The organism is Streptomyces sp. (assembly GCF_019510245.1).
In the GTDB taxonomy this organism is placed as follows: domain Bacteria; phylum Actinomycetota; class Actinomycetes; order Streptomycetales; family Streptomycetaceae; genus Streptomyces.
This window is the reverse complement of sequence record NZ_JAEKKT010000154.1, coordinates 1-56,313: the sequence shown is the minus strand read 5'-3', so window position 1 is coordinate 56,313 and position 56,313 is coordinate 1. Positions and strand designations below refer to the sequence as shown.

Below are 56,313 nucleotides of genomic sequence, written 5' to 3'. Positions count from 1 at the left end.
GTCGTCGAGGAGGTCGGCGCCGGGGTGACCGCCTGGCACCCCGGCGACCGGGTCACCGTCCCCTTCGTCTGCGCCTGCGGCAGCTGCCCGTCCTGCGCGGCCGGCGACCAGCAGGTCTGCGAACGCCAGACCCAGCCCGGTTTCACGCACTGGGGCTCCTTCGCCCAGTACGTGGCGCTGGACCACGCCGACGTGAACCTGGTGGCGATCCCGGACGGCATGTCGTACGCCACCGCCGCCTCCCTGGGCTGCCGCTTCGCCACCGCCTTCCGGGCCGTGGTGCAGCAGGGCAGGGTCGCGGCGGGGGAGTGGGTGGCGGTGTACGGCTGCGGGGGCGTGGGCCTGTCGGCGGTGATGATCGCGGCGGCATCCGGGGCGCGGGTGGCGGCGGTCGACGTGTCGCCCCAGGCCCTCGACCTGGCAAGGAAGTTCGGCGCGGTCCACGCCGTGGACGCGGCGGACTCCGGGGACCCCGCGGCGGCGGTCCGCGACCTGACCTCCGGCGGCGCCCACCTCTCCCTGGACGCCCTCGGCTCGCCGGCCACCTCGGCCGCCTCGGTCAACTCCCTGCGCCGTCGCGGCCGCCATGTCCAGGTGGGTCTGCTGCCGTCCCCGGACGGCAACACCCCCGTGCCGCTGGCCCGCGCGATCGCCCTGGAGCTGGAGCTCCTCGGCAGTCACGGCATGGCGGCCCACACCTACCCCGCCATGCTCGAACTGGTCCGCGCCGGCGCCCTGCGCCCCGACCTCCTGGTCACCTCGACGATCACCCTGGACGCGGCCCCGGCGGCCCTGGCCGCGATGGACCGGGCACCGGCGGCGGGCGTGACGGTCATCGAGCCCCGGGCCTGACCCGGTCGCGCCCCGCCCCGGCGGGCGGGGCCTCCCGCGACCGGGCTCAGAAGTCGCCGCGCCCGCGGTTGCGCGGCCGGGAGGCGACCCAGGCCCGGACCGTGTCGGCGTACCAGTAGGGCTTGCCGCCCTCGACGCGGTCGGGCGGGGGAAGCAGCCCGTGCTTGCGGTAGGAGCGGACGGTGTCCGGCTGTACCCGGATGTGTGCCGCGATCTCCTTGTAGGACCAGAGCCTTCGGTCGGTCATGAGATGCACCTCCCTGCGCGCACCACGGGGGCGACCGGAGGCGGTCGTCGGGGGAGCCGGGCGCTGCGCTGGCGATCAGCCTGTGCCCGGTGAACGACGGAGAGTGAGCAAGGGCAAGCGGCTGTGGGCCGGGTGTGACCGAGAGCCCGCGTATGCGCGACATGCGTGACACAAGGGGGGAGTTTGTGACACAGCCGGAGCACAGGCGCGCGTGGGCTCGTCGGCGGGGCGCGTTGACATCGGCACGAACGACGGCGTGGTGCTCTTCAACACCCCCTTCTCGTCAGAATGTCCGGACAAACCATTGACACGACCTGCCCTCCCGGACTACAAACCACGGGAGAGCCATGACGAAGGGAAGCCGATGGCGTACGACCTGATCACCATGGGGCGGATCGGGGTGGATCTCTATCCACTCCAGACCGGAGTCCCGCTCGCCCAGGTGTCGTCCTTCGGCAAGTTCCTCGGCGGTTCGGCGACGAACGTGGCCGTGGCGGCCGCCCGCCTCGGCCGGAACACCGCCGTCATCACCCGCACCGGTGACGACGCCTTCGGCGCCTACCTGCACGAGGCCCTCCAGGGCTTCGGCGTGGACGACCGCTGGGTCACCCCGGTCCCCGGCCTGAACACCCCGGTCACGTTCTGCGAGATCTTCCCGCCGGACGACTTCCCGCTGTACTTCTACCGGCAGCCCAAGGCCCCGGACCTGGAGATCGACGCCCACGAGCTGGACCTCGACGCCGTCCGCGACGCCGGCATCTTCTGGATCACCGGCACCGGCCTGAGCGAGGAGCCCAGCCGTACGGCGACCCTCGCGGCCCTCGCCCACCGGGCCAAGGCGGGCACGACCGTCTTCGACCTGGACTGGCGCCCGATGTTCTGGAAGGACCCGGACGCCGCCCGGCCCTTCTACGCCGAGGCGCTGAAGCACACCACCGTCGCCGTCGGCAATCTCGACGAGGTGGAGGTCGCGACCGGCGTGCGCGAGCCGCAGGCCGCCGCCCAGGCCCTCCTCGACGCGGGTGTCGAGATCGCCGTGGTCAAGCAGGGCCCCAAGGGTGTCCTCGCCGTCAGCCGCGACGGCGACTCCGCCGAGGTCCCGCCGCTGCCCGTGAACGTCCTCAACGGCCTCGGCGCCGGTGACGCCTTCGGCGGCAGCCTCTGCCACGGCCTGCTCGAAGGCTGGGACCTGGAGAAGACCATGCGGCACGCCAACGCGGCCGGCGCGATCGTCGCCTCCCGCCTGGAGTGCTCCTCCGCGATGCCGACCCGCGAAGAGATCGACGCCGCGCTCGCCGCCGGAGCGGTGCTGTGAGGGCGGGCCGCGTCGCGGGCGCGCACCACGAGGGCGGCGCCGGCGCCCCCGCCTCGCAGGTGAAGGTGGACATCTCCGCCCTCGTCCACACCCGCACCCACCACCCCGAGGCCATCGCCGAGGCGGCCGCCCGGCGCTCCCGCCGCCCGCTCCTCAACGAGGACGGCAAGCTGATGATCGTCGCGGCCGACCACCCGGCCCGCGGCGCCCTCGGCGTGGGCGGCGACCGGCTCGCCATGGCCAACCGGGCCGAGCTGCTGGAGCGGCTCTGCCTGGCGCTGTCCCGGCCCGGCGTCGACGGCGTCCTCGCCACCGCCGACATCCTGGACGACCTGCTCCTGCTCGGCGCCCTCGACGGCAAGGTCGTCATGGGCTCGATGAACCGGGGCGGACTGCAGGGTGCCTCCTTCGAGCTCGACGACCGCTTCACCGGCCACCGCGCCGAGGACATACAGCGCCTCGGGTTCGACGCCGGCAAGCTGCTCCTACGCATCGACTACGACGACCCGGGCTCGCTGACCACCCTGGAGTCCACCGCCCGCGCCATCGACGACATGGCCGCACGCAGGCTGCCGGTCTTCGTCGAGCCGTTCATCAGCCGCCGCACCCCCGAGGGCAAGGTCAGGAACGACCTGTCCCCCGAGGCGGTCACCAAGTCCATCGCCATCGCCTCGGGCCTGGGCGGGAGTTCGGCCTACACCTGGCTCAAGGTGCCGGTGACGGACAACCCCGACGACATGGCCCAGGTCATGGAGACGTCCACCCTCCCCGCCGTCCTCCTGGGCGGCGAGGTCGGCGGCTCCGTCGAGGAACAAGCCGGTGCCTACGAGAAGTGGCGCAGCGCCCTGCAACTCCCCACCGTGCGCGGTCTGGTGGTCGGCCGCTCGCTGCTGTACCCGGCGGACGGCGACGTGGCCGCCGCCGTGGACACCGCTGTCGGACTCCTGTGAGGGCGAGAAGATGACGACCAGCGAGCTGCACCTCACCAAGGGTTCGACCGCGAACGCCCAGTACGCGCTCGACATCGACCCCAAGCGGGCCGGCTGGGCGCACAGCAGCCTGAGGATCGTCGAACTGGCCCCGGGGGGAACGCATTTGTTCACCACCGGGGACAGCGAGTGGATCGTGCTTCCGCTGCAGGGCGGTTGTACGGTGCAAACAGAGGGAAACGAGTTCCAGATCCTGGGCCGGGAGAGCGTGTTCAGCGGAGTCTCCGACTTCGCGTACGTGCCCCGGGACGCCCAGGTCCAGATCGCCTCCGGCGCGGGAGGCCGCTTCGCCCTGGCAGGAGCGAAGTGCGAGCGACGACTCCCCGCCCGCTACGGCCCCGCGCCGGAGGTCCCCGTCGAAGACCGCGGCAGCGGCACCAGCGCCCGCCGGGTGCGCAACTTCGCGTCCGCGTCCGCCTTCGACTGCGACAAGCTCATCGCCGTCGAGGTGATCACGCCCGGCGGCAACTGGTCCTCCTACCCGCCGCACAAGCACGACGAGCACCGGCCCGGCGAGGAGTCGGAGCTGGAGGAGATCTACTACTTCGAGATCGACGGACCGAACGGTATCGGGTATCAGCGCGTATTCCCCTCCCGTGAGGGCGGTACGGACGTCCTCGCCGAGGTCCGCTCCGGCGACGCCGTGCTCGTTCCCGACGGATGGCACGGCCCGTCGATCGCGCAGCCCGGGCACGACATGTACTACCTGAACGTCATGGCGGGGCCCGGTGCGACGCGGGAGTGGCGGATCTGCTTCCACCCGGACCACACGGAGGGTTACCGATGACGATTCGGTTGACCGTCGCGCAAGCGCTTGTCCGCTTCCTCGCCGTCCAGTTCACCGAGCGGGACGGCGAGCGCCGCCGCCTGATCGGCGCCACCTGGGGCATCTTCGGCCACGGCAACGTGGCCGGCCTCGGCCAGGCGCTCCTGGAGCACCGGGACGAGATGCCGTACCACCAGGGCCGTAACGAACAGGCCATGGTGCACGCGGCGGTGGGCTACGCGCGTCAATCGAACCGTCTCTCCACCCACGCCGTGACGACGTCCATCGGCCCGGGCGCCACCAACCTGGTCACCGGCGCCGCCCTCGCCACCGTCAACCACCTCCCGGTCCTCCTCCTGCCGGGCGACGTCTTCGCCACCCGCCCCGCCGACCCGGTCCTCCAGCAGCTCGAAGTCCCGCACGCGGCCGACGTGTCCGTGAACGACACCCTCCGGCCCGTCTCGAAGTTCTTCGACCGGATCAACCGCCCCGAGCAGCTGATCCCCTCCGCCCTCGCCGCCATGCGGGTCCTCACCGACCCCGTCGAGACCGGCGCCGTCACCCTCGCCCTGCCCCAGGACGTGCAGGCCGAGGCGTACGACTGGCCGGAGGAGTTCTTCGCCGAACGGGTGTGGACCGTACGGCGGCCGGGCGCCGACCCCGCCGAACTCGCCGCGGCCGTGACGGCGATCAGGAACGCGCGCAGGCCCCTGGTCATCGCGGGCGGCGGGGTCCACCACAGCCGCGCCGAGGCCGTCCTCACCGAGTTCGCCGAGGCCACCCGCATCCCGGTCGCCTCGACCCAGGCCGGCAAGGGCTCGCTCCGCTGGGACCACCCGCAGGACGTCGGCGGCGTCGGCCACACCGGCACCGCCACCGCCGACGAACTCGCCCGCACCGCCGACCTGGTGATCGGCGTCGGCACCCGCTACACCGACTTCACCACGGCCTCCGGCACCCTCTTCGAGAACCCGGACGTCCGCTTCCTGAACCTCAACATCGCCGCGTACGACGGCCACAAGCTGGCCGGCCTGCCCCTGGTCGCGGACGCCCGCAGCGGTCTCGCGGCACTGCGCCGGGCCCTGGACGGCCACCGGACCGCCGACTCGTACGTCACCGAGTACACCGAGGACAAGGAGCGCTGGGAGCAGCGCGTCGACGCCTGCTACGAGGCCGACGAGCCCGACATCCGGCCGACGCAGCCGCAGGTCCTCGGCGCCCTGGACGCGCTCGTCGACGAGACGGACGTACTGATCAACGCGGCGGGCTCGCTCCCCGGCGACCTGCACCGGATGTGGCGGGCGCGGGCGCGGGACCAGTACCACGTGGAGTACGGCTACTCGTGCATGGGCTACGAGATACCGGCCGCCATCGGGGTGAAACTCGCGGCGCCGGAGCGGAACGTGTGGGCGCTGGTCGGCGACGGCACGTATCTGATGATGCCGACGGAGATCGTCACCGCCGTGCAGGAGGGCATAGCCGTCAAGGTGCTGCTGGTGCAGAACCACGGCTATGCCTCCATCGGCGGGCTCTCCGAGTCGGTGGGCGGCGAGCGGTTCGGCACCGCGTACCGCTTCACCTCGGACGACGGCACCTTCACGGGCGCCCCGCTCCCCGTCGACCTGGCCGCCAACGCGGCCAGCCTCGGCATGCGCGTCCTGCGCGCGAAGACTGTCCGGGACCTGCGCGCGGCGCTCGCCGAGGCGCGGGCCGCCGACACCCCCACATGTGTCTACGTGGAGACCGAAACGGCCGACACTGTGTCGGGCCCGCCTCCCGCGCAGGCCTGGTGGGATGTACCTGTGGCCGAGACCGCGACCCGATCGTCCGCGGTCAAGGCACGTGAGCTGTACGAACGGCACGTCTCGACCCGACGCCGCCATCTGTGAAGGAGTAACCGGTCATGACGAAGATCGTCAACCACTGGATCGGCGGCAAGTCCGTCGACGGCACGTCGGGCAACTACGGGCCGGTCACCGACCCGGCCACCGGCGCGGTCACCACGAAGGTCGCGTTCGCGTCGGTCGACGAGGTCGACGCCGCGGTCGCCGCCGCCAAGGACGCCTTCGTGTCCTGGGGCCAGTCCTCGCTGGCCAAGCGCACGGAGATCCTGTTCCGCTTCCGTGCCCTGCTGGACGCGAACCGGGACGCGATCGCCGAGCTGATCACGGCCGAGCACGGCAAGGTGCACAGCGACGCCCTCGGCGAGGTCGCCCGCGGCCTGGAGATCGTCGACCTGGCGTGCGGCATCAACGTGCAGCTGAAGGGCGAGCTGTCCACGCAGGTCGCATCCCGGGTGGACGTCTCCTCGATCCGCCAGCCCCTCGGCGTGGTCGCGGGCATCACGCCGTTCAACTTCCCGGCGATGGTCCCGATGTGGATGTTCCCGATCGCCATCGCGACCGGCAACACCTTCGTCCTCAAGCCGTCCGAGAAGGACCCCTCGGCCTCGATCAAGCTCGCCGAGCTGCTGGCCGAGGCCGGCCTGCCCGACGGTGTCTTCAACGTCGTGCACGGTGACAAGGTGGCCGTGGACCGGCTTCTGGAGCACCCGGACGTCAAGGCGGTCTCCTTCGTCGGCTCGACCCCGATCGCCCGCTACATCCACACCACCGCCTCCGCCAACCACAAGCGCGTCCAGGCCCTCGGCGGGGCCAAGAACCACATGCTGGTCCTCCCGGACGCCGACCTGGACGCGGCGGCCGACGCGGCCGTCTCCGCGGCCTACGGCTCGGCCGGCGAGCGCTGCATGGCCATCTCGGCCGTGGTCGCGGTGGGCGCGATCGGCGACGAACTGGTGGCGAAGATCCGCGAGCGCGCCGAGAAGATCAAGATCGGCCCCGGCAACGACCCCACCTCCGAGATGGGCCCGCTGATCACGGCCGTCCACCGCGACAAGGTGGCCTCCTACGTCTCCGGCGCCGCCGCCGAGGGCGCCGAGGTCGTCCTGGACGGCACCGGCTACACGGTCGACGGCTTCGAGGACGGCCACTGGATCGGCATCTCGCTGCTCGACAAGGTGCCCACCACCGCCAAGGCGTACCAGGACGAGATCTTCGGCCCGGTGCTGTGCGTCCTGCGCGTGGAGACGTACGACGAGGGCGTGGCGCTGATCAACGCCTCCCCCTTCGGCAACGGCACCGCGATCTTCACCCGGGACGGCGGCGCCGCCCGCCGCTTCCAGCTGGAGATCGAGGCCGGCATGGTCGGCGTCGATCCCGGTCCCCGTCGGCTACCACTCCTTCGGTGGCTGGAAGGACTCGCTCTTCGGCGACCACCACATCTACGGCAACGACGGCACGCACTTCTACACCCGCGGCAAGGTCGTCACCACCCGCTGGCCCGACCCGGCGGACGCGCCCGCGGGCGTCGACCTGGGCTTCCCGCGCAACCACTGAGCGTGGCCGCCTGACCCTGTCGGGGCCGTCCGGATACCGGACGGCCCCGATTTTTTTTGCCGACCGTGCTGCGGTTCTCGTTTTCATGGGATGAAACGGGTGACTTAAGTTCTTTGCGTTCATGACCTTCGAAACCAAGGTCATGCGGATCATAAGCTTGATGATTTCGGCATCCTGCCGCTTGTTCCTACGAAAGCGATGTGGCTGGCCTTGCTTTACGAGTGCGGAATCCGAAGGTAAACAGCCATTGACGCAATGGTTTTCGTCGGGGTTCCATGCGCTCAGTTCAGCCGCCCGGAGGCATCCACCAGAGTCGATCGGAACCGCCGCATGACCGACACGCTCCGCCCTGTCGAGAACGCCGCCACAGAGGCGTCCGACAGCCCCAAGACGCTCAAGCGCTCCATCGGAGTAGTCGGCGGCACCCTCCTCACCCTCTCCTGCGTCACCCCGGCCTCCACGCTCTTCGTGGTCGTCCCCGACCTGTTCGGTTCTCTCGGGACCGCCACCGCCCTCACGATCGCGATCGGCTCCCTCCTCTGTATCGCCGTGGCGTTCTGCTACTCCGAGCTGGGCACGCTCATCCCCAGCGCGGGCGGCGAGTACGCGATGGTCTCGACGATGGCGGGCCGTCTCGCCGGCTGGCTGGTCTTCGTCCTCTCCCTCCTCGTCGTGATGATCGTGCCCCCGGTGATCGCGATGGGCACGGCCGACTACCTCGCCCCGATCGTGCACCTGGACCCGGCCATGACCGGCGCCGGAGTGATGCTCCTCGCGACCCTCGCCGGCCTGCTGGACCTGCGCGCGAACGCCTGGATCACCGGCATCTTCCTGGTCCTGGAGGTCATCGCGGCCGGCGTGGTGGCGGTGCTGGGCTTCTCCCACAGCCACCGGGGCGTCGGCAGCCTCACCTCGATGCAGGTCGCGGACACGGGCGGGCACACCACGACCGTCACCGCGATGCTCGTCGTCTCCGGCCTGGCCATCGCCCTCTTCGTCACCCAGGGCTTCTCGACGGCGGTCTACCTCTCCGAGGAACTGGAGGACCCGCGCCGCAACGTCGCCCGTACGGTCCTCGCCACCCTCGCGATCTCCACGGTGGTCATCCTCGTCCCGGTCGCCGCGATCACCATGGGCGCGACCGACCTCAAGGCCCTCACCGGCGGTGACATCAGCTCCATGGTCACGGCCTGGTCCAACTCCGCGGTCGGCACCTTCGTCAGCCTCTGCGTGGCCCTCGCGATCATCAACGCGGGCATCGTCATGGTCATCCAGAACTCCCGCGTCCTGTTCGCCTCGGCCCGCGACAAGGCCTGGCCGGCCCCGGTCAACAGCGCCCTCTCCCGCCTCGGCCGCTTCGGCTCCCCCTGGGTCGCCACCCTCGCCGTCGGCGTCCCCGGCGCCGTCCTCTGCTTCGTCAACCTGGACACCCTGTACGGCGTGACGGGCGTCTCGGTGACCGGCATGTACCTCCTCGTCGCCGTCGCCGCCCTCCTCGCCCGCCGAGGCCACTACAAGCACACCCCGGCCTGGCGCATGCCGCTCTGGCCCGCGATGCCGATCCTCCTCATCGCCGTCCTCGGCTACATCCTCACCCAGCAGGAAACGATCTACCTCCTCTGGACCGGCGGCATCACCGCCGCCGCCACCCTCTACTGGGCCCTGTACCTCCGCCCCCGCAAGGAAACCCACTGGGTGGTCTCCATCCCGGACGACGCCCAGGCGTAGTCGCCGGGCCGGCTGGCCGACCTCAGGAGCCCGGGGAACTGCGCGACCGGCCCCCACCGCCCGGTTCGGCACCGCCGAATGGCTGGTCGCCGTTGCGGCGGGATTGTGTGGAGCGGCGGCGGGTTGTGAGCGCCGGGCCGGGTGGCCGACGTCGGGGGCGCGGGGAACTGCGCGACCGGCCCCCACCGGCCCGCGGGGATCCACCGCCCGGTTCGGCACCGCCGGAGTCCGCCGTTGGCGGCGGGATCGGGTGCGTGGTGGTGCTCGGGGGAGCGGCGGTTGAGCGTTCGTGTCCGGCGGGCGTGTCAACCCGATGTACCGCACCCGGAGTACAGGTGGACGCCGCCGTACGCCGCGGGGATGGCGCCGGGTTCACCCCACCGTCGGCGTCGGACGTCGGTCCATACCCGTACCGTTGAAGCATGGATCTTCGACCCCCCGGCCTGCGAGCGCTGCTCGGGCGGCCGCGGCGGCTGCTGGCCGCCGCGGCCGCCGTCGTCGTGCTCGGCGGCGCCGGCACGTGGACGGCCGTCGCCTCGGACGACCCGTCCCCGGTGCACCGGACCGACAAGGTCATGGCCGTGGACGGGGTGCGTCTCGACACCTCGTTCTTCACCGCCGCCGGCACCGGCCGACGCCCCGCGGTCCTCCTCGCCCACGGCTTCGGCGGCAGCAAGGACGACATGCGCGCCGAGGCCGAGGACCTGGCCCGCGACGGCTACGCGGTCCTCACCTGGTCCGCCCGCGGCTTCGGCAGGTCCACCGGGAAGATCGGCCTCAACGACCCGAAGGGCGAGGTCGCCGACGTCTCCAGGCTCATCGACTGGCTGGCGAAGCAGCCCCAGGTCCGGCTCGACAAGGCCGGTGACCCGCGCGTCGGGATGGCGGGCGGCTCGTACGGCGGCGCGATCTCCCTCCTCGCCGCCGGTTACGACCACCGCGTGGACGCCATCGCCCCGTCCATCACGTACTGGAACCTCGCGGACGCCCTGTTCCCGAACGGCGTCTTCAAGAAGCTGTGGGCCGGGATCTTCTTCAACACCGGCGGCGGCTGCGCCAACTTCCAGCCCGAGCTGTGCGCGATGTACGACCGGGTCGCCGAGTCGGGCAGGCCGGACGCCGCCGCGGTCAAGCTCCTCGAAGAGCGGTCGCCCTCGGCCGTCGGCAGCCGCATCAAGGTGCCGACGCTGCTCTTCCAAGGGCAGACCGACTCACTCTTCACGCTCGCCCAGTCCGATGCCGCGGCGAAGGCCATCAAGGCCAACGGCGCCCCCGTCGACGTCGACTGGATCGCCGGCGGTCACGACGGCGGTGACCTGGAGACCAGCCGTGTCGAGGGCCGGGTCACGTCGTGGTTCGACCGGTACCTGAAGGGTGACAAGGCCACCGACACCGGGCCCGCCTTCCGGATCACCCGCACCGGCGGCGTCGACTCCACCGACGGCGCCGCCCAGCTGCGCGGCGCGACCGCCGACAGCTACCCCGGCCTGGAGAGCGACCGGAAGGACATCACCCTGAAGGGCGGCACCCAGCGCGTCGCCAACCCGGCCGGCGCCAGCCCGCCCGGCGTCTCCGCGCTGCCCGGCCTCGGCGGCTCCGGCGGCCTCGCCCAGCTCTCCTCCCTCGGCGTCGGCATCTCCCTCGACTTCCCGGGCCAGTACGCCCGTTTCGACTCGGCACCGGTGACCGACACCGTGCAGATCACCGGCACCCCCACGGCCACCGTCCACCTCACCTCCACCAGCGACGACGCCGTGCTCTTCGGCAAGGTGTACGACGTCGGCCCGGACGGTACCCAGCAGGTGCTGCCCTCCCAGCTGGTCACCCCGGTCCGCGTCGAGGGCGCCAAGGCCGGCAAGGACGTCACGATCACCCTCCCGGCCATCGACCACGAGGTGCAGAAGGGCCACCGGCTGCGCCTGGTCCTCGCCTCCACCGACCTCGGCTACGCCTCCCCGGCCGCCCCGGCCACCTACACCGTCTCCCTCAGGAGCCCCCTGAGCGTGCCGACGGCACCCAGGGTGGACACGGCCGCCGCACCGCTGCCCGCCTGGGTGTGGTGGCTGCCGCTGGCCGGCGCGGTGGCCGCCCTGGCCCTGCTGCTCACCGGCCGCCGCCGCACCGCCGGCCCGGCCCCCGCCCCGGCGCTCGCCGAAGTCCCGCTTGAGATAACGGACCTGACCAAGCGCTACGCCGGTTCGGCCGACCGGTACGCGGTCCGGGAGCTGTCCTTCCGCGTGGAGAAAGGCCAGGTGCTGGGCCTCCTCGGCCCGAACGGCGCGGGCAAGACCACCACCCTGCGCATGCTGATGGGGCTGATCAAGCCGGACGGCGGCGAGGTCCGGGTCTTCGGCCACGCCATCCGCCCCGGCGCCCCCGTCCTCTCCCGGGTCGGCGCCTTCGTGGAGGGCGCCGGCTTCCTGCCGCACCTGTCCGGCCGGGAGAACCTGGAGCTGTACTGGCAGGCCACCGGGCGCCCGCCGGAGGACTCCCACATCGAGGAGGCCCTGGAGATCGCCGGCCTCGGCGACGCGCTGGCCCGCGCGGTCCGCACGTACTCCCAGGGCATGCGCCAGCGCCTCGCCATCGCCCAGGCCATGCTCGGCCTGCCGGACCTGCTCATCCTCGACGAACCCACCAACGGCCTCGACCCGCCGCAGATCCGCGAGATGCGCGAGGTGATGATCCGCTACGCGTCCGCCGGCCGCACGGTGATCGTCTCCAGCCATCTCCTCGCCGAGGTCGAGCAGTCCTGCACCCACCTCGTGGTGATGGACCGCGGCCGGCTCGTCCAGGCCGGACCGGTCGCCGACATCGTCGGCTCCGGCGACACCCTCCTCGTCGGCACCGGCACCCCGCTGGAGGAGCCGGTCGTGGAGAAGGTGGCCGCGCTGCCCGGGGTGGCCTCCGTGACCGGCACGGACGACGGCCTGCTCGTCCGCATGGAACCCGGCGGCAGCGCCCCGCGCCTGGTCGCCGAACTCGTCCGGCTCGACGTACCGGTGGCGTCCGTCGGCCCGCACCGCCGTCTGGAAGACGCCTTCCTGACCCTGATCGGAGGTTCCGCGTGAGCGCGCTCACCGAGAAGGCCGCGGTCGCCTCCGGCTACCGGGCGGGCCGCACCCTGCCGCTCCGCGTCGAGCTGGTCCGCCAGCTCAAGCGGCGCCGCACCCTGGTGATGGGCGCGATCCTGGCCGTACTGCCCTTCGTGCTGCTGATCGCGTTCGCCGTCGGCGGCCAGCCGGGCAGGGAGAACGGCCAGGTCACCCTGCTGGACACGGCCACCGCGTCCGGTGCCAACTTCGCCGCGGTCAACCTGTTCGTGTCCGCGGGCTTCCTGCTGGTCATCCCGGTCGCCCTGTTCTGCGGGGACACCGTCGCCTCGGAGGCCGGCTGGTCCTCCCTGCGCTACCTGCTCGCGGCACCCGTGCCGAGGGCCCGCCTGCTGTGGTCCAAGCTGGTCGTCGCGCTCGGCCTGAGCCTGGCCGCGATGATCCTGCTGCCGCTGGTCGCCCTGGCCGTCGGCACGGCCGCCTACGGCTGGGGACCCCTCCAGATCCCCACCGGCGGCGCCCTCGACACCACCACCGCCGCCCAGCGCCTCGTGATCGTCGTCGGGTACATCTTCCTGTCCCAACTGGTCACCGCGGGACTCGCGTTCTGGCTCTCCACGAAGACCGACGCCCCCCTCGGCGCGGTCGGCGGCGCGGTCGGCCTGACCATCGTCGGCAACGTCCTGGACGCGGTCACCGCCCTCGGCCACTGGCGCGACTTCCTGCCCGCGCACTGGCAGTTCGCCTGGGCGGACGCCGTACAACCCCACCTGGAGTGGTCCGGCATGATCCAGGGCACGGCGGTCTCGATAACGTACGCCCTGGTGCTGTTCGCGCTGGCCTTCCGCGGTTTCGCCCGCAAGGACATCGTCTCCTAGGTCACCGGACGATCTCCCTCCGGCCTCGGAGCCCATGGTCCGTGGCCTCTTCGAGATCCATCCGCAACGCATCGGGGCGCACGTTCCGGCCCCCTGCGCCGTCACAGTCGACGACAAGTCAGGACGTCGACTCCGACCGGCACAGGGGGCACACCGATGAACCGACACCGGACCCGACGACAGACGTGCGCGGCACTGCTCGCCCTCACCACCGCGGGCACCCTGCTGCTGACCGCCTGCGGCGCGGACGAGAACCACGCGAACGGCCCGAACTACACGATCGCCACCGGGGCCCCGGCCCCGTCCGCGGCCCAGGGCGACGAGACCGCCCCGCCCTCCGACCACCTCTCCACCTTCGCCCTCGACGTCGACACCGCCTCCTACGGCTACGCCCGCCGCACCCTCGCCGACGGCGGCCGCCCCGACCCCTCGACGATCCGGCCCGAGGAATTCGTCAACAGCTTCCGCCAGGACTACCGCACACCCGAGCACAACGGCTTCACGGTCACCGTCGACGGCGCCCGCACCGGCAAGCCGGACTGGTCCCTGGTCCGGGTGGGCCTCGCCACCCGCCCCACCGACGACGACCCCGGCGCCCGCCCCCCGGCCGCCCTCACCTTCGTCGTCGACGTCTCCGGCTCCATGGGCGAACCGGGCCGGCTCGACCTCGCGAAGAAGTCCCTGGACACGATGACCGACCGGCTGCGCGACGACGACTCGGTCGCGCTCGTCACCTTCAGCGAACACGCCGAGACGGTCCTCCCGATGACTCGCCTCGGCGGCCACCGCGCCGAGATCCACGACGCCGTCGACGGCCTCGAGGCACTCTCCTCCACCAACCTCGGCGAGGGCGTCGAGACCGGCTACGCCACCGCCGTCGAGGGCCTGCGCAAGAACGCCACCAACCGCGTCGTCCTGATCTCCGACGCCCTCGCCAACGACGGCGAGACCGACCCGAACGCCATCCTCCGGCGCATCGACGGCGACCGCCGCGAGTACGGCATCACCCTGTTCGGCGTCGGCGTGGGCAGCGACTACGGCGACGCGCTCATGGAACGCCTGGCCGACAAGGGCGACGGCCACACGGTGTACGTCTCCGACACCGCGACCGCCGCGGACGTCTTCTGCCGGCAACTCCCGCAGAACATCGACCTGGTGGCCCGCGACGCCAAGGCCCAGGTGGCCTTCGACCCGCACACGGTCGCCGAGTTCCACCTGATCGGCTACCAGGACCGCAAGGTCGCCGACCGGGACTTCCGCGACGACAGGGTCGACGGCGGCGAGATCGGCCCCGGCCACACGGTCACCGCCCTCTACGCCGTCCGCACCAAGCCGCACACGGACGGCCACCTCGCGACGGCCACGGTCCGCTGGCTGGACCCCGACACCCGCACCCCGCACGAGAACACGGGCTCGATGGAGACCGACGCCCTCCACGACAGCGTCTGGTCCGCCTCCCCGCGCTTCCAAGTAACGGCGGTGGCGGCCTACTTCGCGGACGCACTGGCGGACGGGGAGTACGACATGCCGGGGAGCCCGGGTCTCGGAAAGCTCCAGGCCCGCGCCGCAACGCTGGCAAGGACGACGGAGGACAAGGACGTCGCGGACCTCGCGAGGGCCATCCAGGAGGCGAGCTGAAGCACCCCTTCGGGGGCGCTGGGGGTACCCCCGGCCGAAGGCTGGGGGAGGAACTGCGCGACCAGCCCCCACTCACCCGCACCCGAACTCCAAACCCTCCGAACCCATTGACCTCCCCTTACTTCCGAGTAAGTTGACGCCCCATGAGCGTACGCAGCGACCTCAAACGAGCACGTCAACGAACCGACCTGGCCGACCGGGGCAAGGTCGAAATCATCAAGGACGAGGCCGGGGTCGTGCGGGAGGCGCGCCGCCCGCCCCTCGCCGCTCCGCTCACGACGGGCTCCCTCGCGGACCTCCCCTACACCAACGCGGCGGAGGCACCCCACTCGACAGCCATCCGCCGCGGCGAGGGCGCCGTCACGGCAGCTGCCTTCGCCACCCAAGTGACCGACACCGCAAAGGGCCTGATCGCCGCCGGCCTCGCCGCAGGCGACCGCGTCGCGGTGATGTCCCGGACCCGCTACGAGTGGACGGTCCTCGACTTCGCCGTCTGGGCGGCCGGCGGTGTGACCGTCCCGGTCTACCCCACCTCCTCCGCCGAGCAGGTGGAGTGGATCGTCCGCGACTCCGGCGCCCGCCACGTCGTCACCGAGACCGCGCAGCACACCGCAACGGTCACCACCGGCACCGCCTCCCACTCCGGCCCCCCGCGCATCTGGGAAATCGACGGCGGCGCGCTCGCCGACCTCGCCCTCCTCGGCCAGGGGGTCCCGGACGAGGAGGTGGCCAAACGCCGTGGCGGCCTCACCCCCGACACGGTCGCCACCGTCTGCTACACCTCCGGCACCACCGGCCGCCCCAAGGGCTGTGTCCTCACCCACGCCAACCTGCACGCCGAGGCCGCCAACACGGTCGAGCTGCTGCACCCCGTCTTCCAGGCGGTCACCGGCCAGACCGCGTCCACCCTGCTCTTCCTGCCGCTCGCCCACATCCTGGGCCGTACGCTCCAGATCGCCTGCCTGCTGGGCCGCATCGAGATGGGTCACTTCCCGAGCGTGAAGCCGGACGAACTGCGGCCCGTGCTGCGGGAGTTCCGGCCGACGTTCCTGGTCGGGGTGCCGTACCTCTTCGAGAAGATCCACGACACCGGGCGGGCGACCGCCGAGAAGATCGGCCGGGCCGCCTCCTTCGACCGGGCGGAGCGGATCGGCGTGCGGTTCGCCGAGGCGTATCTCAACAGGTTCCTCGGCACGGGCAAAGGCCCCGGGCCCGGCCTGTACGCCGCCTGGGCGCTGTACGACCTGCTGGTCTACCGCCGGATCCGCAAGGAACTCGGCGGCCGGATGCGGTACGCCATCAGCGGCGGCTCACCGCTCGACCGCGACCTCAACCTGTTCTTCCACGCGGCCGGCATCGTCGTCTACGAGGGCTACGGCCTCACCGAGACCAGTGCGGCCGCCACGATCGTGCCGCCGCTCGCGCCGCGCCCCGGCACGGTGGGGCAGCCGATCCCGGGGACGGCCGTCCGGATCGCCGAGGACGGCGAGGTGCTGATCAAGGGCGCGGTGGTGTTCGGCTCGTACTGGAACAACCCGGCCGCGACGGCCGAAGTGCTGGCGGACGAGGGCTGGTTCGAGACCGGCGACCTCGGCGCCCTCGACGAGGACGGCTATCTCACCATCACCGGCCGCAAGAAGGACATCCTGGTCACCTCCGGCGGCAAGAACGTCTCCCCGGCCGTCCTGGAGGACCGGCTGCGCAGCCGGTCGCCCGTCGGCCAGTGCCTGGTGGTCGGCGACAACCGGCCGTTCGTCGCCGCGCTGATCACGCTGGACCCGGAGGCGGTCGCCCACTGGCTGGCCGTACGCAGACTGCCGCCGGGCACCCCGCTCGCCGAGCTGGTGCGCGACGACCGGATGCGGGCCGAGGTGCAGAAGGCGGTCGACCATGCCAACCTGGCCGTCTCCCGCGCCGAGTCGATCCGTGCCTTCGCCCTGGTGGAGGGCGAGTTCAACGAGGAGAACGGCCTGCTCACGCCGTCCCTGAAGGTCAAGCGGCACGCGGTGACCGCCCGGTACGCGGCCGAGATCGAGGCGCTGTACCGGAAGTGAGCAAAAGGCGGCGGGCCACCGGGGGAACCGGTGGCCCGCCGCCCGCGGCGTCTGCGGACTACTGGTTCGCGGTGCCGTTCGCGGACAGCGCGGAGATGTCGTCCAGGATGTGCGACAGCGGCTCGTCGCCCTTGGCCTGGGTGGAGTTCTCCACGCACTGCTGGTTCTGCGGCGCGGAGAGGATCGGCACGTCCTGCGCGACGCCGACGGCGACCGCACCGATCAGACCCTGCAGGTTCGCCTTGGCCGGGAGGCCGACGCACGGCTTGTTCAGCGAGCCCTGGACCAGCGAGAGCTGCGGGCTCTGGTCGCCGAACGTGGCCGAGTTGCCGAACTCCGACTTGGCGCCGTTGCCGCTGGCCGAGGTGGTGCCGTTGTCGTTGCCGGTGGCCAGGGCCTGGGGAGCGGCCGTGGCAGCGAAACCGGCGACGGTGACGGCGACGGCCGCGGTTGCCCACAGCTTCTTCATGTTCGTTCCCTTTCGAAAGGCGGACTCCGGGGAGGAGCTGCGTGATCGTCAACTTACCCGGATTCGCCGAGGTTGCGTGGTATGCCCCGATTGGCGTAGCGCGGTCGGACCAGCCGACCGGCGCCCTCGCGCCGGGGCCCGGAGGGCTTCCGGACTACTTGTTGCCGGTGCCGTTCGCGGACAGCGCGGAGATGTCGTCCAGGATGTGCGACAGCGGCTCGTCGCCCTTGGCCTGGGTGGAGTTCTCGACGCACTGCTGGTTCTGCGGCGCGGACAGGATCGGCACGTCCTGAAGGACGCCGACGGCACCCAGACCGGCCAGGCCCTGGAGGTTCAGCTTCGCCGGGAGGCCGATGCAGGGCTTGTTGAAGGAGCCCTGGATGAGCGCCAGCTGGGGGCTCATGTTGCCGTACGTGGCGGAGTTGCCGAACGCCTGCTGGGCACCGTTGCCACTGGCGGAGGTGGTGCCGTGGTCGTTGCCCGTGGCCAGGGCCGGCGAGGCGGCGGCAGCGGAGGCGCCGACGACGGAGGCTGCGACTGCGGCGGCGGCCAGAACCTTCTTGATCACTTGTCAGTTCCCTTCTGAGGACACCCCGTCCACCGGAGCGCACTGGTCAACTGCGAACGCTCCGTTTGGTTGCTCCGCTTCACTCCAATGGCCCACGCTCCGGAAATCCACGGATTGCGCGCCGACCCCGGTTTACCGGGGAATTCCGGGCGGCCGTCGGTCCGAACGGGTGACGTGCCGTCCGGTGCCGCAACCATTCCGGTTGCGGGCGGTTGATGCCGGGCAGGAACGTCCGTCTTGGCCTGGAGCCAGGACAGGAAAGGAATAGCGAAATGCTGAAGAAGGCAATGGCCGCGGCGGCGGTCGCCGTGTCCGTCGCAGGTGTGTCGGCGGCGGCAGCCCCCCAGGCGCTTGCCACCGGCAACGACCACGGCACCACCTCCGCGAGCGGCAACGACGCCAAGGAGTCGTTCGGCAACTCGGTGACCAAGGGCAAGATGAGCCCGCAGGCCACCCTGGTCCAGGGCTCGCTCAACAAGCTCTGTGTCGGTCTCCCCGTGAAGGCGAACGCCCAGGGGATCCTCGGCCTCATCGCCGCCGTCGGGGTGGCCCAGGACATCCCGGTCCTGTCCGCGCCGCAGAACCAGCAGTGCGCCGAGAACTCCACCCAGGCCAAGGGCGACGAGCCGGTGTCGCACGTCCTGGACGACATCGCGGTCCTCGCGGCCAACGGCGTCGCCAACCAGTGACCCCGGTCCTGCAGAGGCCCGCCCGGGCAGCGCGTGTGCATGCGCTCCCGGGCGGGCTTTCGTCGTGGCCGCGTAATTCCCGCCGCCGGAAGAAGCGTCGAAGAAGCGTTTCCTCTCTTATGTCAATTCTGTGAGGGCGTTCGAGTGAATTAACCGACGGAATGCGTTCCGTAGTTTCTTCGACTGTCTATTCCTCGTTCTACAGCCTGCCGGTCATGGTGCGAGCCGTTCAAGCTGTGCTCGCTCGGTTTCGGCCGACATACGGGCATGACCGCAGAGAAGGGAAAGTTCATGAAGAAGACCGCTGCTGTGATCGCCGGCGCCATCCTGGCGCTGGGCGCTGCCGTCCCCGCCTTCGCCGACGCCGGTGCGCAGGGCACGGCCTCCAACTCCCCGGGCGCCATCTCCGGCGACGTGATCGAGGTTCCGGTCCACGTCCCGGTCAACGCCTGCGGCGACACCGTCGACGTCATCGCCCTGCTGAACCCGGCGCTCGGCAACCCCTGCGTCAACGACTGACGGCGTCACACAGCGCACCAACCTCCCGGCTGTGTCATGGCCGGTCTCGGACCGCCGGTTCTTCGCATCAGCGGTCCGAGGCCGGCTTTCCACTTCGTCAAGCAGGAAGACAACGAGATTGCGACAGACCCTCAGCAGGGGGATGCTCGCGGCCGCCGCCGCGACGAGCATCCTGTCCCTGTACGGCAGTCCCGCGCTCGCCGGCACGGATCCGACCGGAATCGCGGCCGGTTCGCAGGGTGCCGTGTCGGGCCGTGACGTCCGGACCCCGGCGAGCGCTCCCGCCGACGACTGCGCCGACTCGGCCGACACCGCCGCGGCGTCGCGCCCGGCGGCCGGCAACTCCTGTGCGCACGACCGGGGTTCGGGAGAGCACGACGGCGACCGCGCGCGCGAGGGCTCGGGACACGGCTCCGAGGTGGACCCCGGCGGCGAGACCGGCGCCACCCCGTCGCCCGACGTCCGCGAGACGCCTGCGGCCTACGGCGACGACACCCCGCCCGCGTACGGCGACAAGACCCCGTCCGCGTACGGCGAAACCCCGTCGGCGTACGGCGAAACCCCGTCGGCGTACGGCGAAGACACTCCGCCCGCGTACGGCGACAGGACCCCGTCCGCGTACGGCGAAGACACTCCGTCCGCGTACGGCGAAGACACTCCGCCCGCGCCGACGTCGCCGCCCATGGCGACAAAGCCGCCGACGTCGCCGCCTGCCACCACGCACCCGCCGACGTCCCCGCCGCCGGACCGGACGCCTCCGCACGGCGGGCAGCACCACGGGACGCCGCCCAGCCTGCCGCACACCGGAAGCGCCGCCGTGCTCGCGACCTCGGCCGCCAGCGCCGTGCTCCTCGCGGGCGGTGCGGTCCTGTACCGCCGGGGACGGGCGGCCGCCCGCCGGCCGTAGCGGAGACGGGTGCCGGACGCCCCGAGGCCCGGCACCCGCCCGTCAGCTCCGTACCGTGTCCGGTGCGGACTCCCGCCGGCCGGCCGGGACGCCCCAGCCGGCCGGCCCCGAGCGCAGCCGCCGCCGTACCCCGCGCACCAGCGTCCGCGCGGTGAAGCCGGCGCCGTGCACGAAGCGCATCGCCGGGCCGAAGCCCGCCGCCGTGACCAGACCGGCCAGGAACAGCCCGGGATACGAGGACTCGAAGTCCCGGCCCACCTCGGGAGCCCCGTCGGCCCCGGTCACCAGGGTCGTCCGCAGGTCGTCGGCGAGCAGCCTGAGCCGCCCCCGGGTCGCCCTGAACCCCGTGGCCGCGATGACGTGTTCGGTCTCCAGGGTGCCCAGCCCGCCACCGCGCACCGTGGTGTCCAGGCGCACCCCGCCCGCCGTCGCGCGCGCCGCCGTGACCTCGCGGCCGAGCAGTACCTCCACCCCGGACTCCACCCGCTCCCGCACCCACCAGGCGCCGGCCGGGCCGAGGGCGCTCGCCGCGATCCGGGTCCGGGTCGGCTCGGCGAGCCGCCGGTACAGGCCGGGCCGCTCGGAGTAGAACCAGTTGCGCCAGCCGGGACCGAGCCCGCTGTGCGGGGCGCGGAGCGACTGCCACCACGGGCGCTGCCAGGGCGGCGGCACCTCGTTCCAGAACAGCTCGTCCGCGCGCACCAGCACCCTCACCCGGCTGTCCAGTTCGGCGAGGAGCGCGGCCGTCTCCAGGGCCGCCTGGCCGCCGCCGAGCACCGTGACGTCCCGGCCGCGGAAGCGGCTCAGGTCGGCGTGGTGGCTGCTGTGCGTGACCAGGTCGGGGGAGAGGCCGCGCACGGTGGCGGGGATCTCGACGAACGGCAGGACGCCGACGGCGAGGGCGACCGTCCGGCCGCGCAGCACCTCGCCGTCCGCCGTCGTCGCCTCGAAGCCGCCGGTGCGCGGCGCGACCCGGGTGACCATGCGTTCGTCGACGGGCGGCGCGGCGTTGCGGGCGAACCACAGGCCGTACTCGGCGAACATCTCCAGCGGGATCGGCTGCCCGTGCCGGGCCGCCACGCCGCGGCCCGCGCAGTAGACGTCCAGCCGCCAACGCGCGTCGGGGTCGGACAGGTTGGAGGCCCAGGGCTCCGACTTCAGGAACATCCCGCGGGGCATGTGGTCGCGCCAGGACGCCATCGGGCGGCCGAGGACCCGCACGTTCAGGCCCGCCGCGGAGGCGTGGGACGCGATGGACAGGCCGTACGGGCCCGCGCCCACCACCAGCAGGTCGTACATCAGCAGCTGCTCGCTTTCTCGTCGTCGGACCGGTCGGGCTGACCGGAGAGGCCGGGGACGCCGGGCGCGGCGGGGACGCCGGCCACACCGGTGAGCTCCTCGTCCCGGGCGGCGGGCACCAGGGGTTCCCCGGGCTGGGGCGCGGGCACGAGGGGCTCCCCGGCCTGGCGGACCACGGGGGTGTGCGGGCGCGGTGCCGGGACGGCGGTCCCGTCGTGCAGCCGGCCGAGAAGCCGGCCCGCCACATGCCGGCCCCACAGCGCCCACATCGCGAGGCCCGGCCCCCGGTCGTCCGGCGCGGACCAGGCCAGCTCCCGCCCGCGCGGGGCCGGACGCAGCGCGCTCAGCGGCGCGTAGTTCTCCACCACGAACGCCCGGCCGGCCAGCGGCACCCCGTCCGGCAGCGGACGGTGGGTCAGGTCCAGGTGCTGCGCGCGTACGACATCCAGGCCGGCGCTGTCGGCGAAGAGCCGGAACTGGGCGCCCGGACGGGGGTTGAAGTCGAGGAGGTGGTAGCGGCCGGTGCTGCCGCAGCGCCGGAAGTCCAGGTCGAAGATGCCCCGGAAGCCCAGCTCGCCGGTGAGCCGCTCGGCCAGCGCCCGGACCTGCGGGTTGGGCGTCCACAGGCCGACCGCGGTCAGCCCGGCGGCGCGCGGCCACGCCTGCTGCTTGCGGCCGGGGCCGCCCGCGCGCACCCGCCCGGTGCGATCGGCGTAGCCGTGGAAGAACCAGTCGCGGTCCGGGCCCGGCGCCAGGAACTCCTGGAGCAGCAGCCTGCTGCCCGCCTCCTCGCTGCGCAGGTACAGCTCCACCGCCTCCTGCGCCGAGCGCACCACGACCGTGCTGCGCAGCCCGGCCCCGGCCGGCAGCAGCCAGGGCCGGCTCCACTTGGCGATCACCGGCAGACCGAGCCGGCGGACCGCGGCGGCGGTCTCCTCGGCGCTGTCCGGGACCAGGGTCGGCGGGTGCGGGATCCCGGCCGCCGCGCACACCTCGGCCAGCTCGGCCTTGTCGGCGACGCGTTCGGGCAGGGTGCCGGGCTGCTGCGGGAGCAGGAAGTCGGGCGCGAGGTCCGCGCGGAGCCGGCCGGCCGCGATGGCGCTCGCGTCGTCCATCGGGATCAGCACCGCGGGGCGGGCGATCCGCGCGGCCACCCGGTGCAGTACGGCCGCGATCTCGGCGGGCGACGCGCCCGGCGCCGGCGGCGGATGCAGCTGCCGGACGAAGCGTGACCTGCTGACCGGGCTTCCCGAGGAGTCGGCGACCACGTGGACCTCCACCCCGGCTCTGCCGAGCGAGCGCACGGCCCCCAGGGTGCCGTGGTGAAAGGGGTTCCGGTCGATCCGCAGCAGAACCGCGGGAACCCGGATGTCTAGCAGCGACACGGACCATTTCCTTTGCGTCTGTTCACCCGTGCGGGCCTTCGGGGCACCCGAAAGCCGCATCCGCACTGGCGGAATTCATATTGATATGACTGAGTGTCAGTAACTGGCACTTCCTCAGGGGTGCTGCGGACGGACGAGTACCGGCGGAGGAAGGAGCGGGCATGGCTCTACGGAAGCGAGAGCGGAAGCGGTTCTGGTGGTACCGGCCGGCCGTGGCCGCGGCGGCCGGCTTCGTCGCCTCGGCGGCCCTGGCGACCGGCCCGGGATTCGCCGAGGTGGCGGGGGCGGCGCGGATCACCGGCCCACCGTCTCCGGCACCCACGACAGCCGTCCCGACGCCCACGACGTCCGTCCCGGCGTCGGCGGCCCCCCTGCCCACCCCGACCCCGGCCGCCGACGCACCGGCCGTCGGCGCGTCGGCCAAGGCGATGCCCCCGGCCTTCGGGGCGTTCCTCGACTCCGGCCCGCTCGGCGTCGCCCGCATGGCCCAGCTGAGCAGTTGGCTCGGCGGCACCGAACTCAAGGTCGCGCACACGTATCTGCCCGGAAACCGCTGGTCCGACATCGAGGGCGCCCCCGGCTTCCTGGACGTCTGGGCGCACTGGCGACGGGAGAAGGCCGACCGGATGCTTGTCCTCAACGTGCCCATGCAGGAGCGCAACGAGGACGGCATCGGGGACGACGAGGTCCGCTCGCTGCTGCGCCGGGGCGCGGCCGGAGAGTTCGATCACCACTTCCGGGCCCTGGCCGAGCGGCTGGTGGCACTGCGGGTCCCGGACACGGTCGTCGTGCTCGGCTGGGAGATGAACGGCATTACCTACACCCATCGTTGCGGGCCGGACCCGGAGGCCTGGAAGACGTACTGGAGAAGGATCGTCACCACCATGCGCGCGGTACCGGGCCAGAAATTCCGGTTCGACTTCACGTCGAGCCGGGGCCGCGACGCCGTTCCGTGGACGCAGTGCTATCCCGGGGACGACACGGTCGACATCATCGGAATGGATTCGTACGACCAGCCGACCGGACTCTCCTTCGACCAGCAGGTGCGGGAACCCTACGGGCTTCAGCAGCACGTCGATTTCGCCAAAGCCCACGGAAAACCCATCTCCTATCCGGAATGGGGCCTCTTCCGCAACGGTGACAACGCCGAGTACATGCGGCGGATGCTCGCCTGGATGGACGAGCACAAACCGCTGTACAACACGCTGACCGACTACTGCCCGCACGGCGTCTGGCAGTGCTCGGTCAACCCGCGCTCCGCGCACGTCTACCGCGAGGCCCTGTTCGGCCGTACCGACACCACGACACCCACCCCGACCCCGACCGCGACTCCGACACCCGTGCCGACACCGTCGCCGGACCTCTCGCCCCCGGCACCGAGCCCGACCCCGGCCACCACGCCCGGCGCCACGCCCGCGTCCGACTGCACGTCGATGGACCTGGGCGCCTGGATCGAGTACTGGCTCGGCGGGAAGCTCTGCTTCGACCTCGACTGAGGGACGGCCCCGCCCGGCAGCCCTTACTCCTGCCGGCGTTCCTTCCACCGCTGCCGCACCTCCTTGATCCGCTGCCGGGCGGCGGCATCGCACAGCGCCGCCGTCAGCAGCGGTGCGGTGCGGCGCCGGGCCAGCAGCAGCCGCTGGTTGACGACCGGCAGCGGCCGCCAGTGGTGCTTGTACGGCTCGTCGCCGCGCAGCAGGCTCAGCGCGCCCCGCTCCCCGGTGCCGGTGTGCTGGGTGCAGGCGTCCAGGAGCATCACCGCCACGTCCGCCTTGCGCTCCCGCAGCCGCGGGTGCGCCCCGTACAGATAGCCGCCGGCGAGGCTCGGCGCCAGCAGGGTCAGGTCGACGGCGACCACCTCGTCGTCGAGCCGGAACTCGGTGACCACCGCGTCCCCGGACCGCACCATCGGCCCCACCGAGCGCACCAGGTGCTCCTGGAACCGGGACTGGAGGTGCTCGGTGGTGACCTTCCGCCCCTGCCACTGGAGCCGGTGCAGGTCGAGCAGGCGGCGCAGCGCCGCGTCCACCCCGTCGGGCGGCACGACGTCCCGGCGCACCCCCAGCGAGCCCAGCTTGCGCAGCTTCGCGCGGACCCGCTGGGCCTTGTTCGAGGGCAGCCTGCCGACCAGCTCGTCCATCGACACGGCCGGCAGCTCCAGGCAGACCGAGTCCGGCACCTTCCGGCGCGGTCCGCGCCAGCGCTCGTAGACCCGCTCCGCCGCGCCGCCGGGCCGCACCTCGCGGAAGTCGATCAGCGCCGTCCGGGCCGCCTCGGCCAGCTCCCGGGTGAGGGCGCCCGCCACCCGGCCGTCGTCGCCGTCTGAGAGCAGCACGTCCGCGTAGTCCGAGATGGCCCCGCCGAGCGGTACCAGCGTGGGCAGCGGCCGGTGCACCAGCGTCAGCGGGGCCGCACCGACCAGCTCACCGCCGTAGCGGACCAGGACGAGGCGGAGCCGGCCGGGGGTTCCGTAGGAGCGCCACCAGGAGTGCAGCCAGGCGTGGCTCTGGAAGGGGGTGGCCGTGCCGCACCGCCGGTAGAGGCGGCCCCAGGCCGGGGCCAGCTCGGCGAAGGCGCCCTCGTCGGTGACGAGTTCGGTGGTGTACGCGGCGAGCGTCGGGTGGGCCGTCGTCGTCACAGCTGTCCGTGTACGTCGGCGGCGACGGCCGGACCGGGCACCGAGGCCTGCAGGGCGGACTCCTCCACCCGGCGCCGGGGCCGTACCAGGAGCACCAGGCCGCCCAGCAGCCCGCCCGCGCTCGCGCCCACCAGACCGGTCACCTTCGTGGACGCGGAGGCCGGCGTGGTCGGCTTCGGCGCCCGGGAGAACGGGAGGAGTTCGACGTTCGTGTCGCTCTTGGTGTCGTTGGCGTGCTGGATGAGCGAGCGGGCCACCGCGTTGGCCATGTCGGTGGCCTGGAGGGCGTGCGGCGAGGTGGCCGAGACGGCGACCATCGGCGCGTCCGGCGAGGTCTCGGTCTGCACGCTGTTCTGCAGCGTCTTCAGCGGCACCCCGGCCCACATCTGCGCGTCCCCGAGCACCGCGAGCTGGGTGGCGACCCGGCCGTAGGCCTGCGCGAACCCCTGCGCGGACGCGGTGTCGGACTTGTCGGCGGTGACGGCGATGACATAGGCGGTCGCCGTGTAGCTGGGCGGCGTCAGCACGCCGTAGGCGCCGCCCAGCAGCCCGCCGGCCAGGACCCCGGCCGCCAGCAGCGACCAGGGCGGGATGGCGCGCGGGAACGGGCGGGGTGCTCGGACGGGGTTCTCGGTCATGGCGTACTGGCTCCCTGAGATGTGGTGGCGAGTGCGGCCGCGTAGACGTCCATGAGCTGGGCGGCGCTGCGGGTGATGCAGTAGTGACGGGCGGCGTCCGGCGCACCGCGCGGGCCAGGGCCGGCGGCGCGGGCCGCGGCGAGTGCCGCCGCGTAGGCGGAGGGGCCGCCCGTGACGCGGCGGGCGGCAGGTCCTCGACGGCCGGGCAGGAGCTGTAGAGCACGGGCAGGCCCGCGGCCAGCGCCTCGACGACCGCGAGGCCGAAGGCCTCCTCGGCGGAGGGCGAGGCGAACACGTCCATGGCGGAGGTGAGGGCGGGCAGGTCGGGGTCGCGCGCGCTGTCGGAGGCGTAGGGCCGCTCACCGGCGAACAGCACCCGGCCGGCGACCCCGGCCTCCCGCGCGGTGCGCCGCAGGGCGTCCTCCTCCGGGCCGCCGCCGACCAGCAGCAGCCTGCAGTCGGCGGGGAGCCGGGCGAGGGCCTCGACCAGGACGCCGAACCGCTTGCCGGGCGCGAGCCGCCCGACGGCGCCGACGACCCAGGCGTCCTGCGGGATGCCGAGGCGGTCGCGGACCAGCCGGCGCCGGGCCGGGTCGAAGCGGAACCGGTCCAGGTCGATGCCGTTCGGGACGACGTCGATCCGCGGTCCCGGCACCCCCCACCGGCGCAGCCGCTCGGCGACGGTCGGCGAGACGGCCACGGTGAACCGCCCGAGCCGCTCGCCCGCCAGGTACAGCGCCCGCACGCCCGAGGTCAGTTCACGCCCCTCCATCTGCGAGTCGCCCAGCGAGTGCTCGGTGGCGACGACCGCCCGGACCCCCGCGAGGCGTGCGGCGATCCGGCCGTAGAGACAGGCCCGGTAGAGGTGGGTGTGGACGAGGTCGTAGCGGCCCCGGCGGATCAGCCGGACCAGGCGGGGCAGCGCGGCGAGGTCCCGGTTCCCGGCCATCCCGAGGTGGACCACCCGCACCCCGTCCGCGGCCAGCCCGTCCGCGACCGGGCCCGGGTTGGTGAGCGTGACGACGTCGCAGGCGACCGGCAGGTGCCGCAGCAGCAGCCGCAGCTGCTGCTCCGCGCCGCCGGTCCCGAGGCCTGTGATGACGTGCAGGGCCTTCATATCACAGCCCCTGGACGGGACGGCGGCGCAGCCGGTGCAGCCGGTACTTCAGGAAGAGGCGCGCGGCGTGGTCGTTCTCCCCGATGTGCACGCGGGGCAGGGCGTGCAGACCGCCCAGCGGGCCCGGGTCGATGGCGCAGGCGTAGCCGTACCCGGCGTCCCGCACGGCGTCGACGGCCCGCTGGTCGACGGTGCCGTAGGGGTAGCAGAAGCCCTCGACGGGGGCCTGGACCAGCTCCTCGAGGAGTGCCCGGCTGTCGGCGGTCTCGGCGCGCAGGGTCTGCGCGTCGGCCTTCGTCAGGTCGACGTGGGCGAGCCCGTGGGACCCGATCTCCACCCCGCTGCCGGCGGCCCGCCGGACGCCGTCGGCGGTGAGCAGCGGCTTGCGCGGGCCCAGCGGGTCCCAGGTGTTGTCGCCGCCGAGCCGTCCGGGCAGCACGAAGAGGGTGGCGCCGCAGCCCCAGCGGTCGAGGAGGGGCAGGGCGTGGTCGAGGAAGTCGGCGTACCCGTCGTCGAAGGTCAGCGCCACCAGCCGGCGCCCCTCGCCGCGGGCCCGGGCGGCGAGCAGCCCGGCGACCGACACCCCGCGCAGCCCCCGCCGGCGCAGCCAGCCCAGCTGCTTCTCCAGACGCGCGGGGGAGACGGTGACGCGGTACGGGTCGTCGGAACAGTCGCCCACGGAGTGGTACATGGCGACCCAGGGGACCGGGCCGGTGAGTCGTCCGGCCCTCGCGGCGGACTCAATGGAAGACGGCATGCGCGAGCCTTCGGGTGACGGTGGCTACGGAACGGAGTGCGGGTGCGAAGCCCTGGGCGTCCAGGGCCCGGCCGAGCAGGACGAAGACGACGGTGACGGCGGTGGCGCCGGCGGCCAGACCGGTGAACGGGTCCGCCGGTTGCACGGCGGCGAAGATCCCGACGGCGGTCGCGACGACCGCCGCCCGCACCGGCCGGCTCAGCTCGACCAGCACCCGCCGGGTACGGATCGGGACGCTGCGCGGGCCCGTGCCGGCCAGCAGGAGCACCGCGGTGGTGGTGATGCCGGCGGCGTTGCCGGCGGCGATGCCGGTGACGCCGTACGAGCCGACCGTCAGGGCGCCGATCCAGGAGGTCACCACGATCCCGGCGGCCATGGCACCCACCGGGTACCAGCTGGCGCGGCCCGCCGAGAAGTAGGAGCGGACCAGCACCCCGACCAGGGTCTGCCCGAGCAGCCCGAGCGCGTAGACGCGCATCACCCCGGCCGTGGCGGCGGTGTCCGCGGCGGTGAACGCCCCGCGCTGGAACAGCAGGTGGACGAGTTGCGGCGCACAGGCCACGACCACGGCGGTGCCGAGCAGCACCACGCTCGCGGCCAGCGAGAGGTCCCGCTCGACCCGGCTCCGGGCCCGCTCGGTGTCGCCCTCGGCCAGCGCCCGGGCCACCACCGGGAAGGTGACCGTGCACAGCATCATCGACATCGTCATCGGGATCTGTGCGACCTTCTGCGCGTAGTTGAGGTGCGAGATGGCCCCGGAGTGCAGGTGCGAGGCGAGGAACCGCTCGATCAGCACCTGCGACTGCCGGCACAGCGCGAACAGCAGCACGGTGGCCATCAGCGCCACGTTCAGGGGCCGCCCCTCGGTGCCGGCCGCGCCCTCCTGCGTCCTGGGCCGGTGCCGCAACTGCCGCAGCAGCGACGGAGCCTGAAGGAGGACCATCAGGGCGCCCCCGGCCGCCACCCCGAACGCCGCCGACCGCACGCCCCAGTGGCCGCCGAGCGCGAACATCGCCGCGATGATGCCGGCGTTGTAGGCGACGTAGATGGCGGCCGGGACGAGGAAGCGGCGGTGCGCGCGGAGAGCGGCGCTGCAGTACCCGGCCAGCCCGAAGGTCAGCACGCAGGTGGCGGTGAGCCGGGTGCAGCCGACGGCCAGCGCGGGGTCCCGGAGCCCGGGCGCGAGCACCTCGACGAGCTGCGGGGCGCCGCCGATCAGCAGCGCGCCGACGCCGGCGAAGGCCAGGGCCAGCTTGGGCAGCGTCCCGGCGACCAGGGCCCGGACGGGATCGCCGGGCGCCCCCTGCGTGCGCCGGGCGAGGGCCACACTGAACGCCGGAACGAGGGCGAACGCCAGCCCGTCCTCGATGAGCAGCGTCGCCGCGAACTCGGGCACGGTCCACGCCACGAGAAACGCGTCGGTGTCCCGCCCGGCCCCGAACAGCCGCGCGAGCGACTGGTCACGGATCAGCCCGAGAAGCGACCCGAGCACGGAGAAGGCGGCGGTGCCGAGAGCGGCTTTGGCGAGGAAACTCCGTGAGGGAGGCGCCCCGTCAGGGGCGCGGGGCTCTGACACTCGCGGCTCCGCCGCGTGGGCGCGCTCAGCCACATCGGACTCGCAGTCGACACGCGACCCTGGCACCCCCGAAGCCTGAGAAGGCGTCACCGTCACCGCGCCACAGCCTTCTCGTCCCGCTCCGCCCCCACCAACGCCCACCAGGCCACCGCCCCGAAGACCACCGCCGTGAGAACCGTCGAAGGCCCCCCGATGTCGGCGTACGCGAAGTCCACGAGCTGCCAGATCAGCAACCCGCACCCCACCAGCGCACAGTCGAGACCGTCACCCGTGCGCACCCGCCAAAGCCCCCGCACCCCGCACACCAGCAGCGCCAGCCAACTGCCCGCCAGCGCGAGCAGCCCGAGCAGACCCTGCTCGCTGAGCACCAGCAGGTACATGTTGTGCGGCGACAGCAGCGGCTGCTTGCGGTACGCCGCGCCCGCCCCCTCCGTGTCGCTCCCGGACGACAGCGCCAGCGAGGCGTGCGAATCCCGGTACGCCGGGAAGTTCTTCAGGCCGACGCCGGTCACCGGGTGCTCCCGCCACATCCCCGTCGCCGCCGCCCACAGCGTGTACCGGTCGACCACCGACTGGTCCGGCGCGTCCGTGACCTGCCCGATGCTGCTGAACCGCTCCTGGAGCATCGCCGTACCGACCCCGAAGCCCCCCACCAGCACCACACCGGCGGCGACCGCGGCCGCCGCCACCTTCAGCGCGCGCCGCAGCCCGGCCAGGGCGAGCTGCACACCGCAGGTCAGGACCGTCGCGATCCAGGCGCCCCGGCTGAAGGAGACGGCGAGCGGCAGCAGCAGCCCGAGCGCGCACACCACCGCCGCCACCCGCTGCCGTACCGGGGACCGTCCGAGCGCGAGCCCGAGCGCGCAGACCAGGCCGAACGACACCACCGTCGCCATGCCCATCACGTCCTGCGGCCCGAACGTGCCGACAGCGCGGATCTCCTCGCCCTGGTACGACGCCCCGGTCCCGGTGACGTACTGGTGCACCCCGACCGCGCCCTGCCAGACCGCGAGCCCCACGAACGACCAGGCCAGCAGCCGGAAGTCGGCGCGGTCCCGGACCAGCAGCACGACGGCGGCCGGGACCAGGACGAACACCTGGAGGTAGCGGCCGAGGCCGGTGAGCCCGGCGCCCGGCGAGGCCGCGCCCATGGCGGCGACCGCCAGCCCGACGACCGGCGCGCCGAGCACCGCCACGGCCGGGGCGGACAGCGGGCGCCGCCGCTCCCGCAGCGTGCGCAGCGCGGCGTACAGCACCACAAGGGCGGATACCGCATCGGCGGGCCCCGCGCCGCCCGCCTCGCCGCCCGGGGCGAGCGGCAGGGCGAGGACCGCGAGTACGGCCACCGCAGCCAGCACCGGCGGCAGCCGCAGCGGCCTGGCCGATGACAGTGCGAAGCTCATTCTCAGCTCCCCGTCGAGCGCACGAGCGCGGCCGCGGTGCGCAGCAGGATGCACACGTCCTGCCACAGCGACCAGTTGTCGATGTAGGCGTTGTCGAAGCGGGCCCGGTCCTCGATGGAGGTGTCGCCGCGCAGCCCGTTGATCTGGGCGAGGCCCGTGATGCCGGTCCGCATCCGGTGGCGGGCCGCGTAGCCCGGATAGGCCTGGCTGAACTGGCCGACGAAGTACGGCCGTTCGGGGCGCGGGCCGACCAGGCTCATGTCGCCCCAGAGCACGTTCCACAGCTGGAGCAGCTCGTCCAGCGAGGTCTGGCGCAGGAAGCGGCAGAAGCGGCTCATCTTGACCTCGCCGGCCACGCTCCAGCGGGTGGCGGCCTCGTGCTCGTCGACCGGCCGGTGGGTGCGCAGCTTCAGGAGGGTGAAGGGGCGGCCGTCCTTGCCGATCCGCTCCTGCCGGAAGACGACCCCCGGCCCGTCGGTGATCCGCAGCACCGTCGCGCAGACCAGCAGCAGCGGACCGGCCAGCACCAGCGCCGCCCCGGAGACGGCGATGTCCAGGATCCGCTTGCCGACGCTGCCGCGCCGCCGCGGGCCCATCTCCAGCCGGCGGCAGGAGAACCCGGCGAGCTGGTCGCGCATCTCGTACGCCGGCGAGTCCGCGTCGACCTCCCATACCACGCAGCCCGACTCGGCCAGCGCCCGCAGCAGCGGGCCCTGTTCGGTGCGGACGGCGGGGTGGACGGTGAGGACGGCCCGGACCGCGTTCTGGATGAGGGCCCGCTCGACCTCCTCGCCGGTGGTCAGCACGGGCAGGCCCCCGGCGCCGTCGGGGTGCTCGGCGACGACGCCGACCGGGCGCACTCCGCAGCCCGGGTGGCGCAGTACGGCGGCGGCGACCCGCTGGGCGGTGGCGGCAGGGCCGATGACCAGGGCGGCGCGCGGCCGGCGCAGCAGGGCGAGGCGCCGCCGCCAGTGCACCAGGCCGCGGCCCGCGCCGGCCGCCGCCGCGTGCAGGGCGAAGCCGAGGAGCAGGACGCGGACGGACAGCGCGCGGTCCGGGTCCCAGGCGGCGACGGCGGCCGCCAGGCCGAGCCAGACGACGGCGATCCGGCCGCAGACGGCCGGGAGCTCGTCCAGGATTCCGGTCATCCGCCGGATGGTCTGCGGGCGCAGCAGTACCGCCCCGGCCAGCAGCAGACCGACCAGGGCCGGCCGGCGGACGGCCGCGTCGAGCGCGGCCGCGCCGAGCAGCGCGGCACACAGGTCGGCGGCGAGCAGCGGCACCGGGGAGGCGGGCCGCACGGGTGGCCGCCGCAGCGGGAACCGGAAGCCGCCGGTGGTGCGCGGTGGCAGGACGGAGACGGGCGAGAGTCCGTGGTCCCGGGGCTGGGCGCCGGGGGAGGGGACGGTGCTTTCCGCGGTCACGAGTGGATGGACTCCCTGCGCTCGAAGGACACCAGCGGCCGCCCGCCGAGGAGTTCGCGGTACAGCTCCGCGACCGCCTCCGCCGTGCGCCGCACATCGTGCGTGGACAGGACGTGCCGGCGCCCCTGGCCGCCGAGCGAGGCGCGCAGCTCCGGGTCGAGGAGCAGTGCGGCGACGGCTCCGGCCAGCGCGTCCGGACGCCCCGGCGGGACCAGGCAGTGCGCCGTCTGGCCGGGCGGCAGGCTCTCGCGGGCGCCGTCGACATCGGTGACCAGCACCGGCCGTCCGCAGGCCAGCGCCTCCAGCGGGGCCAGCGCCATGCCCTCCCAGCGCGAGGGCAGCACCACCAGGTCGGCGGCGCGGTACCAGGGGCGGACGTCCGCGACGGGGCCCACGAACTCGACCGAGGCGGCGGAGGCAGCGGAGGCAGAGGCAGAGGCGGCGGAGGCAGAGTCGGCGGAGGCGGCGGAGGCGGCGGAGGCCGAGGCGGTGGCGAGGCGGCGCAGCGCGTCCCGGTCGGGTCCGTCGCCGACCAGGGCCAGCCGGGCGTCCGGGACCCGGCGCAGCACCTCGGGCCAGGCCCGCAGCAGCACGTCCTGGCCCTTCTGCCGGCACAGCCGCCCGACACAGACGACCAGGGGAGCCCCCGCGGACCGCTCGGCCGGGGTGCCCGGGGTGCCCGGAGCGCCCGGGGTGAAGTGCTCGGTGTCGATGCCGTTCGGGACGACCGTGTACCGGGCGCGGATGCCGGCGCGCACGCCGGTCGTGCGCTCGGCCTCGCTGACGCACACCACCCGGTGCGCCCAGCGCGCGCCCCACCGCTCCCACCTCAGCGCCAGCGCGGCGGTGCCGCCGCCGACCGCCTCGAAGGACCAGGCGTGCGGCTGGAACAGGGTCGGGACGCGTCCGCGCACGGCGAGCCGTCCGGCGAGGCCCGCCTTCGCGCTGTGTGCGTGCACCAGTGCGGGCCGTACCTCGTCGAGCAGCCGGCCGAGGCGTCGTACCTCGTCCGGGAGACCGGCGCCCGGCGAGCGGTCGGCGCGCCACCCGCGCACCTCGGCGCCCAGGTCCCGCGCGCGCTCGGCCAGTTCACCACCGGGGCAGGCCACCGTGACCCGCAGACCGGCCGTGATCTGGGCCTTCGCCAGGTCCAGGACGACCCGGGCCACTCCGCCCTCGACGGGTTGCGCCAGGTGAAGGACCCGTGGCCGAGGGTCGGTGGCTGATCGGTGCATACGCGGATTCCTCGCTCACGGGGGGCGCGCTCGGACTGCGGGCGTGGACGCGGCGTACTACCGCGCGTCCACGGCGGCGAAGAGCGCGCCCGCCCACGCCGCGTCGCGCTGGGAAACGAGCCGGAAGGTCAGCTGGTCACCGCCCTGGGCGAGACCGGTGCCCAGATCGAACACATCCGAGCCGTAGCCGAGCGTGTTGGCGTACGCGGGCTCACGCCGGGCGCGTACCGGGCCGGGTTCGTTGATCGTGGAGTCGAGTACGTCGTCGGCCGGGTCGGCGGAGTCCTGGAGCGGGACGGGTGCGCGGCCGGCGGTGGTGTAGGTGAGCGAGTCGCCGGTGCCGCCCCGGTCGCCGTTGTAGGCCACCGGACCCGTCCGGCCGTCGGCGCCACGCGGGGCGTGTAGCCCGTTCGGCCGTACCTCGGCCGGTGTGTCGGGGGAGAGCCCGGGTCCGCCGGAGCGGACCGGCGCGGTCACGTCCGCGGAGGCCTGGACGGCGTCGGCGCCGCGGCCCGCGCGGTGGCCCACGACGGTGTCGGCGAGCAACTCCTCGTGGGCGCCGCCGGGTTCGGGCAGCCGGAGCTCGGCGCGGGACGGGTCGGCCGCGCGCGCGAAACCGCCGCGCGGCAGCGCGTGGCAGCGCTCGGCGAAGGGGATGCGCGGAGCCTCGGGGGCGGCCGGGCCCGTCGCCCGGGCGGTGCCCGGTGCCCGGACCGGGGCGAGGACGAGCGCGCTCGCCGACGCGCGGCACGGCAGCGGGCCCAGGAGATAGCGCATGACCGGCTTCGTTCTTTCAGGGAGAGGGGGAGAAGTGCGGGAGGAGATGGCGCGGAAGAGTGCGATGTGATGCCAATACGGGTAAGTCGGGAGGCTCGCAACTCTAGTCGCTATCGGTATTAATCCGTCAAAACCGGGCAAGTGTGTCGGAGTCGTGAAGGCGGCTCCCCGGAGATCACTCCTTCGGCGGCACAACCCGGGGCGGAGCCACGCGTTGACACAGCGCTGGGCATCCGCCCGAATGTTTGTTTCGACCCCAAGGAGTCCTCTCCATGTCGCGAATCGCGAAGGGCCTGGTCCTGTCCACCGCCGCCGTCGCGGCCGTCGCCGGCGGTGCCGGTGTGGCTGCCGCCGACAGCGGCGCGAACAGCGCCTCCGCCCACTCCCCGGGCGCGCTGTCGGGCAACGTGATCGAGGTTCCGATCCACGTGCCGCTCAACGTCTGCGGCGACACCATCGACGTGATCGGCCTGCTGAACCCCGGCTTCGGCAACACCTGCGTCAGCGACTGACGCGGCGGCTGTTCCTTTCGGCCGGCCGGTCCGTGTTTTCCCGGCCCTTCCCCGAACCGTGCCCCGCCCGGTCAGTGTTTCCGGGATCTCATATGTCTTCCGGGAACGGGGTTTCCGGTGCGCCGGGACGTCGTTGGACATGACGTCGGAATTCCCCCGGGCGGCTTGCGTTGCCGAAAGTCGCCGAAGAAAGGAGCATGATGAAATCGCTGAAGGCCGTCGCCGTCGCCGCCGGTTCCGTGGCTCTCGTCGGCGTCGCCGCGCCCGCGTTCGCCTACAACACCGCCGATCTCACGCCCACCAGCCTCAACGGCGCCGTGAACACGCTCACCAAGGACGGCCTGGACCTGAACCAGGCGATGCCGCTGCGGCACCAGTCCAAGGCGCTCGACACCGAGAACAAGCGGTCCCCGCTCAGCGCGGTCAAGGCCGCGGCCGGCGCGCTCAACCAGCACAACCCGCTGCTCGGCGGCCTGCCGCTGCAGAGCTGAGCCGAGCCGGGCGGGGATGTTCGAGGGGCACCGAGGGGTGTCCCTCGTTCGTGTGGCCCGGCCGGCAAGCGTCCGCCGACCGGGTGAGCGGGCACCCGGCCGCCGCACGGCCCGTCGGTAGGGTCGCGCGGTGACCTCAACCCCAAGCGAAACCCGCCCCTTCCGCCTCGCCGACCTCGGCACGCTCGTCGTGCTGGCCTGGAGCGGCGAGGCCCCCGACGGCGGCGACATGCCCTACCTGCTGGCCTACTCCCTCGGTGACGCCGAGGGCGGTCCCGAGGCCACCGGGGCCGCGATCGAGGCGCTGCTGGCGAACAACGGGGTGCCGGTCGGCGGCGACCTCGTCGACGGCACCGCCCGCCCCAGCCTGCCCGTCACGCTGCTCGTCGAGGCCGGCCAGGCCGTGCTCAGCCTGGCCCCGCTCAACGCCCAGTGCCCCGCGCCCGCGGAGTGGCTCGCCGCGGTCGGCGAACGCGGCTACGCCTACCTGGTGTTCACCACCCGCCCGTGGCCCGAGGGAGAGCCCGGCAAGCCCGTCACCCCCGAGGCGCTGAAGGACTTCGCCGGGGCCGAGGAGACCCTGACGGCCGCCGCGCACGTCGTGCTGCCGGCCCGCAGCCTGCGCGGCTGATGGCCGGGACCGCGGGCGCCGGGCGGGGGTTCGCGCTGCTGACGGTGGTCACGGGGGCGGCCGGGCTGCTGGCCTCCTGGGTCATCACCCTCGACAAGTTCAAGCTGCTGGAGAATCCGCGCTTCGTGCCCGGGTGCAGCCTCAACCCGGTGGTGTCCTGCGGCAGCGTGATGAAGAGCGCCCAGGCCTCGGTGTTCGGGTTCCCCAACCCGATGCTGGGCCTGGTGGCCTACGGCGTCGTGATCTGCGTCGGCGCCGGCCTGCTGGCCGGCGCCCGCTTTGCCGCCTGGTACTGGCTGACCTTCGACGCCGGCTGCGCCTTCGGCATCGGATTCGTGTCCTGGCTCCAGTTCGAGTCGCTGTACCGGATCGGTGCGCTGTGCCTGTGGTGCTGCCTGGCCTGGGTCGCCACCATCGTCCTGTTCTGGTACGTCACCTCCTTCGCGGTACGCCACCGGTTCCTGCCCGCGCCGCGCGGGCTGCGGGAGTTCCTCGGCGAGTTCACCTGGGTGCTGCCGGTGCTGCACACCGGAGTCGTCGGCATGCTGATCCTGACCCGGTGGTGGGACTTCTGGACCAGCTGATGAGTGAACAACTGATGAGTGAACAACTGATGAGTGGCCAGCTGATGAGCGACCCGTGGATTGCTGAACAGCCGACTAATGCTGCACTCGGGCGAATTGTGAACTGATGCCGAATTCCGGCTCGTTACCCGGTACGGACGTCGCTGCTCTCGCATCCCGAAAGGCCCGTACCTGCCATGAAGCCGACCACCCGAGGAACCCTTGCCGTCGTCGTCGCGGGCGTCGCCGTCGCCGTGGGCGCCGCCGCCACGCCCGCCGTCGCGGCCGGCGGGGTCCCCGTCCCCGTGCCCCTGGACGGCGTCGAGAAGTCCCTCGGCGTGCAGATGCCCAAGCTCGGCATGGAGCTGCCGCTGCTGGTCCCCGGCGTCCCCGAGGGCCCTCGCTACGTCGAGGGCCGGCTCATCCCGGAGGGTGCGCTGCCGCAGGTGCCGATGAACGGCAAGCTGCCCGGCGTCGGCCTCGGCGTGCCGCTCCCGCGTGCCCTCGGTGCCGGGTTCGACCACGTCGGCGTCGACATCCCCGCCTCCGACCTGCGCACCCTCACCCCCGGCCTGGAGCTGGACGCCCCCCTCAGCGCGCCCGACCCCCAGCACTACGGCGTGCCGCACCTGAAGATGCCCCAGGTAGGGGTGCTCGCCCCGGTCCTGCAGACGGTCCTCGGCGGCGACCTGGGTGCCGGCCCCGGCAAGTAGCCCCCCGCGCGTGCGGCCCTTTCGGTCCGTCCCCGCGCCGGACGGCGGCGCGGTGGTGACCGGACGGCGGTGGGCAGACCGGCGCGGCGCGAGCTGACGCGGGGACTGTTCGCCTGCGTGGTCGCCCTGGTGGTCGCCCCGGTCGTCGCGGCCTCCCGTCCGTCGCCCCGGGCGGACGGGCCGGCGGGCACCTCCTTCGACGAGACCTATCGGGGCCGCCGTATCCGGGGCGCCCTCGTGCCGGCGGCCGGGCGGGCCGTCGGCGACGGCGAGTGGCAGGTCACCGTGGACGGCCGGCCGCTGCATCTGATGCGGCGGGCCGACGGCACCTGGCTCAGCATGGTCGACCACTACAGCTCGTACCCGACCCCGCTGGCGGCGACCCGGGCGGCCGTCGACGAGATGGGGCCGGGGCAGCGGCTGCGCGATCCGGCGCCGGGGCCGACGGACGGGGGACACATGCACATGGGGGGAGACCATGGCGTACGTGCGTAAGGACGTCAGCAGGCTGACGGCCGCCGAGCGGCGACGGCTCGTGACGGCGTTCCTGGAGGTCAAGAGGCGGGGCGAGTACGACGACTTCGTGCGGACGCACATCGAGTACTACACCCCCGACGGCGAGGACGGACTGCGCGCCGCCCACATGGCGCCCTCCTTCCTGCCCTGGCACCGTCGCTTCCTGCTCGACCTGGAGCAGGCCCTGCGCCGGGTCGACGGGTCGGTGACGGTGCCGTACTGGGACTGGACGAAGGACCGTTCGGCGTCCGGGGTGCCGTGGACGAAGGACCTGCTCGGCGGGAACGGCCGGGCCCGCGACCAGCAGGTGACGACCGGGCCGTTCGCCTACGCGGCGGGGCACTGGACCATTACGGAGGGCATCACCGACGGCGAGTTCCTCGCCCGGGACCTGGGCCGTTCCCGCGACCCGATCGACCTGCCCACCCGGGCCGAACTCGACCGGGCACTGGCCGACCCCGCCTACGACGTCCCGCCGTGGGACTCGACGGCCACCCGGGGTTTCCGCAACCGGCTGGAGGGCTGGGGGACCGGCAGCGGCAAGGCGTCCTGGCACAACCACAACCGGGTGCACCGCTGGGTCGGCGGGGCGATGCTCGGCGGCGCCTCCGTCAACGACCCCGTCTTCTGGTTCCACCACGCCTTCCTCGACCTCCAGTGGGAGCGGTGGCAGGCCCGGCACCGCGGGCGGCGCTACCTGCCGGCACAGCCACCGGGCCCCGGAGACCCGCAGCACGGACGGATCGTCGCCCGGGGCGGGAAGCTGCCGCCGTGGGACGTCACCCCCGAGTCGCTGGAGGACGTGAGCCGGATCTACCGGTACGTCTGAGGAGCCCCGGAGACGGGAGGAGCCCCGGCGCGCTGGGCGCCGGGGCTCCGCAGACGGTGGCTCAGGAGCCGTAGCCGCCGTTCTTGCCGTCGCTGCTCTTGAGGTGGCCTTCGCTGGCGCAGGTGTTGCCGAACGCGGGGTTCAGCAGACCGATGACGTCGACGGTGTCGCCGCACAGGTTCACCGGGATGTTGACCGGAACCTCGATGACGTTGCCGGACAGCACGCCGGGCGAGTTGACGGCCTCGGCGTTGGCACCCGCGTCGGCCAGGGCCAGGCCGGCCCCGCCGATCACCACAGCGCCGGTGCCGAGGGCTACGACGGCGGCCTTCGCGATGCGAGACATCACGTTCTCCTTCTTGTTGCTGGGGGAGTGCGGCGGCAGGACCAGCCGCCGCACTCCCCGTTCAACGCCCCGACCTGCGGCTGGTCACGCCGATCACCGGACGATCACTCCAAGGGCCGGAGTCGGGACACCCCCTGAGGCAGCCGCCGTACCGGGGCTCCCGCCAGGAAGGCCCGGATGTTCTCCACGGCCTGGCCGTAGTACGTCGTGTAGTTGGCGTAGGAGACGTAGCCGAGGTGCGGGGTGGCCAGCAGCCGGGGCGCGGTGCGCATCGGATGGCCGGCGGGCAGCGGCTCGATGTCGAAGACGTCGACACCCGCGCCCGCGATCCGGCCCTCGTGCAGCGCGGCGAGCAGCGCGTCCTGGTCCACGATGGCCGAGCGGGAGGTGTTGACGAGGTAGGCGGTGGGCTTGAGGAGGGCGAGTTCGGCGGCGCCGAGCAGCCCTCGGGTACGGTCGCCGAGCGCCAGGTGCACCGAGACGAAGTCGCTGGTGGCGAGCAGGTCCTCCTTGCTCGGCGCGAGATCGACGCCGACCTCCTCGGCGCGCTCCTCGGTGAGGTTCTGACTCCAGGCACCGACCCGCATCCCGAAGGCGAGCCCGACCTGCGCGACCTTGCTCCCGATCTTCCCGAGCCCGAGCAGCCCCAGCCGGCGCCCGTGCAGGTCGGCGCCGACGGTGGACTGCCAGGGCCCGCCGCCGCGCAGCGCATTGCTCTCCTGGACCACCCCCCGGGCCAGCCCCAGCAGCAGCGCCCAGGTCAGCTCGACGGGCGGCGTCGAGGAACTCTCCGTACCGCACACCGTGACCCCGTGCGCCTCGGCGGCCGCGTAGTCGATGACGCTGTTGCGCATCCCGGAGGCGATCAGCAGCCGGAGCCGGGGCAGCCGCCCGAGCAGCGACCCGGGAAAGGCGACGCGCTCGCGCAGGGTGACGACGATGTCGAAGTCGACGAGGGCCGCGACGAGTTCGTCCTCGCTCCCGAGATGCTCCCGCAACGAGACCACCTCGACCCGATCGGAGAGCGAGGCCCAGTCGCCGAACTCCCCGCCCACCCCTTGAAAGTCGTCGAGTACAGCACAACGAAGAACCATTACTTCACCGTACCGTCCACTTGAGCGCCTCTTCAGGGGCGCGGGGCACTGCGCGACCGGCTACGACTCACCCCGCAGCCGCCCGACGACAGACCCCGGCACCCCCTTCGGCGCACAGCAGAATCGCCGCACAGAAAAGGCCGGAACGTCAGTTCGTCGCAAGGATCGAGCGGTACCACGGCTCGGCCCGGCCGAACCACGTGGCGAACCCTCCCCCCGGACCCTGACCGAGATCCGCCCAGAGGTCGTCGGCCGCGAAGAAGTGGTCCGTCGTGAGGATGTCGAGCGCGCCCGGCGCGACCCCCTTGGCCGCGAGGATCGCCTTGGCCCCCTCGACCGTGAGGTTGTCACGTGGCCAGTCGATCCCCGCACAGTCGGCGACCGCCCGCAACGCACGGCCCACGGTGACCGGCGCCGGATCCGCGGCGTGGTACACCCGCGAGGTCAGGACCCCGTCCGGCGCCAGCGCGGTGGCGACGAGCAGCCGGGCCAGGTCCGGTGCACCGATGACCGACGCCCGGGACAGCCAGCCGGCCACCACTCCCGGCAGGGCCCGCAGCAGCCGTGCCAGGGTCGGACCGACCCACATGTCCCCCTCTCCGAAGACCAGATGGGGCCGGAGCACCACACCGCCGGCCGCGAGGACCGCGTCCTCCGCCGCCGCGCGGGTGCGGGAGGTGACGGAGCCCGGATTGCGGGCGAGCTCCTCGGGCCGGTGACCGCGGAAGGTGCCGCGGCCGTACACCGAGGCCGTGCTGAGCTGGACGATCCGGCGCACTCCGGCCCGCCGCGCCTCGGCGACCAGCGCCGCCGTGCCACGCGCGTTGACCGCCTCGTTGGCCGCGGCACTGCCGCCGATCTGCGCCGCGCAGTGCAGGAGCACGTCGACCCCGTCGCACACCCCGCGCAGCGAGCCGGGGTCGGTGAGATCGGCGTGCACGGCCCGTGCCCCGGCGCAGGTCCGCGGCAGGGACCGGCGGTGGCTCATGAGCCTGAGGTCGGCCCGCCGGTGCTGTGCCTCGCGCGTCACATGGGTCCCGACGAACCCGGACGCACCGGTGATGAGAAGGACGGGCACGGGGCTCTCCCGGGGAGCGGTCGAGGTCAGCGGACACGGGGCCGCAGGACGAGTTCGGCGGTGAAGACCGTCTCCTGCCGCTGGCTGCCGGCCACCCGCACCAGCAGGTCGCCGGAGCCGCCGTACGGTTCGGGGTCGGCCGTGATCCAGCAGGGCGCGTCCAGTTCGGCGTACCGCGTGAACTCGCTGCGCATGCCGAGCAGCAGCGCGCAGGGTGCCCCGGTGCGGGCGTGCGCGGCCTGCCGGGCGGCCTCCAGGAGGAACATGCCGGGTATGTGGTCGACCGGGTGGTCGAAGTAGGTCGGGTGCGCGGTGTCGACCCGCAGTTCCCATCTGCCGTAGGTGCCGGTCGCGGGTTCGCCCAGGACGACGTGCCGGGCGGTGGCGTGGCCCACGGCGGCCGGGTCGAGGGCCGGCGGCGGGGTGCGGTCGGTGGTGGTGGGGCGCTCCCCGCGCATGCGCCGGTACACCTCCGGGCTCATACAGCGGAACGCGGCCGAGGCGGTGGCGCGAGCCCCGTTCTCCCGCACCACGGTGACGTCGTAGCGCATCTCCCGCAGCCGGCCCGCGCGGCGGACGACGTCCCGGCAGACCGCGTGCATCTCGACGTCGGTGGGGACCGCGTCCGCGACGAGCAGCCCGGGCTCGGTGGTCATGGACATGTCAGACATGAGGAACTGGTGGCCGAACGGCACGTCGAACTCGGCGTGGGCGAGCAGGGAGCCGATCTGGCGGATCGACTCGATCAGCAGCATCGGGTCCTGGTATCCGCCGTCGGGGGCGAACAGCGCGTGGCTGCGCGGCCATTGGGCCCGGACCACGAAGCCGTCGAAGCCGTCGCCGTGCGGGGCCTCGTCGCGCTCCCAGCCGGTGAGCAGGACTTCGGAGACCGCCGCGCGGTGGACGTACTCACGCGGCACAGTGGTGGTCAGTCCGGGAAGCAGCGGCTTCGGGGCGATGGCCCGGTCGGTGAGGTGCGGCATGTGCAGCGCTCCTGTGTCGGTGTGACGGAAAGGAGGGGGCAACAAGCCGTACGCCGGCTGTCACCCCCCGTGGCCGACGTTCTGCACCACAAGATACAGACAGGTCGGTCCGGTTCTGCAAGGGGCGAGGCGATTTCTTGGGCGAGTCGGGGCCGCTTCGGGGTCTGCCATCGATGTCAGTCGACCGCTATGTCGGTATTGCGACCAATAAACGTGCAAGGTTGTATGGTTCAGCTGAAGCGCCGGGCCCTTGGTCAAGTCTTTCCGCGGGGCGACTTAACGGAGTCCCACCTCCCACTTGTCCGGTATTCCGACGAAATCGCAGCTCACGGTAGGGGCGATGAAAGCCGGTTCGGGCGCCGCGCCCGTCGGCCTGGGCGGTTGACAATCAGACAAGTCTGTTTGGTACGGTCGGTTGTGAACCCGCAGTCCGAGATGACGTGGATGTGCCTCAGGGGGAGCAGATGAACCGCCAGTACGCGGACCTCGTGGCGCCGTCGCCGCGGCACCACCGCTCGCACGGCCCGCTCGTCCCGGTCGGTCACCCGGCCGGGCATCCGGCGCACCCGGCCCCCGCGTACGGCGCGCCCCGGGCGGGAGCGCTGCACGTCCTGGTCGTCGAGAACGACCCACGGGCCGCCGACCCCCTCCTGCAGGGGCTGGCCCGGCACGGCTACGCGACCCACGGCGCGACCACCGGCGCCCAGGCGCTGCGCGGCCACCGCGAGGCCGACCTGGTACTGCTCGACCTCGACCTGCCCGACCTCGACGGCCTCGAGGTGTGCCGGGGCATCCGGGCCGTCAGCGACCTGCCGATCATCGCCCTCGCCGCGCGCGGCTCGGAGCTCGACTGCGTGCTCTGCCTGCAGGCGGGCTCGGACGACTACCTCGTCAAGCCGTACGGCTTCCGGGAGTTGCTGGCCCGGATGGAGGCGGTGCTGCGCCGGGTGCGGGTCCGGCCGGCGGACCAGCCGGCGGACCAGCCGGCCGCCGGCCGGGTCGTCGCCCACGGGCCGCTGCGCATCGACCCGGGCGCCCGCACGGCCGTCCTCGACGGACGGCCCCTCGACCTGACGCGCAAGGAGTTCGACCTCCTGCACCTGCTGGCCTCGCAGCCCGGCACGGTGATCCCGCGCCGCCAGATCATGGCCCAGGTGTGGGACGACGCGTGGTCGCCGCGCGGCCGCACGGTCGACACCCACGTCGGCACCCTGCGCGGCAAACTGGGCTCCAGTGCCTGGATCGTCACCGTCCGAGGGGTCGGTTTCAGGATCGGCAGCCCCTGAGGCCCCCGCACGTCCTCCGAGGTCACGCGAGGTTCCGGCGCACGGCCGGTGAACCGCTTTCTGACAACTCCCGCCGCGGTACTGACCGTAGGCCGCCGATGCGGCTTACGATACAGACCAGTCTGTTGAATTCAGCGGGAGAGCGTAAGGATCTGGCATGGCTCAGCAGGAACGCGGCAAGCGATCACGGCGATCGATCCTGGAGGCTGCGGCCCAGGTCTTCGACGAGCGCGGCTACGACGCCGCCAGCACCAACGAGATCCTGGCCCGCACCGGCCTCACCCGGGGGTCCCTCTACCACCACTTCCCCTCCAAGGAAGCCATCGCGCTCGCCCTGGTGCAGGCCCATGCCGAAGCCCTGGAAGTGCCCGAACGGCCGGTCAGGCTGCAGTCCGTGATCGACCTGACCCTGGAGTTCGCCCGGCGCCTGCAGCACGACGCGGTACTGCGCGCGAGCGTACGGCTGACGACCGAGCAGACGTCGTTCGACTGCCCGCCGCAGACCACCTACGAGCAGTCCATGGACATCATTCTGACGCTGCTTCAGGAGGCGGAGAAGCGGGACGAGATCCTGCCGGGGGTGGACGTGCGCGAGGTGACCGCGCTGATCGTCGGTTCCTTCACCGGCCTGCAGATCATGTCCCAGGCCTACACCGGCCGCGCCGACCTGCCCGAACGCACCAGCGTCCTGTGGAAGTTCCTGCTGCCCGGCCTCGCCACGCCGGGCCTGGTCGGGCGGCTGCGCACGACGCCGCCCGAGGACTGACCGGCCCGCTCTCCCTCAGATCCTGCGCTCGCCGCCCCGGCCCGGCGGCCGGTCCCGGTCGAACAGCGGGCGCAGCAGCCGCCACAGGCGCTGGGTGATCTCGCCGTCCCACCAGCCCGGGTCGGTGTGCCCGAGAGTTTCGATGCCCGCGGCCATCACCACCGCCAGGTCGGCGAGGTCCCCGGCCGGCTCCTCGGACTCCTTCTGTGCCTCCGTGACCCGTTCGTGGACCGCGGCGAGCAGGTCGTCGCGGAGCCGGGGCGGTCCGGCCGAGCCGTCCGCGGCCAGCTGCATGCCCGCCCGGACGACCTTCTCGGTGCGCATGGCCTCGCCGAGCGCGAACAGAAAGCGTTTGGGCGCGTCCGCCGCCGGCCCCGCGAAGGCCTCCTCGGTCAGTGCCTCCACCCGTGCTCTCGCCTCCTCGTACACGGCCGCGGTCAGCGCGGTGGTGGAGGCGAAGTGGTGGTAGAGCGCCCCCCGGCTGACCCCGGCCCGGCGGCAGATGTTGACCAGTCCCGCGTCGGACAGCCGACCGTCCGCGATGAGCTCGGCGGTGGCATGGACGAGAGCCTGACGCGTGTGCTCGGATCGCGCCTGCATCAGGTCGTACCCGCCTTCCCTGCCAACAGTGTGCCCGATACATGCACTGCCTGCGGGCACCGGTGCCAATGGTGGTAAGAATCATACAACCATGCCTGTTTAATGGGAGGGCCCCGGGGGAGGTCCACCTCCCCATGATCTACACAGAATCCCAACGTCCCTGGCCGCAGGGGTGGATGTCCGGAAACATGCGTGCCGAGCGAGGCTCCGCGGTGATCCTCAATCAGACAGGTCTGTTTGTAACAGGGGTCGAATCCGGCCACTTGGCACAGGTTTGACACTCCGCTGACAGAGCTGCGGAGGATTGTGGGAAGCCTGAACCGCCGTGCGTTGAACCGGCCGCCCGCCCCCCTGAGACTGGATGCAGTTCCACACGGACCGAGGATTCGGGGGATCCGAATGGAAGAGCCGGAGCGACTCACCGACGACCACGTCAGCCGCGACTGCCGCAGGCGCTGCGGCCGGATCTGCGTCCGCTGCCTGGACCGGATCGACGGCGGCCTGCGCACCCTGCTCGACCTGTACCGGGAGAGCGACCAGGCGCTGGTGCCCGGGGCCCGGGTGCTGCGCGAGCGGGTGAGCGGCAGCCGTGCCACCGTCGGCATCGTGCTCGACGAACGGGCGCTGGCCCTGCGGGCCCGGGCGACCGAGGTCATGGCGCTGTGGGCGCGGCTCGTCGTGGACGAGCGCGCCGGCGCCCGGCCCGCGGGCCGCGGGGTGACCGCGCTGGTCGGGTTCCTGCGCGGGCAGCTGCCCTGGTTCGCCGGGCACCCGGCGGGCGCCGACCTCGACGAGGAACTCGCCGAACTCCTCGCCGACTTCCGCCACCTGCTCGGCCCGGGCCCGGCACGCCGGTTCACCCTCGGCGCGTGCACCCGGCCGGAGTGCGCCGGGACGCTCTACGGCGTCCTGCCGGCGGACGGCGGCGACCGGGTGCCGGAGCAGGTCACCTGCGACGCCGGCCACGCACTGCCGCCGCGCCAGTGGCTGCTGGTCGCGAACCGGACCCGGGAGGCGGTGACGACATGACGGAGCCGAACCGTCCGGCCGGGCCGGCGAGCGAGACGGCGACCGCAACGGCGAAGCCGCGCACGGTGCCGACGGAACTGGCGGCCCTCGCGATGGGCGTCACCCAGGCGACCATCCGCAAATGGGCCAGCCGCGGCAAACTCACCCGCCACGGCGGCCCCCGGCGAGCCGAGTACGACCTCGACGAACTCTTCGCACTGGCGCGCAGGAGCGAGACGGAATAGGCGGCGCGAGCCCCGGTAACCGCAGCGAATTCGAGTGACCCCTCGCCGCCGCACGGAATTCACCGACCATCACCCCGCAAGAAAACCGGATCCGTGCGGGGATCCGGTACGAAGCAGCCCCCGCGGCCCATCCCCCCTGCCGCGGGGGCTTCTTCGATTACCCGTCTGATTATCAACTCACTTCAGTTAAAGGGAAGTTGACGCAACCGAACAGAGGTGTCACACTCTTTTCGGCGCCCCCATGCCCTGACGGCGGCGGCGCTTCTCCCGGGCTTCTGCATTCGAGCCCGAGGCATCCTTCTCGAAATCCGTGTCCCGACCGGGGCGCGGATTTTTTGTTTTCCTTCCGCCCCGACTTGAGGAAGTGTGGTCGATGCCTGTTTCCACCTGGACACCCGTCGGTCAATGGACGGGTACGGTCACGCACGACGGCGAGGTGGACGAGTACACCGTCGCCTTCGCCCCGGACGGCTCGCTCTCGGTCACCACGCGCAAGAGCACCGGGACCGGCGCCTGGACCGTCACCGGCGACGACTCGCTGGAGTTCTCCCTGCGCGAGGACTTCAACCTCGACGTCACCCAGATCAGCCCCAACGGCCACCGGGCCGCGTACATCCAGATCGACATCACCGCGCGGCACGACGGCGACACGCTCACCGGCGAGGGCAAGGCCGTCGTGCACGGCCCCGACGACGTCGTGATCTACGCGACGGACGCCCGGACCGAAGCGCGCCGGGTGTCATGACGGCCGAGGTCGCCCGGCTCACCGACGTGCTGAGCCTGCGGGACCTGGCCGGGCGCTATCTGGCCGGCCTCGACGAGGGCGGCTTCGACGAGACCTGGGCCAGGTCCCTGTTCACCGAGGACATCGAGATGACGTTCCCGGTCGGCAGCCACCAGGGCCTCGCCGGGGTGGCCGGCTTCACCACCGAGATCATGGCGCGCTGGGGCCGTACGCACCACCACGGCTCGGAGACCCAGGTCGACGTCGACGGCGAACGGGCCGAACTGAGCTGGAGCCTGATCGCGTCCCACGTGCACCACGGCTCGCCGCTGCCGCCGGACCCCACCCAGTACTTCCAGCTCGGCGGCCGCTTCACCGGCACGGCCCGGCGCACCCCCGAGGGCTGGCGGTTCGACCGGCTCCGGTTGCGGATCGTGTGGACCACCGGCGCCGTGCCCAGGGGAGTGACCCAGGTCGACCGAAAGACCCTCGACACCCGAGGAAACACGCCCACTTCAGCCAAGGAGAACCCACCCATGCCGACCACGCTCACCGCGGACCAGCAGAAGGAACTGATCGAGAAGGTCTTCCACGAGGGCCTGGACCTCGGCGACCTGTCGGCCGCCGACCGCTACCTCACCGCCGACTTCCGCAACCACGGCAGCCACGACGACTCCATGCGCGGTCCGGAGGCCTTCAAGCACACCATCCGCATCCAGCAGTCCGCGTTCAGCGACATCAAGTACGAGATCCTCGACTTCATATCGATGGGCGACAAGGCCGCCATCCGCTGGGTCATGCACGGCCGGCACACCGGCCCGTTCATCGGCATCCAGCCGACCGGGCTGCAGGTGCAGCACCAGGCGATCATCTGGTTCCGCTTCGAGGGCGACCGGATCGCCGAGCGCTGGGGCATCGTCGACAACTTCGCCCTGGAGCGCTTCCTCAAGTCCGGCGGCAAGCCGGCCGGCCCGCTCACCCCGGCCGGCGGCCCGGGTGCGGGCAAGCCCGCGGCCTGATCCGCCACCCCGGCCGCGCCCGGCCCCCGCTGACGGCGGCGGGGGCCGGGCGCCGTACGCCGCCATCTCCCGGCAGACCCACCAGAACGCCAAGGACCCGACGGAGCAAGGGACTTGAGACATGCCGATCGACAGGAAAGTCGCCCGCTTCAACCGGCGGTTCGCCAACCACTTCGTCGGGCCGCTGTTCAGCCGGCTGCCCGGTTTCGGGAAGGTGCACCACCGCGGCCGTAAGTCCGGGCGGGAGTTCGCCACGCCCGTCAAGCTGTTCCGGCGCGGCGCGGACATCGTCATCACACTGCCGTACGGGCCCGGCTCCGACTGGGTCAAGAACGTACTGGCGGCGGGCGGTTGCGAGATCACCACGCGCGGCCGCCGGGTCCGGGTCACCGGACCGGTGGTCTTCACCGACGACGGTACGACGAAGATGCCCGCCCTGACCCGGCGGATCCTCTCCCGGGTCGAGGCCACCGAGTTCCTCGCGCTGACGCCGGTCGAGGAGCCGGCGCGGCTGCGGGCGGCCCGGTCGTGACCGCCGTCGGCCTGGTCACCCGGCCGGTCCGGGTGGCGCTGCTGGTCGGCTCCGCCCGCGACGGGCGGCTCGCCCCGGACGTCGCGGGCTGGTTCGCGCGGGTCGCCGCCCGCCGCGACGACCTGGTCCTGGACGTCGTCGACGTCGCCGAGCACCTGCTGCCGGCGAGCCTCGACGAGGCCGACCCGCGGGCGGCGGCGCTGCGGCCCCGGCTGGCCGGCGCGGAGGCGTACGTGATCGTCGTACCGGAGTACAACCGCAGCGTGCCCGGTCCGCTGAAGACCCTCATCGACAGCTTCCAGACCGAGTGGGAGGCCAAGCCGGTCGGGTTCGTCGGCTACGGCCTCGGCATGGCCGGCGGGGTGCGGGCGATCGAGCATCTGCGGCAGATCTTCGCCGAGTTCCACTGCGTGGGGATGAAGGACGTCGTGACCTTCCCGCGGGTGCTGGAGCACTACGACGCGGAGGGCCGCTTCGCGGCGGACGCCGACGGGGCCGAGGCCGCGGCCAAGCTGATGCTGGACCAGCTCACGTGGTGGGCGACCGCGCTGCGCGAGGCCAAGGCCGCGCGTCCCTACGGCACTTGAAAGCACCGCCCGCAACAGCGCCCCGTCAGGGGCGCGGGAACTGCGCGACCAGCCCCGACGGCGCGGCAGCCGCCTGACCACCGTGCCCGGCACTGCTATGCGCAGAAGGAGCCGAGATCCGTGGTGGACCGACCGCAGGTCCGATCTGGCTGGTCGCGCAGTTCCCCCGCGCCCCTGACGGGGCGCGTCACCTGATCCCCCCTGTATGAGGAGAACGCGATGGCTGCCGCCGCCCCCGATCCGCTCACCCCCCTTCTCGTCGCCGTGCCTGTGGTGATCCTCGCCTGCCGGGCCGGTGCCCAGTTGCTCAGACGGTTCGGGCAACCCCCCGTCGTCGGCGAGATACTCGTCGGCATCCTGTTCGGCCCGTCCCTGCTGGGCTGGCTCTGGCCCGGCGGTCAGGCGTGGCTGTTCCCGCAGTCGGCGCTGCCGTACATCGGCGTGCTCGGGAACATCGGCCTGCTCGTGTTCATGTTCCTCGTCGGACTCGAACTCGACCTCAAGTCCCTGCGTGGCAACAGCAGAACGGCCGTCGCCGTCTCCCAGGCCGGCATCGCGCTGCCCCTGGTGCTGGGCACGCTGCTGGCCCTCGGCATGTACGGCGACTTCGCGCCGCCCGGCGTCGGGAAGCTGCCGTTCGTGCTGTTCATCGCGGTGTCGATGAGCATCACCGCGTTTCCGGTGCTGGCCCGCATCCTGACCGACCGGGGCCTGTACCGGACCCGGGTCGGCGCGCTCGCCATGGCCAGCGCGGCGGTGGACGACGTCAGCGCCTGGTGCCTGCTGGCCGCGGTGGTGGCCGTGACGAAGAGCAGCTCGCCCCTGGAGGCCCTGACCACCGCCGGGTACGCGCTCGTCTTCGCCGCCGTGATGGTCCTCGTGGTACGCCCGCTGCTGGCCAGGTGGGCCGCGCGGGCGGAACGCCGGTACGCCGACGGTGTCGTGCTGGTCGTGCTGTTCAGCGGGCTGAGCCTGGCCGCGTGCGCCACCGACCGGATCGGGGTGCACGCGCTGTTCGGGGCGTTCCTGTTCGGGGTGGTCACCCCGCGCGGCAGCCGGCGGATCGAGGCCACCGCGGCCCGGATGCGGGCCTTCGCGGTGCCGGTGCTGCTGCCGCTGTTCTTCGTCAGCACCGGGCTGAAGACCGACGTGGGGCTGCTGGGCGGCAGCGGCACGCAGTGGCTGTGGGCGGGCGCCGTGCTCGCGGTCGCCGTGGTCGGCAAGTGGGGCGGCAGCACGCTCGCGGCCCGGCTCTCCGGCCGGGACTGGCGGGACTCCATGTCACTGGGCGCGCTGATGAACTGCCGTGGCCTGACCGAGCTGATCGTGCTCAACATCGGGCTCGGGCTGGGCGTCATCGGGCCGGAGCTGTTCACCGTCCTCGTGCTGATGGCGCTGCTCACCACGGCCATGACCACCCCGGCGCTGACCCGGATCCGCAAGGGGATCGACGAGGAGGCCGGGCAGGAGACGGCCGGAATCGGCCAGGACGAGCCCGCCCTGGAGATCGCGAGAACCCGCTGACCTGCGCCTGCGGGCGCGACAGCGGCGTCAGCCGCCGACCGGCGAATAGTTCTAGCCTTGATGGTTGGAAGGCTGCTAGTTGGAAGCTTGATAGATAAGTGGGTTGACGATACTCTCGCAGTACGACGAAGCAGTGAGGCAGTGAGGGAGAGAACGATGAGCCAGGACTTCAAGAACCTCGACATGACGATGATGTTCGCCATCCACGACGCGCTCCGCCGCGAGCTGGAGCGGATCGCCCGGATCACCGCGCGGGTCGACGAGGACCCCCGGCACGTCCTGAGCGCCGCGGTCGGCTGGGAGCTGTTCAAGAAGTTCCTGACCGTCCACCACACCTCCGAGGACGTGAAGATCTGGCCGGTCATGGAGGCCGCGCTGGTGGGCAAGGACGCCGAACTGGCCCTGCTCGCCGACATGGAGGCCGAGCACGGTGTCATCGACCCGCTGCTCGCCGACATCGACGCCGCCCTCGCCGACCGCGACTCCGGCCTGGAGCGCCTGACCGGCCTGACCGACACCCTCTACACCAAGCTCGGCGGCCACCTCGACCACGAGGAGCGGGACGCCCTGCAGCTCATGGACATCACGCTCTCGCAGGAGCAGTGGCAGGACTTCTCCGCCGAGCAGCGCACCCGGATCGGCGACGACTCCGCCCGCTACCTGCCCTGGATGCTCGACGACATCGACGCCGCGAAGGTCGCGAACATCCTCGGCAAGATGCCCGAGCCGCTGCGCAACGCCTACGAGAACGACTGGCGCAAGGCCTACGAGGACCTCGCCATCTGGACCCCCAGGACCCCCTCCACCAGCCGCTGACCGGACCCGAGGGCTCCGCTCGACAACCCCCAACCCTGAGACAGACACGGAGACATCTCATGTCGCTGCAAGACCGCACTCAGGCCGTCCCCAAGGCCGCCGCCCCGCCGCAGCAGGACGGCAAACTCGGACTGGCGTTACTCGTGATCGCCGCCGCCCAGCTCATGCTCGTCCTCGACAACACGATCGTCGCCGTCGCCCTGCCCAGCATGCAGAGCGCCCTCGGGCTCAGCGAGTCCGGCCTCGGCTGGATCGTCACCGCCTACGCCCTGGCCTTCGGCGGGCTGCTGCTGGCCGGCGGCCGCGCCGGTGACCTCTTCGGCCGCCGCCGGGTCTTCCGCACCGGACTGGTCCTGTTCACCGCCGCCTCGCTGCTCGGCGGCCTCGCCCAGAGCGGCGAACTGCTCATCGCCGCCCGGGTGATCCAGGGCGCGGGCGCCGCCATCGCCGCCCCCACCGCCCTGTCCCTGCTCGCCACCACCTTCCCGGCCGGCCCCGCCCGCAACAAGGCGCTCGGCGTCTACGGCGCGATGGGCGGCCTCGGCTCGGTCGTCGGCCTGCTGCTCGGCGGCGCGCTCACCGAGTACCTGAGCTGGCGCTGGGTGATGTTCGTGAACATCCCGATCGCCCTGGCCGTCCTGTTCGGCACCGGCGTCCTCGTCGAGGGCGAGCGCGAGCGCGGCAAGGTCGACGTGCCCGGCGCGCTCACCGCCACCCTGGGCTTCGGCTCGCTCGTCTACGCCATCAACCGCGCCGGCGAGAAGGGCTTCGGCGACGGCGTCACCCTGATCGGCCTGGGCGCCGCGCTCGTCCTGATCCTCGCCTTCGTCCTCGTCCAGCGCGCGAGCAGGGCGCCGATGATCCCGCGCGGGGTGCTCGCCGACAAGAGCCGCGTCGGCGCCAACCTGATCATGTTCCTGGTCGGCGCGGGCATGCTCGCCACCTTCTACTTCCTGACCCTCTACATGCAGCTCGTCAAGGGCTACGCCCCGATGGTCACCGGCGTCGCCTACCTGCCCTTCGCCCTCGGCATGGGCATCGCGGCCGGCGGCGTCGGCCCGCAGCTGCTCGCCAAGCTGCCCGAACGCAACGTGATCGCCCTCGGTCTGCTGATCGGCACCGCCGGCATGGTCTGGTTCAGCTTCATCGAGCCCGGCCAGACCCCGTGGGCCGCGCTGCTGCCGGCCCAGCTGGTCGCCGGTCTCGGCCTCGGCATGGTCTTCGTGGCCGTCACCATCGTCAGCGTCCGCGGGGTCGCCCCGCAGGCCACCGGCGCGGCCTCCGGACTGGTCAACACCGCCCAGCAGATCGGCGGCGCCATCGGCCTGGCGGCCCTCGCGGCGGCGGCCACCGCCATCACGAACCACGAGCTGCCGGGCAGCGTCCCGCACGCCCTCACCACCGGCTACTCGTACGGGTTCCTGCTCGGCGGCGGCTTCTACCTGCTGGCCCTGATCGTGGCCCTGGCCACCCTCCCGGGCACCCGTCCCCAGCACCAGGACGCCGAGCACCCGCCCGTCGCCCTGTGACCGGCCCCGGCGGCCCCGCCCTGACCACTGCGGGCGGGGTCGCCGGTTCCCCGGTACGTGCCGTGCCGGTACCGGCACCGGTGGGCAAGCCGTCGATATACTCGGGCAGGAGGTGCTGTCTTGCGGTACGAGAGCGACGACGAGCGCGGCCCGGTGACCCGGACCGAGCAGACCGCGGAGGTCCCCGGCGTCCTCCCGGACGCGCTCACCGACTTCATCGGCTACCTCCTGCGCCGCGTCTACGCGCAGTTCGCCGCCACCGACGACGGCGGTGACAGCGACCCCCGTGACTTCCTGGTCCTCGACGCGCTCACCGGCCGCGACTGGGAGTCCCAGCTCGACCTCGCCGAACGGCTCGGCATCAACCGCACCATCATGGTCGGCGTCATCGACCGGCTGGAGGCCCGCGACGAGGTCCGGCGCACCCGCAACCCCGACAACCGGCGCCAGTACGTGCTCTCCCTGACCGACCGCGGGCGCGAGGCCGTCGGGGCCAGGCGGCGGGCGGTCGCCGAGCGGGACGCCCGGCTCACCGCCGTACTCACGGACGAGGAGACCGCCCGGCTCGACGAGCTGCTGGCCCGGCTGCTGCCCGAGTCCGCGCAGCCCCTCGTGCAGGGCACCGAGTACCTGGTCGGGCAGGCCCACCACCGGCTGCGCAAGCACGGCGACGACAAGCTGGCCGGCACCGGCCTCAGGGTGCGGCACTACGGCCCCCTCTCCGCCCTCGAGGTGCTCGGTCCCATCGCCCAGCAGCGGCTCGCCGAACTGCTCGCCATCACCGGGCCCGCCGCCTCCCAGCTCGTCGACGAACTCGTCAAGCTGGGCCTGGTGCGCCGTGGCCGGGACCCGCACGACCGGCGCCGCTACGCCCTCGAGGTGACCGACCTCGGCCGCGAGCAGCTCGGTGTCGTGGCCCGGGCCGTCGAGGGGCTCGCCGCGGACGTCTCCGCCATGCTCGGGCCCGGCGGCGCGGACGAACTGCGGGAACTGCTGCTGAAACTCCTCGCCCCGACGCATTCCGGTCCGGCATTCGCCGAGGACACCAAGTCATCCGTCCCCGCCAGGGGTTGACCCTCTGGCCAAAGGATGTCACGCTTAATTCAGCGGATACTCCGCGCCCTTTTCAAGGCTCTTCGCACCGCCCTTCCGATGTCCTTCCGGAAGGGCCGCGAGGGGCCTTTTTTCATGCTGATTTCCCGTTGCGCACCGCCCCTCGACGAAGGAGACAGTCATGGTCGCCCAGAAGACCGACGGCGCGCCGGAACCGGCGCGCATACCCGAGGACATGACCTTCGACGTCATCATCCTCGGCTCCGGCCTCGCCGGCTCCGTCACCGGTGCCGTCCTGGCCAAGCACGGTGCAAAGGTGCTGCTGGTCGACGCCGCCGCGCACCCGCGCTTCGCCATCGGCGAGTCCATGACCCCGCAGCTCGTGGAATGGATCCACATCCTCTCCGAACGCCACGACATTCCCGAGCTGAAAAGCCTGGCGAGTGTCGAGGCCTCCACCCGTGACATCGGCCCGACCTTCGGCACGAAGGCGCATTTCGGCTTCATGAAGCACGAGGTGGGAAAAGAGCCGAACCCGCGTGAGGCCACCCAGCTCGCACTGCCGAAGATATTCCACCAGAACAGCCACATGTTCCGGCAGGACAGCGACTCCTTCATGTTCCACGTGGCCATCAAATACGGCTGCACCCCCCGGCAGAACTGGCGTGCGAACGAGGTCGAGTTCGACGACGACGGCGTCACCGTCCTCGGCCGCAGCGCCGCCCCCGGCGCCGAACCGGAGCTGTACCGGGCGAAGTACCTGGTGGACGCCTCCGGCTTCCGCTCCCCGCTCGCCGACAAGTTCGACCTGCGCGACAAGCCCACCGCCCGCTTCAAGCACCACTCCCGCTCGATGTTCACGCACTACGTCGGCATCAAGCGGTTCGACGACGTCAGCGGCCACCCGCAGGAGCTGCGCCCGCCGGCCGACTGGCACACCGGCACCATGCACCACCTCATCGAGCGCGGCTGGTTCTGGATCATCCCCTTCGACAACCACCCGAAGTCCCGCAACCCGCTGTGCAGCGTCGGCCTGACGATGGACGAGCGCACCTACCCCAAGCCCAAGGACCTCACCCCCGAGCAGGAGTTCCAGTCCTTCCTCGACAAGTACCCGGCGGTCAAGCGCCAGTTCGACGGCGCCACCCGGGTCCGCGAGTGGATCTCCACCGACCGGCTGCAGTACTCCTCGAAGCAGACCATCGGCGACCGCTGGTGCCTGATGTCGCACGCGGCCGGCTTCCTCGACCCACTGTTCTCCCGCGGCCTGTCCAACACCATGGAGGTCGTCGACGCGCTCACCTCCCGGCTGATCCCCGCCCTCGAGGACGGCGACTTCTCCGCCGAGCGCTTCGAGTACGTCGAACGCGTCGAGCAGGGTCTGCTCCAGTACAACGACGACCTGGTCAACAGCTCCTTCATCGCCTTCTCCCACTTCCGGCTGTGGAACGCGGTCTTCCGGGTCTGGGGCTCCTTCATCACCCCCGGCACCATGCGGCTGACCCGGGCCCGCCTCAAGCACTTCAAGGACCACGACGTACGCCACTTCGACGAGCTGGAGAAGGTGGCGTACCCGGGGCTGTGGTGGCCGCAGAGCGACTCCTTCAAGCGGATCCTGGAGACCACCGCCGAGACCTGCGAGAAGTACGAGGCCGGCGCGCTCACCGGCGACGAGGCGGCCGACATCGTCTTCGGGCTGCTCAAGGAGTCCCCGGTCGTCAACCCGGTCTTCGGCTGGAAGGACGAGGAGCGGCGGTTCATCTACCCCTCCACGCTGACCATGGCCCGCTTCCTGTACTGGGCCTCCGTCGAGGCCCCCGCCGAGATGAACAGCGTCGGCCGCGAGTTCCTGCTCGGCATCCTCAAGGCCGGTGCGAAGGTCCGCAAGCTCCTCTGACCCCTCCCAGCCAAGCCAGAAAGGGATCCGCATGTCCGCAGCAGCGCGGTCGCTGTCCCGCGCCGAAGAGACCCGGCCCGTCGAACCGCTGGACCTGCGCCGCGTGTGCGGCCTGTTCACGACCGGTGTCACGGTCATCACCACCGGCCCCGACGGCGACGCGGACGGCACCACCGTCAACTCGTTCACCTCGGTCTCGCTGGAACCCCCGCTGGTGCTGTTCTGCCTGCACCACCAGTCCCGGCTGCACACGCTCCTGGAGCGCAGCGGCGGGTTCACCGTGAACTTCCTGTCCGGACGGCAGCAGCCGCTGGCCCGGCACTTCGCCGGGCGCCGGGCCACCGCCGGCGCGAGCGCCTTCGAGGGCGTCCCGCACCACTTCACCGAGGACGGGCTGCCCGTGCTCAGCGAGGCCCTCGCCCACCTGACCTGCACCACGGTCGACGTGCACACCGCGGGCGACCACGACATCGTCATCGGCGAGGTGGTGGAGCTCGGCGTCCCCGAGCACGGCCTGGAACCGCTGATCTTCTTCGACGGCTCCCTGGGCCCGCTGGAGACCGGCGCGGACCGCTTCCAGCACGCCCGGCAGGCGTCCTGACATGCGCAGGGTGCTCATCGCCAACCGTGGCGAGATAGCCGTACGCGTGGC

General features: G+C 72.5%; 53 protein-coding genes and 2 pseudogenes (1 of these 55 only partly in view). 36 read left to right on the top strand and 19 right to left on the bottom strand.

Translation table 11 applies throughout. The annotated features are described in order from the left end of the window. A protein-coding gene (locus tag JF597_RS28405) for a zinc-dependent alcohol dehydrogenase family protein (RefSeq protein WP_294002052.1) crosses the window boundary here: on the top strand, positions 1–852 show its 3' portion. Its footprint begins 192 nt before the window's first position; the window shows 852 of its 1,044 coding nt (coding positions 193–1,044); its start codon lies off the left edge, out of view; the stop codon is at positions 850–852. Between the two features lie 46 nt (positions 853–898). Here the strand turns inward: JF597_RS28405 and JF597_RS28400 are convergent, their stop codons facing one another. Beyond that, positions 899–1,099: a MerR family DNA-binding transcriptional regulator gene (locus JF597_RS28400; protein WP_294002050.1), complete on the bottom strand. Its 201-nt coding sequence runs from the start codon at positions 1,097–1,099 to the stop codon at positions 899–901. Positions 1,100–1,463: 364 nt separating this feature from the next. On the opposite strand from JF597_RS28400, the gene iolC reads away from it, so the two are divergent. The 10 genes and pseudogenes from iolC (at position 1,464) to JF597_RS28350 (ending at position 16,918) form a co-directional block, all read left to right on the top strand. Further along, complete coding sequence (gene iolC, locus JF597_RS28395) at positions 1,464–2,414, top strand: 5-dehydro-2-deoxygluconokinase (protein WP_294002049.1); 951 nt, start codon at positions 1,464–1,466, stop codon at positions 2,412–2,414. Positions 2,415–2,473: 59 nt separating this feature from the next. Then, on the top strand, positions 2,474–3,364 hold the full coding sequence (locus tag JF597_RS28390; protein WP_294002115.1) for a deoxyribose-phosphate aldolase: 891 nt from the start codon (positions 2,474–2,476) through the stop codon (positions 3,362–3,364). A gap of 10 nt (positions 3,365–3,374) precedes the next feature. Beyond that, positions 3,375–4,190 carry a 5-deoxy-glucuronate isomerase gene (gene iolB / locus JF597_RS28385; protein WP_294002048.1) on the top strand — a complete coding sequence of 272 codons (816 nt, stop codon included), beginning with the start codon at positions 3,375–3,377 and terminating at the stop codon, positions 4,188–4,190. Further along, positions 4,187–6,058 (top strand): 3D-(3,5/4)-trihydroxycyclohexane-1,2-dione acylhydrolase (decyclizing), encoded by a 1,872-nt coding sequence (gene iolD / locus JF597_RS28380; protein ID WP_294002046.1) that lies wholly within the window; start codon positions 4,187–4,189, stop codon positions 6,056–6,058. Before iolB ends, iolD begins: the two co-directional genes overlap by 4 nt. Positions 6,059–6,072: 14 nt before the next feature. Further along, positions 6,073–7,567 (top strand): annotated as a pseudogene (gene mmsA / locus JF597_RS28375) (CoA-acylating methylmalonate-semialdehyde dehydrogenase). Positions 7,568–7,897: 330 nt separating this feature from the next. Continuing rightward, a complete protein-coding gene (locus JF597_RS28370) occupies positions 7,898–9,295 on the top strand; it encodes an APC family permease (protein ID WP_294002044.1) in 1,398 nt (465 codons plus the stop codon). Positions 9,296–9,717: 422 nt separating this feature from the next. Beyond that, the gene (locus tag JF597_RS28365) at positions 9,718–12,366 is read left to right on the top strand and encodes a CocE/NonD family hydrolase (RefSeq protein ID WP_294002042.1); all 2,649 of its coding nucleotides are present in this window, start codon (positions 9,718–9,720) and stop codon (positions 12,364–12,366) included. Then, positions 12,363–13,226, top strand: a complete 864-nt coding sequence (locus tag JF597_RS28360; RefSeq protein ID WP_294002040.1) for an ABC transporter permease — start codon at positions 12,363–12,365, stop codon at positions 13,224–13,226. The genes JF597_RS28365 and JF597_RS28360 overlap by 4 nt, the downstream gene beginning before the upstream one ends. A 156-nt stretch (positions 13,227–13,382) precedes the next feature. Beyond that, entirely contained in the window at positions 13,383–14,864 is a 1,482-nt protein-coding gene (locus tag JF597_RS28355; RefSeq protein ID WP_294002038.1) for a von Willebrand factor type A domain-containing protein, read from the top strand. Between the two features lie 143 nt (positions 14,865–15,007). Then, the gene (locus tag JF597_RS28350) at positions 15,008–16,918 is read left to right on the top strand and encodes a long-chain fatty acid--CoA ligase (protein ID WP_294002036.1); all 1,911 of its coding nucleotides are present in this window, start codon (positions 15,008–15,010) and stop codon (positions 16,916–16,918) included. A gap of 58 nt (positions 16,919–16,976) precedes the next feature. Here the strand turns inward: JF597_RS28350 and JF597_RS28345 are convergent, their stop codons facing one another. Both JF597_RS28345 and JF597_RS28340 read right to left on the bottom strand, forming a co-directional pair. Beyond that, positions 16,977–17,387 carry a rodlin gene (locus JF597_RS28345; protein WP_294002035.1) on the bottom strand — a complete coding sequence of 137 codons (411 nt, stop codon included), beginning with the start codon at positions 17,385–17,387 and terminating at the stop codon, positions 16,977–16,979. Between the two features lie 154 nt (positions 17,388–17,541). Then, complete coding sequence (locus JF597_RS28340; RefSeq protein WP_294002033.1) at positions 17,542–17,955, bottom strand: rodlin; 414 nt, start codon at positions 17,953–17,955, stop codon at positions 17,542–17,544. A gap of 272 nt (positions 17,956–18,227) precedes the next feature. Here JF597_RS28340 and JF597_RS28335 point away from each other — a divergent pair, with 272 nt between their 5' ends. The 3 genes from JF597_RS28335 (at position 18,228) to JF597_RS28325 (ending at position 20,070) form a co-directional block, all read left to right on the top strand. Then, positions 18,228–18,644: a rodlin gene (locus tag JF597_RS28335; protein ID WP_294002032.1), complete on the top strand. Its 417-nt coding sequence runs from the start codon at positions 18,228–18,230 to the stop codon at positions 18,642–18,644. Between the two features lie 267 nt (positions 18,645–18,911). Next, positions 18,912–19,163 carry a chaplin gene (locus JF597_RS28330; protein WP_294002031.1) on the top strand — a complete coding sequence of 84 codons (252 nt, stop codon included), beginning with the start codon at positions 18,912–18,914 and terminating at the stop codon, positions 19,161–19,163. A gap of 118 nt (positions 19,164–19,281) precedes the next feature. Then, on the top strand, positions 19,282–20,070 hold the full coding sequence (locus tag JF597_RS28325) for a chaplin family protein (protein WP_294002030.1): 789 nt from the start codon (positions 19,282–19,284) through the stop codon (positions 20,068–20,070). Positions 20,071–20,112: 42 nt separating this feature from the next. Here the strand turns inward: JF597_RS28325 and JF597_RS28320 are convergent, their stop codons facing one another. Both JF597_RS28320 and JF597_RS28315 read right to left on the bottom strand, forming a co-directional pair. Further along, the gene (locus JF597_RS28320; protein WP_294002029.1) at positions 20,113–21,369 is read right to left on the bottom strand and encodes an NAD(P)-binding domain-containing protein; all 1,257 of its coding nucleotides are present in this window, start codon (positions 21,367–21,369) and stop codon (positions 20,113–20,115) included. After that, positions 21,369–22,754: an ATP-grasp domain-containing protein gene (locus tag JF597_RS28315; RefSeq protein WP_294002028.1), complete on the bottom strand. Its 1,386-nt coding sequence runs from the start codon at positions 22,752–22,754 to the stop codon at positions 21,369–21,371. Before JF597_RS28315 ends, JF597_RS28320 begins: the two co-directional genes overlap by 1 nt. A 161-nt stretch (positions 22,755–22,915) precedes the next feature. On the opposite strand from JF597_RS28315, the gene JF597_RS28310 reads away from it, so the two are divergent. Beyond that, positions 22,916–24,250, top strand: coding sequence for a glycosyl hydrolase (locus JF597_RS28310; protein WP_294002027.1), 1,335 nt, complete (start codon positions 22,916–22,918; stop codon positions 24,248–24,250). Positions 24,251–24,273: 23 nt separating this feature from the next. On the opposite strand, the gene JF597_RS28305 is transcribed toward JF597_RS28310, so the two are convergent. The 9 genes and pseudogenes from JF597_RS28305 to JF597_RS28265 all read right to left on the bottom strand — a co-directional run bounded on the left by JF597_RS28305 (position 24,274) and on the right by JF597_RS28265 (position 34,319). Beyond that, positions 24,274–25,392: a GNAT family N-acetyltransferase gene (locus tag JF597_RS28305; RefSeq protein ID WP_294002026.1), complete on the bottom strand. Its 1,119-nt coding sequence runs from the start codon at positions 25,390–25,392 to the stop codon at positions 24,274–24,276. Beyond that, a complete protein-coding gene (locus JF597_RS28300) occupies positions 25,389–26,030 on the bottom strand; it encodes a lipopolysaccharide biosynthesis protein (protein WP_294002025.1) in 642 nt (213 codons plus the stop codon). Before JF597_RS28300 ends, JF597_RS28305 begins: the two co-directional genes overlap by 4 nt. Then, a pseudogene (locus tag JF597_RS28295) lies at positions 26,027–27,147 on the bottom strand (glycosyltransferase). Before JF597_RS28295 ends, JF597_RS28300 begins: the two are co-directional and overlap by 4 nt. A gap of 1 nt (position 27,148) precedes the next feature. Then, entirely contained in the window at positions 27,149–27,904 is a 756-nt protein-coding gene (locus tag JF597_RS28290) for a polysaccharide deacetylase family protein (RefSeq protein ID WP_294002024.1), read from the bottom strand. Continuing rightward, complete coding sequence (locus tag JF597_RS28285) at positions 27,888–29,480, bottom strand: lipid II flippase MurJ (RefSeq protein WP_294002022.1); 1,593 nt, start codon at positions 29,478–29,480, stop codon at positions 27,888–27,890. The genes JF597_RS28290 and JF597_RS28285 overlap by 17 nt, the downstream gene beginning before the upstream one ends. Positions 29,481–29,572: 92 nt before the next feature. After that, positions 29,573–30,883, bottom strand: coding sequence for an O-antigen ligase family protein (locus tag JF597_RS28280; protein WP_294002021.1), 1,311 nt, complete (start codon positions 30,881–30,883; stop codon positions 29,573–29,575). 2 nt (positions 30,884–30,885) lie between these two features. Continuing rightward, positions 30,886–32,307 carry an exopolysaccharide biosynthesis polyprenyl glycosylphosphotransferase gene (locus JF597_RS28275; RefSeq protein WP_294002020.1) on the bottom strand — a complete coding sequence of 474 codons (1,422 nt, stop codon included), beginning with the start codon at positions 32,305–32,307 and terminating at the stop codon, positions 30,886–30,888. Next, on the bottom strand, positions 32,304–33,542 hold the full coding sequence (locus JF597_RS28270) for a glycosyltransferase (RefSeq protein ID WP_294002019.1): 1,239 nt from the start codon (positions 33,540–33,542) through the stop codon (positions 32,304–32,306). The genes JF597_RS28275 and JF597_RS28270 overlap by 4 nt, the downstream gene beginning before the upstream one ends. Before the next feature lie 57 nt (positions 33,543–33,599). Further along, on the bottom strand, positions 33,600–34,319 hold the full coding sequence (locus JF597_RS28265) for a hypothetical protein (protein ID WP_294002018.1): 720 nt from the start codon (positions 34,317–34,319) through the stop codon (positions 33,600–33,602). Between the two features lie 272 nt (positions 34,320–34,591). Between JF597_RS28265 and JF597_RS28260 the strand changes: the two genes are divergently transcribed. The 7 genes from JF597_RS28260 (at position 34,592) to JF597_RS28230 (ending at position 38,574) form a co-directional block, all read left to right on the top strand. Further along, positions 34,592–34,831 carry a chaplin gene (locus JF597_RS28260; RefSeq protein WP_294002016.1) on the top strand — a complete coding sequence of 80 codons (240 nt, stop codon included), beginning with the start codon at positions 34,592–34,594 and terminating at the stop codon, positions 34,829–34,831. Between the two features lie 200 nt (positions 34,832–35,031). Further along, entirely contained in the window at positions 35,032–35,322 is a 291-nt protein-coding gene (locus JF597_RS28255; RefSeq protein WP_294002113.1) for a hypothetical protein, read from the top strand. Between the two features lie 130 nt (positions 35,323–35,452). Next, on the top strand, positions 35,453–35,953 hold the full coding sequence (locus JF597_RS28250) for a DUF5949 family protein (RefSeq protein ID WP_294002015.1): 501 nt from the start codon (positions 35,453–35,455) through the stop codon (positions 35,951–35,953). After that, complete coding sequence (locus tag JF597_RS28245) at positions 35,953–36,537, top strand: vitamin K epoxide reductase family protein (RefSeq protein ID WP_294002013.1); 585 nt, start codon at positions 35,953–35,955, stop codon at positions 36,535–36,537. The genes JF597_RS28250 and JF597_RS28245 overlap by 1 nt, the downstream gene beginning before the upstream one ends. Before the next feature lie 176 nt (positions 36,538–36,713). Further along, positions 36,714–37,229: a hypothetical protein gene (locus JF597_RS28240; RefSeq protein WP_294002012.1), complete on the top strand. Its 516-nt coding sequence runs from the start codon at positions 36,714–36,716 to the stop codon at positions 37,227–37,229. A 69-nt stretch (positions 37,230–37,298) separates the two neighbouring features. Then, complete coding sequence (locus JF597_RS28235; protein ID WP_294002011.1) at positions 37,299–37,724, top strand: tyrosinase cofactor; 426 nt, start codon at positions 37,299–37,301, stop codon at positions 37,722–37,724. Next, entirely contained in the window at positions 37,708–38,574 is an 867-nt protein-coding gene (locus JF597_RS28230) for a tyrosinase family protein (RefSeq protein WP_294002010.1), read from the top strand. The genes JF597_RS28235 and JF597_RS28230 overlap by 17 nt, the downstream gene beginning before the upstream one ends. 61 nt (positions 38,575–38,635) lie before the next feature. On the opposite strand, the gene JF597_RS28225 is transcribed toward JF597_RS28230, so the two are convergent. The 4 genes from JF597_RS28225 to JF597_RS28210 all read right to left on the bottom strand — a co-directional run bounded on the left by JF597_RS28225 (position 38,636) and on the right by JF597_RS28210 (position 42,075). Then, positions 38,636–38,920 (bottom strand): chaplin, encoded by a 285-nt coding sequence (locus JF597_RS28225; RefSeq protein ID WP_294002009.1) that lies wholly within the window; start codon positions 38,918–38,920, stop codon positions 38,636–38,638. A gap of 104 nt (positions 38,921–39,024) precedes the next feature. Then, positions 39,025–40,014, bottom strand: coding sequence for a D-2-hydroxyacid dehydrogenase family protein (locus tag JF597_RS28220; protein WP_294002007.1), 990 nt, complete (start codon positions 40,012–40,014; stop codon positions 39,025–39,027). A gap of 148 nt (positions 40,015–40,162) precedes the next feature. Beyond that, complete coding sequence (locus JF597_RS28215) at positions 40,163–41,092, bottom strand: NAD(P)-dependent oxidoreductase (protein WP_294002005.1); 930 nt, start codon at positions 41,090–41,092, stop codon at positions 40,163–40,165. Positions 41,093–41,118: 26 nt separating this feature from the next. Further along, complete coding sequence (locus tag JF597_RS28210; RefSeq protein WP_294002003.1) at positions 41,119–42,075, bottom strand: ScbA/BarX family gamma-butyrolactone biosynthesis protein; 957 nt, start codon at positions 42,073–42,075, stop codon at positions 41,119–41,121. A 464-nt stretch (positions 42,076–42,539) separates the two neighbouring features. Between JF597_RS28210 and JF597_RS28205 the strand changes: the two genes are divergently transcribed. Further along, entirely contained in the window at positions 42,540–43,361 is an 822-nt protein-coding gene (locus JF597_RS28205) for a response regulator transcription factor (RefSeq protein WP_294002002.1), read from the top strand. 157 nt (positions 43,362–43,518) lie between these two features. Beyond that, a complete protein-coding gene (locus tag JF597_RS28200; RefSeq protein ID WP_294002000.1) occupies positions 43,519–44,127 on the top strand; it encodes a ScbR family autoregulator-binding transcription factor in 609 nt (202 codons plus the stop codon). 15 nt (positions 44,128–44,142) lie between these two features. Here JF597_RS28200 and JF597_RS28195 read toward each other — a convergent pair whose 3' ends face one another. After that, entirely contained in the window at positions 44,143–44,727 is a 585-nt protein-coding gene (locus tag JF597_RS28195; protein WP_294001998.1) for a TetR/AcrR family transcriptional regulator, read from the bottom strand. A 399-nt stretch (positions 44,728–45,126) separates the two neighbouring features. On the opposite strand from JF597_RS28195, the gene JF597_RS28190 reads away from it, so the two are divergent. The 12 genes from JF597_RS28190 (at position 45,127) to JF597_RS28135 (ending at position 56,262) form a co-directional block, all read left to right on the top strand. Continuing rightward, positions 45,127–45,756 carry an OvmZ protein gene (locus tag JF597_RS28190; RefSeq protein WP_294001996.1) on the top strand — a complete coding sequence of 210 codons (630 nt, stop codon included), beginning with the start codon at positions 45,127–45,129 and terminating at the stop codon, positions 45,754–45,756. Continuing rightward, a complete protein-coding gene (locus JF597_RS28185) occupies positions 45,753–45,980 on the top strand; it encodes a hypothetical protein (protein ID WP_294001994.1) in 228 nt (75 codons plus the stop codon). The genes JF597_RS28190 and JF597_RS28185 overlap by 4 nt, the downstream gene beginning before the upstream one ends. Positions 45,981–46,353: 373 nt before the next feature. Next, positions 46,354–46,725 (top strand): dehydrogenase, encoded by a 372-nt coding sequence (locus JF597_RS28180; protein ID WP_294001992.1) that lies wholly within the window; start codon positions 46,354–46,356, stop codon positions 46,723–46,725. Further along, complete coding sequence (locus JF597_RS28175; RefSeq protein WP_294001991.1) at positions 46,722–47,723, top strand: ester cyclase; 1,002 nt, start codon at positions 46,722–46,724, stop codon at positions 47,721–47,723. The genes JF597_RS28180 and JF597_RS28175 overlap by 4 nt, the downstream gene beginning before the upstream one ends. Positions 47,724–47,844: 121 nt before the next feature. Continuing rightward, positions 47,845–48,255, top strand: coding sequence for a nitroreductase family deazaflavin-dependent oxidoreductase (locus JF597_RS28170; protein ID WP_294001989.1), 411 nt, complete (start codon positions 47,845–47,847; stop codon positions 48,253–48,255). Continuing rightward, positions 48,252–48,842, top strand: a complete 591-nt coding sequence (locus JF597_RS28165; protein WP_294001987.1) for an NAD(P)H-dependent oxidoreductase — start codon at positions 48,252–48,254, stop codon at positions 48,840–48,842. Before JF597_RS28170 ends, JF597_RS28165 begins: the two co-directional genes overlap by 4 nt. A 219-nt stretch (positions 48,843–49,061) precedes the next feature. Next, entirely contained in the window at positions 49,062–50,366 is a 1,305-nt protein-coding gene (locus JF597_RS28160) for a cation:proton antiporter (RefSeq protein WP_294001985.1), read from the top strand. 156 nt (positions 50,367–50,522) lie between these two features. After that, a complete protein-coding gene (locus JF597_RS28155) occupies positions 50,523–51,182 on the top strand; it encodes a hemerythrin domain-containing protein (protein WP_294001983.1) in 660 nt (219 codons plus the stop codon). Between the two features lie 59 nt (positions 51,183–51,241). After that, on the top strand, positions 51,242–52,711 hold the full coding sequence (locus JF597_RS28150; protein ID WP_294001982.1) for an MFS transporter: 1,470 nt from the start codon (positions 51,242–51,244) through the stop codon (positions 52,709–52,711). A 153-nt stretch (positions 52,712–52,864) separates the two neighbouring features. Next, a complete protein-coding gene (locus JF597_RS28145; protein ID WP_366916456.1) occupies positions 52,865–53,785 on the top strand; it encodes a MarR family transcriptional regulator in 921 nt (306 codons plus the stop codon). Between the two features lie 160 nt (positions 53,786–53,945). Beyond that, positions 53,946–55,661 carry a tryptophan 7-halogenase gene (locus JF597_RS28140; protein ID WP_294001979.1) on the top strand — a complete coding sequence of 572 codons (1,716 nt, stop codon included), beginning with the start codon at positions 53,946–53,948 and terminating at the stop codon, positions 55,659–55,661. 31 nt (positions 55,662–55,692) lie between these two features. After that, entirely contained in the window at positions 55,693–56,262 is a 570-nt protein-coding gene (locus tag JF597_RS28135) for a flavin reductase family protein (protein WP_294001977.1), read from the top strand. The last annotated feature ends 51 nt before the right edge of the window (positions 56,263–56,313 follow it).

Coding starts and splice junctions, on each gene's coding strand:
- JF597_RS28300 (WP_294002025.1), bottom strand. CDS start 26,030: ATGACCGAGAACCCCGTCCGAGCACCCCGCCCGTTCCCGCGCGCCATC.
- JF597_RS28230 (WP_294002010.1), top strand. CDS start 37,708: ATGGCGTACGTGCGTAAGGACGTCAGCAGGCTGACGGCCGCCGAGCGG.
- JF597_RS28265 (WP_294002018.1), bottom strand. CDS start 34,319: ATGCGCTATCTCCTGGGCCCGCTGCCGTGCCGCGCGTCGGCGAGCGCG.
- JF597_RS28155 (WP_294001983.1), top strand. CDS start 50,523: ATGAGCCAGGACTTCAAGAACCTCGACATGACGATGATGTTCGCCATC.
- JF597_RS28320 (WP_294002029.1), bottom strand. CDS start 21,369: ATGTACGACCTGCTGGTGGTGGGCGCGGGCCCGTACGGCCTGTCCATC.
- JF597_RS28290 (WP_294002024.1), bottom strand. CDS start 27,904: ATGCCGTCTTCCATTGAGTCCGCCGCGAGGGCCGGACGACTCACCGGC.
- JF597_RS28370 (WP_294002044.1), top strand. CDS start 7,898: ATGACCGACACGCTCCGCCCTGTCGAGAACGCCGCCACAGAGGCGTCC.
- JF597_RS28150 (WP_294001982.1), top strand. CDS start 51,242: ATGTCGCTGCAAGACCGCACTCAGGCCGTCCCCAAGGCCGCCGCCCCG.
- JF597_RS28330 (WP_294002031.1), top strand. CDS start 18,912: ATGACCGCAGAGAAGGGAAAGTTCATGAAGAAGACCGCTGCTGTGATC.
- JF597_RS28200 (WP_294002000.1), top strand. CDS start 43,519: ATGGCTCAGCAGGAACGCGGCAAGCGATCACGGCGATCGATCCTGGAG.
- JF597_RS28280 (WP_294002021.1), bottom strand. CDS start 30,883: ATGAGCTTCGCACTGTCATCGGCCAGGCCGCTGCGGCTGCCGCCGGTG.
- JF597_RS28170 (WP_294001989.1), top strand. CDS start 47,845: ATGCCGATCGACAGGAAAGTCGCCCGCTTCAACCGGCGGTTCGCCAAC.
- JF597_RS28260 (WP_294002016.1), top strand. CDS start 34,592: ATGTCGCGAATCGCGAAGGGCCTGGTCCTGTCCACCGCCGCCGTCGCG.
- JF597_RS28220 (WP_294002007.1), bottom strand. CDS start 40,014: ATGGTTCTTCGTTGTGCTGTACTCGACGACTTTCAAGGGGTGGGCGGG.
- JF597_RS28345 (WP_294002035.1), bottom strand. CDS start 17,387: ATGAAGAAGCTGTGGGCAACCGCGGCCGTCGCCGTCACCGTCGCCGGT.
- JF597_RS28350 (WP_294002036.1), top strand. CDS start 15,008: ATGAGCGTACGCAGCGACCTCAAACGAGCACGTCAACGAACCGACCTG.
- JF597_RS28270 (WP_294002019.1), bottom strand. CDS start 33,542: ATGCACCGATCAGCCACCGACCCTCGGCCACGGGTCCTTCACCTGGCG.
- JF597_RS28255 (WP_294002113.1), top strand. CDS start 35,032: ATGAAATCGCTGAAGGCCGTCGCCGTCGCCGCCGGTTCCGTGGCTCTC.
- JF597_RS28245 (WP_294002013.1), top strand. CDS start 35,953: ATGGCCGGGACCGCGGGCGCCGGGCGGGGGTTCGCGCTGCTGACGGTG.
- iolC (WP_294002049.1), top strand. CDS start 1,464: ATGGCGTACGACCTGATCACCATGGGGCGGATCGGGGTGGATCTCTAT.
- JF597_RS28225 (WP_294002009.1), bottom strand. CDS start 38,920: ATGTCTCGCATCGCGAAGGCCGCCGTCGTAGCCCTCGGCACCGGCGCT.
- JF597_RS28365 (WP_294002042.1), top strand. CDS start 9,718: ATGGATCTTCGACCCCCCGGCCTGCGAGCGCTGCTCGGGCGGCCGCGG.
- JF597_RS28310 (WP_294002027.1), top strand. CDS start 22,916: ATGGCTCTACGGAAGCGAGAGCGGAAGCGGTTCTGGTGGTACCGGCCG.
- JF597_RS28140 (WP_294001979.1), top strand. CDS start 53,946: ATGGTCGCCCAGAAGACCGACGGCGCGCCGGAACCGGCGCGCATACCC.
- JF597_RS28180 (WP_294001992.1), top strand. CDS start 46,354: ATGCCTGTTTCCACCTGGACACCCGTCGGTCAATGGACGGGTACGGTC.
- JF597_RS28400 (WP_294002050.1), bottom strand. CDS start 1,099: ATGACCGACCGAAGGCTCTGGTCCTACAAGGAGATCGCGGCACACATC.
- JF597_RS28210 (WP_294002003.1), bottom strand. CDS start 42,075: ATGCCGCACCTCACCGACCGGGCCATCGCCCCGAAGCCGCTGCTTCCC.
- JF597_RS28205 (WP_294002002.1), top strand. CDS start 42,540: ATGAACCGCCAGTACGCGGACCTCGTGGCGCCGTCGCCGCGGCACCAC.
- iolB (WP_294002048.1), top strand. CDS start 3,375: ATGACGACCAGCGAGCTGCACCTCACCAAGGGTTCGACCGCGAACGCC.
- JF597_RS28135 (WP_294001977.1), top strand. CDS start 55,693: ATGTCCGCAGCAGCGCGGTCGCTGTCCCGCGCCGAAGAGACCCGGCCC.
- JF597_RS28335 (WP_294002032.1), top strand. CDS start 18,228: ATGCTGAAGAAGGCAATGGCCGCGGCGGCGGTCGCCGTGTCCGTCGCA.
- JF597_RS28195 (WP_294001998.1), bottom strand. CDS start 44,727: ATGCAGGCGCGATCCGAGCACACGCGTCAGGCTCTCGTCCATGCCACC.
- JF597_RS28190 (WP_294001996.1), top strand. CDS start 45,127: ATGGAAGAGCCGGAGCGACTCACCGACGACCACGTCAGCCGCGACTGC.
- JF597_RS28240 (WP_294002012.1), top strand. CDS start 36,714: ATGAAGCCGACCACCCGAGGAACCCTTGCCGTCGTCGTCGCGGGCGTC.
- JF597_RS28185 (WP_294001994.1), top strand. CDS start 45,753: ATGACGGAGCCGAACCGTCCGGCCGGGCCGGCGAGCGAGACGGCGACC.
- JF597_RS28355 (WP_294002038.1), top strand. CDS start 13,383: ATGAACCGACACCGGACCCGACGACAGACGTGCGCGGCACTGCTCGCC.
- JF597_RS28175 (WP_294001991.1), top strand. CDS start 46,722: ATGACGGCCGAGGTCGCCCGGCTCACCGACGTGCTGAGCCTGCGGGAC.
- iolD (WP_294002046.1), top strand. CDS start 4,187: ATGACGATTCGGTTGACCGTCGCGCAAGCGCTTGTCCGCTTCCTCGCC.
- JF597_RS28160 (WP_294001985.1), top strand. CDS start 49,062: ATGGCTGCCGCCGCCCCCGATCCGCTCACCCCCCTTCTCGTCGCCGTG.